This window comes from Pseudoalteromonas sp. T1lg76 (genome assembly GCF_002964725.1).
GTDB lineage: Bacteria > Pseudomonadota > Gammaproteobacteria > Enterobacterales > Alteromonadaceae > Pseudoalteromonas.
This window is the reverse complement of sequence record NZ_PQCE01000022.1, coordinates 1-57,671: the sequence shown is the minus strand read 5'-3', so window position 1 is coordinate 57,671 and position 57,671 is coordinate 1. Positions and strand designations below refer to the sequence as shown.

The following is a 57,671-nucleotide window of genomic DNA, read 5'->3' as shown; positions in this document are numbered from 1 at the left end:
GCAACCGGCATTAAAACCCCGGTGGGGATTAAGGTTGCGGGGCCGAGATTGGATGTCATTCAAGACATAGGTCAGCAAATTGAGCAGCTCTTGCCTCAGGTGCAAGGAACCGCCTCGGTTTACTCCGAGCGCGTCGCCGGCGGCCGTTATATCAAGGTGGATATCTCACGGGAAAAAGCGAGCCGCTTCGGGTTAAACATTGAAGATGTGCAGCAGGTGGTTTCGACCGCCATCGGCGGCATGAATGTGACGCAAACCATCGAAGGCCAGGAGCGCTATCCGGTCAACCTGCGTTATCCCCAGGATTACCGCGACTCGCCGGAGCAGCTTGCTCGCCTGCCCGTGGTGACACCAAATGGACAACGGATTGCCCTTGGCGATGTTGCCGATATTCGTATCGAGATTGGTCCGCCGGGTATCAAGAGTGAGAATGCCCGTATTAACGGCTGGACCTTTATCGATATCGCCGATGTGGATGTGGGCACCTATGTTGAAAATGCTAAGGCACATTTGGTTGCCAACCTGGATTTACCCGCGGGTTACTCGATCAACTGGGCCGGACAATATGAGTACATGGAGCGAGCGAAAGATAAGTTGACCTATGTCTTGCCACTCACCCTGGCCATTATTGTGGTGCTGCTTTACTTAAACTTCAGATCCCTTGTTGAGGTCGGCATCATTATCATCACCCTGCCCATGGCGATGATCGGCGGCCTATGGTTGATGTACCTTGAGGGCTTTAACTTCTCCGTGGCCGTGGGTGTTGGCTTTATTGCCTTGGCCGGGGTCGCGGTTGAAATTGGCGTGATTATGCTGGTGTATTTAAACCAGTCCTATAAGGAGGCGAGGGAACGCTGTAAAGAGCAGCGCATCGCCTTTGATAGAGCACAGCTGACAGCGGCCATTATGGAAGGGGCGGGCATGCGTATTCGCCCGGTAATGATGACGGTTGCCACCATTATCATCGGCCTAATGCCCATCTTATATGGTTCGGGAACCGGCTCCGAGGTGATGAGCCGTATTGCCGCGCCCATGGTGGGCGGCATGCTCAGTGCGGTGTTGCTGACCCTGCTGGTCTTACCGGCGGTCTACTTTATCTGGCGCGTTCGCGCCATTGAGGCAGACAAAACACCGCCCTTTAGCCTGCTAAAAAGCAGCCGAAAATACCACAAGTGGCTGATGCTGTTCTTGGGCTCTCAGTTTGTGATCTGGTCGGTTACCGGGGCCTATATGGTGTTTTTTGACATAGATTATGTGCACGGCGACACCCTGGTTCACAACCATCAGACCAAGGTGGCGGTGCAGCAGGTCAACTATCCCATGAGCTCGTTAAGGGCTCAGTACACGGGCTTGGAGAAGCTCTCGTTGGGGATGCACCTGGATAAACCCGTGTATCGCTTTGTGCAGGACGATGTTCACTATTTGGTTGATGCCAACACCGGCGTCTTGCTCTCGCCTCTGGGCAAAGACGAAGCCGTAAGGGTAGCCAAGTCCGAGTACACCGGCAGCGGTGACGTTGAAAGTGTTGAATACATAGACGACAACCCACCCTTTGAGTTGAGTCGACGGGTGCACAATGCACTGCCAGCATGGCGTGTGAATTTCGACAACCTGGGCAGCCCGGCGCTCTATATCTCTGCCCGCAGCGGTGAGGTGCTGGCCAAGCGACACCAATGGTGGCGCTTGTTCGACTGGATGTTTAGATTCCACGTAATGGACTACGAAGACAGTGAAATAGACAATCAATTGCTGTTTTGGGTGACCCTGTTTAGCATCTTGGCCGCCCTGGCCGGCATGGTGCTGGTGTACTTTAGGGTGTTCAAAAAGAACGAAGAAGAGCATGCCTTAACGCAAGACCTCCAACAAAAAAATCAACTACAACGAGGTGATGTCTAATGCAGTGGATACGATCAATACACAAATGGACCTCCCTGGTCGTGGGGGTTCAGTTTATGCTGTGGTTAGGCAGCGGCTTTTATTTTAACTTGATGGATCACCATAAGGTCGGCGGTCATACCTATCGCGCCCACGCGCATGACCAAGTGCAGATAGATTCCTCGGCCTTGGTCGAACCAAGAAGCGTGCTGGAAAAAGCCGAGCCCAGTGTGTCGCTCAAGCAGATTGCACTGCTCGGTCAGCCCTATTATTTGCTTACCCATAAGCGCGGCCTGTACCCGTACTTTGAAAACGAATACAGCCTGTTTGATGCCTATCGGGGTAATGAGGTGAGCATAGATGCAGCCTTTGCCACGCGCCTTGCCAAACAATCTTACAATGGCCCGGGCAGCGTCGGAGAGGTGACCCTGCTGCAGCCACCCCTTGAAGACTTTCCCAAGCAGAAAAATGCCGCGTGGCGGGTGAACTTTAACGATGATATTCAAACCAGTGTCTATATCGAGGCGGGGTCGGGCCGCGTGGTCGGGCATAGCGATGCTCATAAGCGCTTCGCTGATATCTTCTTTATGTTGCACTTTATGGATTACGGCAATGAGGGCAGCTTTAACAATATCCAGATTATTCTGTTCGCCTTTGTTACCTTGTGGTTGTCGCTGTCGGGGCTGATCTGGACCTTAGATCTTATTCGCCGTGGACAGTATAAGGTCGCCCTGCTGTCGAAGCGAACGTCGGTGAAAATATTCGATCACGAGCAGCAGTTGCTTGATCAGCTTGAGCTCTCTACGGCGACGAATCTGTTAGATGGGCTCGCGGGCCATGATATTTCCCTGCCGTCTACCTGCGGTGGCGGTGGCACCTGTGGGCGTTGTAAGGTGTTGATTAACCCCGCACCTAAGGCTACCTCCGCCGACCAGCAACACTTCTCGCAAGCTGAGCTGGCACAAGGCTTTAGGTTAGCCTGTCAACACTTTAGTGACGATGTTCAAGACATGACCTTGTTCGATGTCACCGATGCCAAAAAGGTTGAGCTGACCCTGGTGGGCAGTGAGTTTGTAACCCCGGATATCAAGGAGTTGCGATTTAAAGTTCAGGGGCCGCCATTGGCTTATAAAGCCGGTGCCTTTATGCGTTTCTTTATTCCCGAAGGGCAAGTACCCGCAAGGCCGCACTATATTCCAAGCGATTATAAAGCGTATTGGGACGAGGAAGATAATAGCGAGTACCCCAGAGCGGCTTGCTCACGTAACTACTCACTGACCTCGGTGAGCCAGTTAGACGAAGAGCTGGTATTTGCCATTAAATATCATCGCGCCCCGCAACAGGGCGTGCCGGCGGGCTCGGGTTCCAGTTATCTATGTAACATGGCGCCAGGTGACACGGTTGATGCTTTGGGTCCATTCGAAGAGTTCTATGTTGACCAAGACCCCAAGGCGCCCATTGTGGTGATCGGCTCGGGCTCTGGTATGGCGCCGCTGAGAGGAATCATCAAGGAGCTACTGTTGGCCAACAATAGCAAGCAGGAAATTCACTTCTACTTTGGTGCGCGCCATGAAGAAGACCTGCTCTATCAGGAAGAGTTTTTTGCCCTTAGCCAGCGCTTTGATAATTTCCGTTATACCCCTGTGCTATCGCAAGCAGGTCCGGATTGGTTAGGCGCCACCGGCTATGCCCAGCAGGTGTTGTTCAATAATATGAACAAAGAAGCCCTGTTAGCCGCGTACTATTATATGTGTGGGCCTAAAGCCATGATGGATGAAACCATAGCCACCCTGGTTAATATGGGCGTCGATAAAAACGTTATCCACTTCGATAGCTTTAGTTAGGGTTAAGTGAGTCAATCAGCGATAAAAATGAGCCGAGTAGGTAACTACTCGGCTTTTTTGTGGCTTTACTTTAGCGAGCATAGGTCGACACGGCGTTTGGCCTAGTGGCCGGAGGTAGAGGCGGATGTGTTCAGGGCTAAAAGGCGTTCCTGCAAACGCACAACATTGGCTGAGTTCAGACGATAAGGGTTACACGGAAACCAGTTTGCCGGTGAGTTTAAATGCATTACCCGAGTGGTAAAGATTAGCGAAACTGACGGTGTTACTGCCCGAGGTGGTTATCCGGGTGAGTTTTAGGCAGGGATCGCCATCGTTCATTCCTAATTGGTGTTTTAGGATTTTGGGTGGGGTAATGGCTTCAATTGAGATTTCGGCACTGGTCACAGGCAACTGGGTATTGAGGTATTCATTACAGGTGATACGGGTAAAGTCCTGGTTGAAAAAATCGGGCACTAGCTCGGCATTGACATAGCGCTCTTCGAGCTGAAAGGGCTTACCATCTTCTTGATGTAAAATCACCACTCTTACTACATCGACGTAAGTGTCCAGCTTTAACAGCTCTAATAACTTGTCCGTGGGCTTCATCAGCACCTTACTAAGGACAAGGCTTGAATGCTGATGGCCGCGCTCTTTAATTTCATCGGCAATGTTTCGAATTTCCAAAAAGGAACTCTGCACTTTCTTTGGCGCGACAAAGGTGCCAACACTGGGTCGGCGATAAAGCAGTCCGTCGGCGACCAGCTGTTCTAACGATTTTCTTACCGTCATACGACTGCTGTCGAGCAACTCGGCTAGGTCGTTTTCAGATGGCAGCTTTTCGTTCTCAGCCCAAGTTCCGCTATTTATCTTTGAGATTATAAAATTGCTGATTTCTTTGTATTTTGGAACTTGCATCGCTTACAACGTTATCCATGTGTATAAGGTGTATTTATTTAGTGAGATGTAGGCTTCACCATAGTTAAAGCCTACATCACTATTTGTTATAAGCTCTTAGAACTTATAATTTAAACGGACAAAGCCTCTGCGACCAATTAAATCGTAGGTCATAACGTCCGTATTGGCGTCATTCCAAGACGTTAAGTAGGGCGCCTTCTTGTCGAATATATTATCTATCCCCGCAGACAGCTGCAAATCGTCATTAATACGATACGAGCCTTGCACGTCTGTATAAGTGACCGAGCCAACGGATTTACCCAGTGGATCGAAATCACCGCCATTCACATCATCCGCAGAACCTATATATCGTACCGACAGCCCCGCTGACCATAAATCCGCCATGACCATAAAGTTAAAGTTACTGCGCCATTTGGTGTAGCTACCTTGATCTTCGGTGATGAAACCTACTTTATCGATTGTAGGTTGACCGGCGAAAGGCGTGCTTTCATGTTTTAGCAGGCGAGTGACATCTAAACTGGTTTTTGCATTTAACCCTGCAAGGTCAAATTTATAGTCCATGTTGAGGTCGACACCCGCGACATTTTCTGTCGCCGCATTCACCGGACGCTGGTTAATCTCAGTGACCTGTCGGGTCAGTGGATGACGGGTAAATGTACCACAAAACTCTGAATTACCTACAGGATCTTCATAACATAGCTTTAACATATCCGAGCCGTTGACCGAGGTAATGGCGCCGTCAACTTCAATATCGAAGTAGTCAACCGTCATCGAAAAGTTGTCTAGAAACTGAGGTTGCCAAACGATACCGGCGGTGAGTGTGTCTGCTTCCTCTGGACCAATGTCCGGGTTGCCACCTACATTGGTGAGTACCGTGGTGCCGTCCTGAACGAAGCCGGCAGGCACATTATCGGCCAAACAGTTTTGCGCTATGGCGCCGGTTGCATTCTCACACGGGTCTATGGTTCGCAGGTTCTCGCCGTTGGTGCCGCCGAACTGCTCGGTAATGGCCGGTGCGCGGAAGGCGGTAGACTTAACCGTGCGCAGCATCAGGCTGTCGTCGATTTTCCAGGTAATACCCAGTTTATAGGTGGTCTCCGGGTCAAGGGTGTCGTAATCCGAATAGCGCATGGCGAATTCGGCATCGACTTTTTGGGCAAAATCCAGATCCGCTAAGAGGGGGGCCGAAAGCTCGAAATAGGCTTCGGTAACGCTGAAGTGACCGGAGATTTCATCCTCCAGGCCATTGGCCAGTACCGTGGAATCCGGGTCACGCCAACCACTTTCCCAGCGTTTTTCGACACCTACGGCCACCGCAAGGGCGCCATAAGGAAGTGCAAATGCCTCACCGGAAACGTTGGCGGTCCAGGTGCGCATTTCGTTACCACCCGTGCCTTCGCGGCGGTATTTAACATAGTCGATGACTTCGGGTGTGAGCTCATTCACACCGAACCAATCTCCACAGGGGATACCATTGCTGTTGTCGTAGGTACAAATACTGTCATCCAGGGTTTGCTGTGCCTTAGCTGGGTCGATATCAAATGTCCAACCATCTTTACCCGTGTTGCGGCCATAGTTGTAGGCCACATCCCAATACCAGCCATTGTCCCATTCGCCTTCAAGGCCCAAGACGATTCGTACCGTGTCTGTTTCTTGGAAAAAGAAAGGGGCGCCTAGTTCGGTGTTGCGGCGGCGCTGGAATTCAACGTCTTGGCCGGTTGGGTTGTAGCGGAAATCGGCATCAACGCTGATGCCACCAAAGCCATTGCGCGGCGTTACTATTTGGCTTGCCTTGCGCTTGGTATACATGGCTTCATAGAATAAGCGGGTGTCATCATTAATACGGTAATTGGCAAAATTGGCGATGCTGATGCGTTCTAGCGGACTGACCGCGTTTAGGTAGGGAAGCCAGTCAAACCCATGCTCTGCACTGTTGTATGGACCAAAGTCGTCGCCATAGGTTGCCGTGTCAGGATTTTGGTTGAATTGTACCGCCGTACCATCGGGTAAAAGCGCTCGGCCGCCCTCTGTGGTGCCGCTGCCGAAGCACACCAGTTCACTGTCTTCGGTGCCAAACACAGGACAATCGATACGATCGGATTGGCGCACGGCTTCACTGTTGCTGTATGTTGCATTGACAAAGAAGTTGCCCTTATCGAAATCACCACCCAGGCTCAGGCTGACGTCTTGACTTTCACCGTCACCGTCATCGGCCATACCTGCTTTAACGTCTAACTCGGCACCATCAAAATCATTTTTAGTGATGATATTGACTACACCGGCCACTGCGTCTGCGCCATATACCGCAGAGGCACCGTCCTTAAGTACTTCAATGCGTTGAATGATTGAAGTCGGGATCATGTTTAAGTCAACCGAGCTGTTAGCACCCGTACCACCGGAGACAATGCGTCGTCCATTTAACAGCACAAGCGTTCTTTTGATCCCCATACCACGCAAGTTAACTTGAGCCGTGCCATAACCGCCGCTGGTCCAATAGGCATTTGTTTGGTTACCCGCAACACCGGCAGAAAAAGACATCTCTTGTAAGAGGTTTTCAACATTGGAAATGCCGGTGGCAAGAATTTGATCCGAGGTGATCACGCTAACCGGGCTGGCCGCTTCCATATCCGTTCGCTTGATTCGGCTACCGGTAATTTGGATCTTCTCAATATCCGCTTCGTTCTGTTGATCTACTTGCTCATCTTGTGCGTGCACCGTATGGGATGCAAGAAAAGCCAGGCACAACACTTTGGCAATAGGTGATAGTTTCATAGTAACTCCGATCTAGTTGATTCTATTAAATTTATTGTTCTCAGATCCTGTTTAATGGCAGTGTAGAGCAATACCAATTTAATCCCTGCTGTATATACCGCTCTTTTTTTATACATTAGGGTTGCGGTATATACAACAGTTCATTTACCGGTTTTTAACAATTGATCTCAAAAATTTTTCAAGATGGGCTGTTATCCTGCTATCAGGCTATTTTCAGGGGGGGAGTTGATGAAGCAATTACAAGCTGGCGCTTACTGAGGTCCTTGCCGTTTAAGCCAAGGGCGCGTGTTGATATAAAAAAGCCCGCAGCTGCGGGCTTTAATTTATGTTCTAACACTAATTGTTATTTTTGGGCGCATAGACTGTGGTTTGCGCCGTACTGGTGTTGCCACTGAGATCGCTGCAGGCCAGGTCGATGGTGTAGGTGCGACCGTCGCCTGAGCCTTCTCGCTCGGCGCGCAATTGCACGTTCAAAGTAGTGCCGGTTTGGTTGGCATTCCAGGACCAATCGGGCTCGGTACTGCCATCGCCCTTGCCATCGCTGCTCTCATTGCTGCTGATATCGGTGACGCGGCATACGGGGACGCTGTTGTCGCAGACATCGTTGACCGTAAGGGCGATCACCACGTCAATCATTTCATGGTTTGGCGGCCAGAGGATATGCGGTGAGGCCAGGATGTCGTTGAATTGTGGTGCCAGCGTATCCTCGACCTTAACCGTACTGGTGCAGCTCGAGGTCAGCGTCTGAGCATCGGTGGCGGTGTAGGTGAGCTCGGTGATCCCCAAGGGGAAAGACTGGGTTGATGGCTGACTTAGCGCCACCGTGGTTGAACAGAGATCTGACCCGGCTGCCGCGCCTGGGGTCACGGTTGCAGAGCGGTTGCCGCTGCACTCGGCCACTATGTTTTGCGGGCAGTTAATCTGTGGGGGCACGGTATCGACTATTTCCACCAGCTGCGGTGCCGTGGCTTTATTATCGCTGCCATCGGTGGCGGTCCAGGTGATGGTATTGGCGCCAATGGGGATAATATTGGGGGCATCGTTGCTAATAACTGGAGTTAGGTCGCAGATATCTGCGGCACTTGCCAGCCCGAGTTCTGGGGAAGCACCTTGGGGTGAGGTGCATTCAAACGCGAGCACATCGGCGGGGGCGGTAATTTCCGGTTCCTGAGTATCCTGTATGGTCACGTTAAAGAAACAGCTTTCGGAGTTTCTGCCACTGTCCATCACAGCGCAGGTTACCTGATTGTCTCCCACGCTAAAGAGCGAGCCTGAGCCTGGAATACAACCTTGGAAGGTGGCCACACCACAACTGCCATCGCTCACGCTGGGGTCGGCAAATTGTGCCTCGGTATCAGGCCCGGTGCACTCTTTAACCACCTGTGCCGGACAACTAATACCCGCTGGTACGCTGTTATCTCCCTGGCATAAATTGCTGCGAGGGCAGGTAAGCTCCGCCGCGGGACTTTCGGGTAAAGGGTTACCGTATTTCAACGCGGCGATGCGCAGGGCACGCTCCCACACGCGAATATACTGCTCCGCCGACTCAAACAAGGCATCGTTATAGGGTTTGGCAAGACCGATATTTTCCATGTCTTTCACCAGGTCGGGCAGCAGACCCACATGGGCCAGTCCATCGACATTGAAGTCAAAGGCTTTAAATCCGCTTAGTTGCTTATCAAATGCACCATAGCCGTCGAGGGTAAAGGGGTAGATAAGTTTATTGTTTTCGCGCAGTTGGGCGCTGCGTTCTACATCGGCGCTGGGTGCCAAAGTAGGAATATCACTGCCGCAGGCATTAGCGCCAAAGCGAGGGCCAACATGACCGGCGACGCCATTAAAATCACTGCCCAAAGCCACGGGGCCGCCCATCACATCCACCGCATACTGATAGGCTTGGGCAAAGGTTCTGGAAGAATGACGGCAGTTATCCTTGATGGCTACGCCAAAAAGCGGCTCTGAGTAGGGCAAGGTGACCTTATAGCCCTTGATTGCCGTATCTTGCACATCGTCCTTGGTCATGGCCGCTATCATACCGCCACCATCACGAATGGCTTCGAGTTGCTCTTTGGTGCGCATGCGCTCATGACGGCCCTGGTTGCCACCGAACGTACGCTGGTGCAAATCAAAAAACTGCACATGGCTGGCCACCAGGGGATAGTAGGCTAAGGGATTATTTTCATCGCCCGCATACAGGCGTGTCAGGGCCAGGGTGTTGTCCAGGGACTTACGGGACATATGGTCGATATCTATGATCATGCCCTTATCCATCAGCGCCGAAAATAACTCACTACCTAACCCGCGTTTATCCGGACCTGGGCCGGTGTCGTTGAGGTTCAGACCATAGCGGTTGCACGCGGGGTAAAGGGGATAGATGGGGCGCACGGGCAGCTCGGAGTCAAAGCCGATAGCGCCGATTAATCGTTTTAACAGGTCGTCGAAGGGCCCACCGGACAGCCGGCTGCCATACTCACCATATCCCACACCACAGTCTTCTATATGCCACCAGCGCTGCTCCGAATAGGCATTACCGACGGCGATAATGTCGTTCCAGGTGGCGGCGCCGCCAAAGGCATTATCGAAATTATGAATAGGGAAGAAGTGGCGTACGCCCTTGTCGAAGTAATGATTCACCGCTTTTGTCACCGTGTCTATGGGCTCACCAAGCTCGTTGCGCATCAGCTCGCCATTGCTGTCGCGCATATTGGGGCAGCTGGCTTCGGGACGATTGCTATTTTGTTCTTTACAGTTAAAGAGGTTATCCACCTCTATGCCCAGCACCACGGCGAGCTTGCCTTCACTTATAACCTGGCGTGCTTCTAAGGGGCTGGTGACGATACGGAACCAGCCTTCTTTGGCGCCCGCTTCGCCGGCACAAAAGCCGGAGGCCGGGTCGGCAGCACAGTTTTCATCGATAAAGCGTTGGAAATCATAGGCGGCCTCTATTTGTGCGTCTATGGGACCCATGGAGTTGGCGCAGTCGCTGCCTTCGGTGGACTTGCACAGCGCCTCATTGGTGACCGCCAACATGGTGGTCAAGCGCATACCGCCACGAAACGCACGTTCCACCCAGGGGTAGTACATTTGCTGGTGGGTGGTAGTGGTCCAGGTCGGCCAGTTATTGAAATACGGAGGCGCACCCGTACCGACCGAGCCGTCCTTGGTGCCGGCGCCGACGGTATCGCCGTTAATCAAGCCCTCGAGTATGGTGTGAGTGCCGTGGATGTCGAGATCTTCCTGTTGCGACATTGCTGAATTAATGCTGTTACTTGCATCTAGGGTAAATTGACCAAAGTCATCAACCGGGGCCGACTCACCGGCAAAGGTCCTGCCACCATGGGCTAAATGGGCAAACAGGTGGTTATGCAGGTCGGCGTAGCCGCGCAGGGCACAGGTTCGCGGCTCCTCGCTGGCGCTCCAGCCCGCTTGCGGTTCTTCGATGGCGACACTGCCGACACGTGCACAAGTACCACTGGATTGCGAGGGAATGCCGCCCAGCCAGTCGGCGGGATCAACCGTGCCGCAACTGCAATCCCCGGAGCATCCGGGTATTTCGGTTAAACCAGAATTACACGCGCCGTTGGTATTTGGTTCGCCAACACAGCAGGCTCTTTGTCCTTCACCGCCGCATTCGGTCACCGGCGCACAGGTGTGTTGAGCAACTTGCCCCGTGGCTATGCTGCCACCACAATAACAATTACCGGCGCAGCCAGCGACGGGAACTAACCCTGAGTTGCAGGCGCGTAGCTCACCCGAGGTGGTGGTTTCCGTCAGGCCATTGCAGCAGGCTCTTTGTCCTTCGCCGCCACAGGAAGTGGTGGCTTTACAGGTGCCCGATGCCTGAATGCCAAATGGATTTAGCCCGCCGCAGGTACAGTCTCCGGAGCAACCCGCGACTTCAACATTGCCGTAATCACAGGCCTGGCCAAGCCAGACCTCAAAGGTACCGGCACAGCAGGCGCGCTCGCCATCGCCGCCACAGCTGCTCGCGGCGTAGGAATTGGGAATATACAAACAGGCCAGTAATAAGGTAACACTCGCCATTATATTGAGTTTGCGTAAGTGGTTACGTGTCTTTCTAGTTGCGCCTTTTTCGGCACTGGTTAGTAAAAGGCGAGAGCAGGTGCAGGCACACCTGAGCAGCAGTGAAATCAACATAAAATCTCCTTGAGGATGATTCTTTTGTCGGCGGATTTCACTTCAGTTTGTCAGGCAGACTTGGTGTCAGTTTGTCGGGCAGACTTCATTCAGCCAGCAATGTTTCAACGTGGCTATAGCTATAGTTGTTTATTGCTGTTTAGTAAAGAAATGCAGCGAAAGACCAATATTCGGCTGGGTTAATGGCTTATTTAATTGATAAAACAGTATGTTACCGCCGTTGTTGATAAGGATGCGACTGGGTAACAAGGCTGCGAATAGGTCTTTCTAAAGCGCAATAAAGCCGCTTTTATAACCTTAAGACAAGGGCTTAGGGGTGGCAATCAGGCGCTTTAGTAATTTGCTTACAAGCTATAACAGCGGCCCTATTTTTCTACCTAACTGGCGAATCCCAGCCAATAAACGCACTCAAGCTTACCCTTTTATTTTAATTAATTGATTTAAGTTTGACCTTGGTCCTACTCACAGGTCTACACTTTCATCGACAATAGCGATAAAACGAGCGGAAGCAGCGGAACTTGCTAGTAACGTGAGTTTTGGGGTGCGAATAAGGAGAACTAAGTGAGTGAGTCGAACGTAAATCAACAGCTGCTTATCGAAGGAGCCGGCTGTGCCAGCTGCGTTGGTAAAATAGAGGCGGCGCTGAAAAAAACGCCGGGCGTGGTAAGTGCGCAGATGAACTTTGCCGACAGAAGCGTGTTGGTTACCGGCACGGCCTCAACCCAAGCCTTAATTGCCGCCGTAGAGTCGGCGGGCTATAACGCCAAGGCGGTGCAAGAGCAAAACGATGAAGACTTGCTAGGTGAAAAAGAACTTGCCGATAAAGCCTATTATAAAAAGCTGGTCAGGGATACGGTGATTGCCTTGTCGGTGGGTGTTCCATTAATGCTGTTTGGCCTGCTTGGCGGCGATATGTCGGTCACCACATCTATGCAACGCGCAGCCTGGTTAGGCGTTGGCCTGCTCACCCTGGCGGTAATGTATTTTTCCGGTAAGCATTTTTACACCGGTGCCTGGAAAAGTTTTAAAAACCATAATGCCAATATGGATACCCTGATTGCCCTGGGCACGGGCACCGCCTGGCTTTACTCCATGGTGGTAGTGGCCATCCCCGAGGCCATTCCCCCCATGGCGCGGCATGTGTATTTTGAAGCCACCGCCATGATCATTGGCCTGATTAACCTCGGTCTGGCACTGGAATTAAAAGCCAGAGGCAAAACATCCGAGGCCATTAAGCGCCTGATTGGCTTACAGGCCAAAACCGCGACCGTGATCCGCGATAATAAAGAAGTACAAATTAATATTGCCCAGGTCTTGCTGGACGATCTGGTCAAGGTCAAACCCGGCGAGAAAATTCCCGTTGATGGTGTGGTCAGTGAAGGCCATACCTTTATCGATGAGTCCATGCTGACCGGTGAGCCCATGCCCGTTGAAAAGTCTAAAGACGATGAAGTGGCGGCTGGCACCATCAATACCTCTGGCTCGATACAGTTTCGGGCCACCCGGGTGGGTAAAGACACGGCGCTGGCGCGCATTATCAATATGGTTAAACGGGCGCAAAACTCCAAGCCGCCCATCGGCCGTTTGGCCGACGTTATTGCCACCTATTTTGTGCCCGTGGTGATGATCATTGCCGTACTGACGGCTCTGGCCTGGTTGAACTTTGGCCCCGAGCCAGCACTGGCACTGGCCATGGTCTGCGCCACTACCGTGCTGATCATCGCCTGTCCTTGTGCCCTGGGCCTGGCAACGCCCATGTCGGTCATGGTGGGGGTGGGCAAGGCCGCCGAAGCGGGAGTGCTAATACGTAATGGTGAAGCCTTGCAAACCGCCTCAAAAATCACCGCCATGGTGCTGGATAAAACCGGCACCATCACCGAAGGAACCCCTCAGGTCACCGACCTGGTGATTGCCGACAACCATCAACAGCAGGAGGTACTGCAACTGGCGGCGAGTCTGGAGAGCGGCTCCGAGCACCCGCTCGCACAAGCCATAGTGAGCAAGGCACAAGAGCAGGACGTTGAATTGCTGCCCGTTGACTCTTTCAAGGCCCTGACCGGCTTAGGGGTGGAAGGGCGCTGCGATAATAAAGCCTTGCTCTTTGGCAATGCCAAGCTGATGCAGCAACAGGGAATTACGCTGGGGGATTTTAGCGAGCGCGCCCACGACTTGGCAAAACAGGCCAAAACCCCGATGTTTTTTGCTATCGATGGGGAGCTGGCCGCCATTATTGCCGTGGCCGATCCGATCAAAAAGGACTCCATTGCCGCCATTGAACGCCTCCAGGACAATGGCATTCGTGTCATTATGCTGACCGGTGATAATCAGGACACCGCCGCTGCGGTGGCACATAAAGCCGGCATTAAAGAGTTTTTTGCCGAGGTACTGCCCGAAGACAAGGCCAATAAGGTCAAAGAGCTGCAACAGAGCGGTGAGCTGGTGGGGATGACAGGCGATGGCATTAACGATGCGCCGGCACTGGCCTTGGCCGATGTCGGCTTTGCCATTGGCACGGGCACGGATGTGGCCATCGAAAGCGCCGATATCACGCTAATGCGCGGCTCCCTGCATGGCCTTGCCGATGCCATTGCCGTGAGCAAGGCGACGTTAAAAAACATTAAGCAAAACCTCTTTGGTGCCTTTATTTATAATGTTGCCGGCATTCCCATTGCCGCCGGTGTGCTCTATCCAGTTTTTGGCATGCTGTTGAGTCCGGTGATCGCCGGTGCGGCCATGGCCTTTTCCTCCCTCACTGTGGTTAGCAACGCCAACCGCCTGCGGTTATTTACTGCGCATAAGGCAAAGGAGAAACAAGCATGATCATCATCAACATTCTAGGACTGGCACTGATCGCCTTGATAGTATGGTGGTTTTGGCTCTACAAACCGACCCAAACCCGGGTGCAGGAGCAGTCGCTGACCATAGAGGTTAAAGACGGAGTCTATACTCCTTCGGCGATTCAGGTGACGGCACATCAGACTGTGACCCTTAATTTCTTGCGCAAGGACCACTCGCCCTGCTCGGAAATGTTACTGATCCCAAGCTTGGGAGTCAGCGAGCAACTGGAGTTGGACAAGTTAACAGCTGTTACGCTGTCCGACCTGGCTCCGGGAGAGTATCCATTTCACTGCCAGATGCAGATGTATCGTGGCACCTTAACCGTGGTGTGACGGCCTTGATTCAAGTTAGTCGGTGATGACTAACTTATATTCTTGCGCAGCCATGGCAGCGTCTCTGATACGCACGGCGATAAAATATTGCTCACCATCCAATAATTGCGGGCCAGTAAATACATGGCCCAGTTCATTGGGTGTTTCTGTGCTATCCAATAACACCTCATTGGCGTTATAGAGCTCGATGTAGAGGTCGGGGCCATTGTAAAACGGCTGGGTACAGGTGCTCGGCGTTGAACACAAATAGATACTGACGGTGATTTGACCATCCATAATAAAGGCGAATATATCGGCTTTATCGCTTGCGGCGTCAAGCTCTCCTGTGATCAACACGCCATTACTGGGACTGAGAATAAAGGGCGTGGCCTGCTCAAATTCATTATTGGGCTCTCTTTCTTGCAGTGACTGGGTCGTCCAGTTTTTACTGATAAAGTCATCGTCAATGATGCCGTTATCCGGGTCGACGTCGGGCACGTTACCGTCTTCCTCGCAAAACACTTCTCTCGTGCATTGGCCGGTATACCAGGCTATGGTCAGGGCGATACCAAAAGGGTCATTAAAGGCGGAGGCAGGGCAGTAATATAGGCTGGTCTGGGTGCATATTTTGACTGGAGGGGCGCTGTCGCCGTCACTGCCACCACAGGCAACGAATAAGCTGCAAACTCCAAGAACCATAAGGCGAATAACAAAGGCTGAGCGAGTCATAGGGCGCTGTTTCTTAGTTGTTCAATCATTAAAGTATAGTTGGCTTTAAGTTAATGCATCGGCGCTAAGCTGTTTGGCGGCGCGGTGCAATTAGAAATGAGGAACACAGGGCGATGTCGGAACTGGGTTATGGTGAGAATAGAATCTATCGCGCGCACCTTGTACCTTTGTAAAGTACATTGTATGTTGACTATGAGCATTAACTGATTTCATAGCGTGAAGATTTAGGTAAGGCTAGCCTAGGTAAAGGAAAGCTAGACCAAGGTCTTGTATCCGTATTGGGGTCGTTGTAATAAGTTGGCTAAAGCACACAAGAGGTGTGCTCACCAGCTAGGGTCAGTTAAGCCAAACAAGCAGGGAAGGCCGCTAAGGAGGGTTTTAAAATGAGTAACGCATGTATTGCGATAGCCGATGATCATCCTTTAATTGTGTTTGCCATTGAACATAAAATTAAAGACGTTTGGCCCGATATTCAGGTTGAAAGTGCCCATTGTTACCATCAACTGTTTCGCCTTTTTGAGCAAAAAGAACAACACCTAGATTTAGCCATTGTTGATCTCTCCATGCCCGGCAGTGAGGGTATTCAGGGAGTGGAATACATATGTAAGAACTACGCAAATGTCCCTGTGATAGTGATCAGCGGCTTTGATGACTTTAACAGCTGCACCGCCTGTTTAAACGCCGGCGCCGCCGGATTTGTCTCTAAAACCGAATTCGACTCGGTGATTATTGACTTGATTTCTAAGTACCTTGTTGTCGATTCAGTAGCCCCTCGCCAGGTCTTGCCCGAGGCTGATGAACTCCATGTATTACCCCTGTTGACCCCCAGTCAAGGCAAGGTGTTAAGGCAAATGGCCGATGGTTTAAGCAACAAGGCAATTGCCCGTGAGTTGAATATTTCCGAGAAAACCGTTCGTGTTCACGCCAGTGCCATATTTAAACAGCTGGATGTTGAAAACCGTACTCAGGCGGCGGTGAAATATAAGCGCCTGGCTCATGCCCTTGAGCTGTAGACCTGTAGCTCAGCACCTAAGCTAGCCCCTTTTTTATTGTGCCAATAATTGCAATAAAGTCTGGTTTTTACTCAAAAACCACGACTTTTTTCGCATTGAACGGCTATTTTAGGTCAAATGGCCTAGGTCAATTTAGCCGTTCAATTAGCGCATCTGCGTTATATGTTAATTGTTGGTAACTGCTTACACTGGAATTTCACAACAGGTGAGGAAGTGGTGCCATCTTGGTTGTTATATGGCTCTCATTACTGTTTGAACAAGTGCGCAATAAAAAACATGCAATGAAGTTAAAAATAATGACAAATGGAGGACGTTATGGTCCAAAACAAACTCAAATTGCTTAGCGTGGCGTTGTTGGCCGCAACCTTGTCGAGCGGCTGTACCTTTATCGGTGAGCATAAGTTTACTGGCGGCGGCACCATGGCTTCGGCCGGTGGTGATAAGAATGCCGTCTTTACTTTTAACGCCGAAAATTGCGGCGGGGATGAGGTTAAGGGTCGCGTTAACTATGTCGATCACAGCGCCATTGATTTCGAAGATGTTGGTGGTGTAAGCCTTAAGGCACAAGTAGATAATTTTGGTTATTGTGCGTTGACCGATGAAGGATTAGAAAACGGCGTGCAGGAATGTAACTGCATGGATCAGTTTGAAGCGCAATTTAGCTACTCATCGAAAAACCCTCAGGCGCCTGGAGAAGGCACAGGCTTTGTCTGTTTCTTTGATACCGGCGAAGGTAAAGGCAATTTCCATGGTGCCATTACCGCGTTTAACCTTATCGACGGACCCTATGAGGGTTACGGTAATGTTGGCACAGTGAACGGTAATATTCAGCAACACAGCTGCCCAGAAACTAACGAAGCAGAATAATAAGGAGAATACGGATGTTTAATAAAACTTTACTCACTGTATTAGTAGCCACTGCTTTTTCGGCGCAAGCCGAGCTGGTTGAGGGTACAGATATGCTGGCGGGCAAAACGGCTCGTGTCATATTCGAATATCATCAGGGCAATAAGGCCGAGCTGATCGCCGCCATTGAGGCTGCCGGTGGCGAAGTAAAACGCCAGTTGGATCATGATAACGCCGTGGCGGCTGTGGTTAATGCCGATACATTTAAACAATTACAGGCAAAGGGGGTGATGAAATCCGCCGAAATTGATGCCGTGCGCCAGGTTATCCCAAGCGCAGTTTCCGCCAATGAATTTCAAGATATTGCGCCATACGGCCTAGCCATGGTGCAAGCGGATCAGCTTAACTATGCCGGCGGTATCAAGGTCTGTGTTGTCGATACCGGTTATGATTTGGGACACCCGGATTTGCCAAGCACTACTGTGACTGGTGACGATGAAGGCGCTGGCCCCTGGTATCAGGATGGCCATGGTCATGGCACCCATGTCGCCGGCACCATAGCCGCAATCGATGGTAACGGCGGTGTGACCGGGGTGTTAGGCTCAGGTATGGCCGAATTACACATAGTACGAGTGTTTGATGACGAGGGCGGTTTTGTTTATGCCTCAGATCTTGCTGGCGCGGTGGCGGATTGCGCCAACGCCGGTGCTAAGGTAGTGAGCATGAGTTTGGGCGGCGCCTTTTCGAGCAAGGTTGAAGCACGTGCTTTTGCACGACTAGAGCGTGCCGGTGTCTTGGCCATTGCCGCTGCTGGTAATGATGGCAACGCCACCCATAGCTACCCCGCATCTTACGATTCCGTGGTGTCGGTCGCGGCAGTGGATAAGGATATGCAACATGCTGAATTTTCACAAAGAACTTCTCAGATTGAGCTTGCAGCTCCTGGTGTAGACACTTATTCCACGTTCCCCGGTGGTGGCAATGCCTGGATGTCGGGTACCTCAATGGCGACGCCTCATGTGTCCGGTGTCGCAGCCTTGGTATGGAGTCATTTCCCACACTGTAATAACTATGAGATCCGCAATGCCTTGAGCGCTTCGGCGAAGGATTTGGGCGATGCCGGCTATGACTACAAGTATGGTAATGGCTTGGTTCAGGCCAAAGCCGCATATGATCATTTAATGGTTAATAGCTGTAATGGCAAGGGCGTGAAGTAACAAGTAAGTTCCCCTCCTTAAAAGGTCGTCTCAATCGGGGCGACCTTTTTTTCTATCAAGCCGTATAACTCCTGTTACCGCAACAGGGTATTGACCTGGGTTATGTACTTATAGACTTGGCTTTCCTGATTAAGGCAGAGGGATAAATTCTTCCTCATCGCCGGGCACCTTTGGAAAGCGCCCCTGGCGCCATTTTTCTTTTGCCTGTTCGATACGGGTCTGGCTGCTTGATACAAAGTTCCAATCTATGATCCTGGGCCCGAGGTGAGCACCGCCGAGCAAGACGATGCGTGAATATTCATGAGCGCGGATGCTCAGCGTGGGTGCGCAATCGAACACCGCCATGCTTTGAGCTGGCACCGAGGTGCCGCCGCAGTGAATATGGCCACGCACTACATACAAGCCTAACTCCTCGCAATTGGGCAGGGGCAGTGTTTGTCCGGGTGCTAATTCGGCTTCAAGGTAAAGGGTATCGGAAAAGGTTTTTACCGGTGAACTTACCTCGTAGGCGCTGCCCATCATCACCCGCACCGGGACCCCAGCTACCGAGGTGATAGGCAAGGCTTCAGCGGGATAATGATAAAAGGCCGGGTCGCTTTGCTCTTGCTCTTCTGGCAATACCAGCCATAACTGTAAGCCCTCAAGACTGTGCGCTTTAGCGCACTCCTGCTCACTTTGGCGCTCTGAGTGTACTATGCCGGCACCGGCAATCATTAGGTTAACATCGCCGGGACGAATCGCTTGTACTCTGCCTAAGGAGTCTCTATGCAGCAGCTCGCCGTCGAACATATAGGTGACTGTGGCTATGCCAATATGAGGGTGAGGACGCACATTAACCCCTTGTCCGGGCGCAAAGGTGGCCGGTCCTAGGTGATCGAAGTAAATCCAGGGTCCTATGGTGGTGATCTGTGAGGTGGGCAGGGAGCGCAGCACCGAAAAACCACCCATATCTTTATAGCGTGGTGTTAACAGTGCTCGAATTGGCGAATGTGCGGCGATCGGTTTACTCTGCTGCGCCTCTACATTACTGACACGACTCATGCCTTGCTCCCTGAAATTGACCCCGATAAATCAACTAAATCGCTAAGCTGCTTTTCAAGTTTAGCCTCCCTTGGGCAAATAGATAAAAAAAGTCTAGATAAAGCGCGCTTGGCTTAGGGGGAGAGAAAGAAATATGGTTTGATTTATTTTATCCCTAATATGGGAATGGTTATTTTATAAATATAAAAATTAATGTCCCAATAATTTAAACCTTTACAAAAGTTTCATTTATTTTTAACAAAGCGCGTTCATTATCGCCGCCCTGTACCACTAACTAAAATAGTATTATCAGGGAAAAAAATGAAAATAAATAAAACCATGCTGGCGGCGGCCATTTCTTCGGCACTGCTAATGGGCTGTGATTCGGACACAAAAACAGTTGAAGTAGAGCGCATTGTTGAGGTCGAAAAAATCGTTGAAGTACCGGTTGAACAAGAAGAAGTTACCTCGGTTAAAAACGTCATTTTAATGATCGGCGACGGCATGGGCCCGCAACAAATCGGCCTGCTTGAAGAATATGCGCGTCGTGCGCCAAACAGCGTATTGGCAAGCACGACTACGGGCATGCAGAAGTTTGCCGACGGCGGCCACGTTGGTTTATCGCTTAATGCCCCGGGTGGCAAAAACGGTTCTTTGGTAACAGACTCGGCGTGCTCGGCGACTCAGCTGGCTACCGGCATAGCGGCGGCTTCCGAAGTGATTGGCCTGGACGACCAGGGTAATGTGGTCGAGACCATTTTGGAAAAAGCCAAGGCAGCGGGCAAGGCCACAGGCTTAGTGACAGATACCCGTATTACTCACGCGACGCCGGCGGCTTTTGCGGCGCACCAACCACATCGTTCATTTGAGAACGAAATTGCCGAAGACCTATTGATGAATCAGGTTGATGTATTGCTAGGTGGTGGTGCGCGTCACTGGTTGCCACAAGATACCGCCGATCGCAAAGATGCATTGGCTGCCGAGCTAGGCGGTAACACCAGCGTAATTAAAAAGTCTAAGCGTAGCGATGATCGTAACCTGATCGCAGAAGCACGCGACGCCGGCTATACCCTGGCCTTTGATAAGGAGCAGTTGAGCGCGGCAGAGGGTGCTAAGCTGCTGGGTCTATTTGACGACTCGGCGATGAACGATGGCATCGAATACACGGCCTGTAAAAACGATGAAAGCCAGTGTAACCACGAGCCTTCACTGCGTGAAATGACGCTAAAAGCCCTGGATGTTTTGTCTCAAGACGAAGATGGCTTCTTCTTGATGATCGAAGGTGGTCAAATCGACTGGGCGGCGCACGTAAATGACACCGGCTGGATGCTACACGAACTATTGAAGTTTGATGAAGCGGTTGATGCCGTGTACGAGTGGGTAAGCGAGCGCAATGACACCCTAGTGGTGATCACCGCCGACCACGAAACCGGTGGTTTTGGTTTTAGCTACTCGGCACATAATATTCCTGAAGCCACTACCTTGTCGGGTGATGGTATGAAGGGTGAAAACTACCATCCAAACTACAACTTTGGTTCGCTTTCTACTCTGGACAAGATTTACGATCAAAAAGCGTCTTTCTATGCGATTTACGACCAGGTGAATGCTGATTGGGATTTTGGCGCTTCAACGCCGGAGCAATGGCAAACTGCGGTAAACGCGACCCTGCACCCGGATTTCCATATCGATTATGCAGATGCCCAAGCCATTGCTGCGGTTAAGCCCAACGAAAACTATTATGCGGATCACAAGTACCTAAGTGCGACTCAGGTGCCGGCTATCAATGATTTCAGCGACTTCTATGTGTATGCCTATGAAGACCAAGGAGCCTTGATTGCCCGTGCGATTAGCTCGGAGCAAAGCGTGACTTGGGGTAACGGTACTCATACCGCAACGCCGGTTGCCGTGTATGCGTTTGGCCCAGATGGCGTGACCAAGCCGTTCTCAAGCATGTTGCACCACACCGAAATCGGTCAGTTAATGGCTAAGGCCTTACTGGGCGCCAACTAAGAGATTGGGTGCCGGGGCGTAAGGCCTTGGCACCTAAGTGATATATTTCCGTAAGGGCTTAGCGATTTAGCTTACGGGCGCGGAAATTGCGGCCCTTCATTTTCCCCTCACTGATGGTTTTCAGCGCCGCATTGGCAATTTTACGCTGCACGGCAACGTAGGAGCTGATAGCCGTGACCTTTATTTTCCCAATTTGATCCCCGGTAATGGCCTGATTAGAGGTCAGGGCGCCAAGAATATCTCCCGGACGCAGTTTGGACTTTTTGCCGCCGTCGATTTGTATGGTGACCATGGGCGCACGCTTAATCGCATTGCTAAAGACGTTGTCATTGGGCAGGTCGGTGGGCTCCAAGGTTTGCTCGAGATAATCTTCTAAGGCATTGACCTTGTGCGACTCTTTATAGCTCATTAAGGAGCAGGCGATGCCTTTTTTACCGGCGCGGCCGGTACGTCCGATGCGGTGTACATGGACCTCGGGGTCATGGGCAATATGGTAATTGATCACCATATCCACATGGTCCACATCTATACCTCGGGCGGCGACATCCGTGGCCACAAGGATACTCAGGCTGTGATTGGCAAAACGTACCAGGGTGCGGTCGCGGTCTTTTTGTTCTAGGTCGCCGTGTAAGGCGGCGGCATCAAAGCCCATATTCTGAAGCTCATCGCACACCTGCTGACACTCGGCCTTGGTATTGCAAAAAATTACCGCCGACTCGGGCTGGAAATGCAGCAGCAGTTTTTGCACTGCTTCCAAGCGCATGTCATTGTTGTCCACCTCATAGAAATACTGCTCTATGCTGCTGTCGTCATGGGTCGATTCGACCGTGATCTTTTGCGGGTTGTGCATCACATGCTGGGCCAGCTGTTCAATCTTAGGCGGATAGGTGGCGCTAAAGAGCAGGTTTTGTCGCTCTGCCGGGCAGTGATCGATAATGTATTGCAGTGGCTCTTCAAAGCCCATTTCCAACATGCGATCCGCTTCATCAAGTACGAAGGTGTTAACCTCATCTAGGGATAAGCGGCCCTTACGCAAGTGCTCTTCAATGCGTCCCGGGGTGCCGACAATAATATGGGCACCGTGCTCAAGCGAGCCGATTTGCGGCCCCATGGGCGCACCACCACACAGGGCGAGCACCTTGATATTGTGAATGGCACGAGCCAGTTTGCGAATTTCCACCGCCACCTGATCGGCCAGCTCTCGGGTCGGGCATACCACCAGGGCCTGGACACGAAAACGTTTTACATTGAGATTATGTAACAGCCCCAAAGAGAAGGCGGCCGTCTTGCCTGAGCCGGTTTTACCCTGACCAATCACATCCTTGCCCGCCAAAATGAGCGGCAAGGTTTGCGCTTGGATTTCTGTCATATGGTGATAACCCAAAGACTCTAGGTTATCGAGCAAAGAGCGAGAAAGCGGGGTGCTGGAAAAGGCAGGTAAGGTCACGGTGACAATCATCTTTTAAAAGTAAAAGGGGATTATAACATGCTCAACCTCGTGCCGGCAGAATAAAGACGCAGTTCACAACTTACCTAACCGTTTCATGCTGAGGGTTAAATTAAATCTTGACTTTAAAAAGTCTAATTACTACATTTGTGGTAGTTAATAACTACAAGTGTAGTAGTGAGGGTGAAATGAAACTCAGTGATTTTGAAATGGATGTGATGCAGCTTTTTTGGCAACACGAGCCATGTACAGCGAGCCAAATCCATCAGTTGCTTAGCGAAGCAAAAAAGAATAACAAGCAAGTGGCCTATAACACGGTGAAAACAATTGTCGATCGGCTTGAAAAGAAAGGCGCGGTGGAGCGTTGTGGTCAGCAAGGCAGGGCGATTGTTTATCAGTCTATTGTGACGCAAAGCGCTCTGTCAGAAGAAGCCGTCCCCACCTTTATGCAGCGCTTTTTTAAGGGAAGCTCCCGTAATCTCATTGCTCACTTTATTAAAGAAGAGCGTCTTAATGATGAGGATATTGCCTATTTACAAAACCTGTTAAATAGCAAAAAGAAAGACATGTAAAAAAGGAGGGCGATATGACGGACTATTTCCTAACCAGCTTATTTATTTCACTGTGCGCACTGGTCGCATTAAAGGGGCTACAAAGTGCTCCGGCACGACTGAGCTTCTATGTCTCGGTGTTGGCACTGTCCAGCTGGCTTGTGCCCTGGCAGCATATGCCCGAAGTTTCTAAATATCAGCAAGACCCGGAGCTGACTTTTAACGTTGCACATTTTTGGCAGACGGCTCCTTCGCAAGGCCAACAACAAGATGCTCTAGCTACTCAGGTTCAGGCACCAGTGTCGTTAGTTGATGGCTATGCATTTGATGTCTCTCATCTGGTATTTCTGGCGTTGCTAATTGGTGTCGCCTTGTTTATCTGGCGCATAGGGCAGTACTTCTCGTTTATCAAGCGACTTTATCGCCACTCCACACCCTGTAACCGCTATGAGCAAAGTAGTGGGGGTTACCCTGTTCGGGTTGCAAAGTTAGGGGCTCCGGCATTCGCCAGTGGGGTGACACGGCCCACTATCTGGCTGGATCGGGCGCTGCTTGATGCCAAAGAAGTTCATTCGATTATTCAACATGAGGCAACCCATTTACGCCAGGGGGATGTGTATTGGAGCTGGGCTATTTGCTTGTTGGAAAGCCTATTTTGGTGGAATCCCCTGTGCTTATTTTTAGCTAAAAAATCAAAGCAACAGCTGGAACTCAGCTGCGATGAAAAGTGCGCAGCGAGCTTTCGGGAACAATATCAACTGGATCTTGCCAGTGTCCTTTTATCGCAGCACCAAGCGAAAAATGGACATAGGCAATTTATGACCCCGTTGTTAAGTATCGCTCAACAACAGAGCTTTAACGTGCAACGGATTAAAATGTTAGACAAGGAAAAAACTATGAACAAAAAGCATGTCATTGCACTAGTTATGTCACTCGCCTTTAGTGCCGTTGCGGCGGCGCAAATTGTGGATAAAGATAAGCCGCAGCAGGTACAAGCACAGCAAACAGCCATTAGTTATGAAGAGCAAATGGCTGTGTTGCTCGATGGCGCAGCCGAGGCTAAAAGCAAAGATGTAGAAAAGCTCAATAAAGTGTTTGCTAACATCTTAAATTGGCACGCCAATAGAGCCGTACTCAACGAACAGGACGAAAGCAAAATTAAGCTACTGAGCTTTACCCTGCTAAGTCATGTTGGTCACAAGCTTGCTCGTTATGAAGATGTTATGCTTGCCTTTGCTGATTGGTATCCCGATGCGGACTCGGCGCCATATTTTTTGAAAAATGTAACGGCCTTAACGCACTTGCAGCTGCAGCAGCCAAATTTAGCAATTAATGAGTTAAACGAGCTAAAGGCGCAGCTAAAAGACCAGACTAAACCTGGAACCCTATGAATCTGGCCCGTGCGTACATAGAGGTGGAGGACTTTGACAATGCGCTAGCCATTCTTGAGCAGTTACCAGAAGATAACAAGTACACGGCCGTTTTGAAGTACTATGTTTACTTCCATCAAGGTGACAGTGAAAACATGGAGCGGATTAAAGCGCAGCTACCTACAGAAGTGGCCAGTTTACCGCCGAGCCTCCCCGATTTTGGTATCCCCATGTCGCCATTGTTAGCCAAGTTATAAAGTACTTAAAAAGCCCCAAAATTGGGGCTTTTTTTATCATTGCTTTGTTGGTTAACGAGATAAAACGTTGCGCTACTGTTTTGCTTATCAATCCGACTATAATGACTGGCAGTGTCGGTATTCGTACCAATGACGAAAATAAGTCCAGTAAGGCGGTTAGTTACATTGGAGGTAATAGTGAGTGAGCAGCAGGCTGCGTTCGACTCTTTGCGTGCGCAAATGACAGGGTATGCTCCCATCGGTGAGCAGACCTGGCAGCAATTTAAGCCCCTATGCACCTTGGTTCATGCGGATAAGCATCAGCTGATTTATCCATGTGGGGTCGTGCCACAGTCCTTCTCTTATCTCTACCAAGGCTTGGTACGTTGTTTTGTTACCGATGAAAAAGGTAATGAATACAATAAGATGTTTTTCGATGAGGGCAAGTTTCCCGGGTCTATGACGGCGCTGTTAACACAGCAAGCATCAAGTTTGGCCTTTGAGGCACTGGAGCAAAGTACGCTGATCGCCATCGATTTTAAGGGCTTTCGCCGGCTCATGCAAAGCAATCCAGAACTTATGCTCTATCAAATCCATTATCTTGAGAAGAATTGGTTGTTGGCAAAAGACCAGCGAGAAATCGAGATAGTGCAGGACGATGCCACCACTCGATATCTGCATTTTAGCAAGCAATTTCCTGCCTTAGCCGAGCGCTTACCGCAATACCATATCGCTTCGCATTTGGGGATCACGCCGACCCAGTTAAGCCGGGTAAGAAAAAACTTATCCCTTATCAACCTATGTAAATGAACCCCGCATAGCGCCTCGATACACTGTCTCTTATCCGCTGGAGCGAGCAGGTTCCAGCTATGGTTTGATTGACACAGAGGTAAGTATGGAATTTTTATCCGCACTAGAGTGGCGTTACGCCGTAAAACAATTTTCTCAGCAAATGGTGCCAGAAGCGCAATTGCAAACCCTGTTGCAGGCCGCCACCTTGAGCCCATCGGCGTATGGATTACAGCCTTACCGGTTAATTCTGGTACGGTCAAAATTGTTACGCGAGCAACTGGTGCCTCATTCCTACGGCCAGGATAAGGTGGCTAATAGTTCGCATTTGCTTGTTTTTGCGGCGCAGACAAACATTGGTGATGAGACGGTAGAGCGCTATATAGCTCGCCACAGCGAAGTTACGGGCACCCCCATTGCCGATTTACAGCGTTACGGTGATCATCTGAAGTCGGCGCTGGCCAGTAAAACACCGGCACAGCGGCAGGAATGGGCGCATCAGCAAGCTTATATTGCGCTTGGCAACTTACTTACCTGTGCGGCACAGATGCGTATAGATACCTGCCCGATGAGCGGGATTGACGCGCAGCAATATGACCGCATTCTTGGGTTAACAAAGCGCGGTTTAACCACGACCGTGATCTGCCCCATAGGCTATCGACATCAAGAAGACAGTCAATGTCAGGCTGCGAAGGTGCGCTTCGACTATGCCGAGATGGTAGACAGCGTATGATGGCCTTATTGTTGTGTATGCTGGCCATTGCTGCCGGCGCCGCCATTGCCATACAAGCGGCCATGAATGCGCAATTGGGGGTGTTGCTCAACAGCGCAATGCTCGCCACTGGGGTGGCGTTTTTAACCAGCTTTACACTTGTCACCGCGGTGCTGGTATTTACCAGTAAAAGCTACCCGAGTGTTGGTGTCATCACCAATGTGCCCTGGTATTTGTGGCTGGCCGGCGTGTTCAGTGCGTTTGGCGTCAGTTGCTTTTATTATCTGATCCCAAAAATGGGCCTAGGAAGCATGATGTCGTTTGCCTTGTCGGGGCAAATTGTGGTGGCCATGCTTGCCAGTCACCTGGGTTGGTTTAACTTGCCCGTTAAGGCTCTGGATGGCAGCAAGTTATTGGGAACGGTGTTATTGATTGGTGGTGTTATCTTAGTGAATTGGGAGTCGAGAAGTGGATATTAATCAAGCCAATATAGCGAACTTAACAAGCCTTTGGGAGCACTATGGTGCGGCGCCCTTGGCTGATGAGAGCACATGGCCATTTAAGGTCAATCATGTGTGGCCTCATCGCTGCTGGCACCCAGAGCCCGGTTCGCTGACCAGCATGGCGCCGCTAGCCGAGGCTCGAGCTGGGGTGATGTTTCCACTTTGGCCGGATTTGCACGGGGCGTCATTGCAGTTCCCCGAAGAGCGTGAGTTAGCGCTTAAACACGCCGGTTGGGATTGCGTCTTAGCACAAACGGCCATGTATTTGCCCTTGTCCGTAAGTGATTATCCACCCACCTCGGATAAGCCAATCACGAGCGCAGAGTTGGTGGTAAGAAACATTAATAGGGTCGAGGAGGTTTCTTCCTGGATAGAGGTGGTAAATGATGCTTTTGGTTATCGTGTGGATGCCCGGGCCATTGCGCCTTTGCTCGAATGTGAGCAAGCACAATTATATGTTGGGGTATGGGCGGGAAAGGTTGTTGCCAGCGCGCTTTTGTATTACACCGGGGAGGTAGTCGGCCTTCATCAGGTCGCGTTAAAACAAACGCATCAAGGACAAGGGCTTGCCAAAAGCATGATGCAGGATTTGCTCAGGCTTGCGGTGGCCTCGGGGGCGCAGTATATGGTCTTGCAGGCATCGGCGGCCGGTCGACCTCTGTATGAAAACCTTGGCTTTATAACCCAGTTTGAGATCCGCAGTTATAGCAACCGCGCTTAACAATTGAAATCTGTTACTGCTTGTCATTAAAGCCCCTACCGGTCAATAGTGCTATAACAAAAATGCCGGTCTATATAGACCGGCATGGGTGTTGCAATGTATCGGTAGTTTAACTAAGGCTTAGAAAACTACGGTTACAGTTGCAGAGCAGTTAGTCGTGCCTGCTTCACAGATTGAGTAGTTGTATACACCGCCGCCTTTTTGGTTGATAGCGTCAGTGTAGGCACCGTCATTGTTGGTTGTGGTGATAGCCGAGCCGTTGCGATAGATATCAACATTGCTGCTGTTTGCACCGCTCCAGCTTAGGTCTACGCGTTGACGACCTTTTACCTTGTAACCAAACGCATTTAGGTCGATAGAGCCGCCCGTAGCACCGCTGCTTACATTCACGGTTTGTGAGCTGGTGTCGGTTTGACCGGCGCTGTCGGTTACCGTTAGCGTCACAGTGTATGAACCGTCTGCCGCATAGCTGTGGCTAGGGTTTTGCGCCGAGCTGCTAGCGCCGTCGCCGAAGTTCCAGCTGTAACCGGTTACGCCGTTGTCATCCGAGCTGCCGTCGGTGAAGCTACAAGCCAGGGCATCACATGAGAAGCTGAAATCCGCTACCGGTGCATTGTCAGATGAACCGCCGCCACAGCTAGTACCCGCTAGGTAATCGATGGCCGCTTGTGCTTTAACCAGACCGTAACCGGTTTTCACGTCACGACCGGCAGCATCTAAATCTTCAGCAGTAACTGCCAGGGCGTTACGCACTTCCGCTGCCGAACAGGCGGTATGATATGACCACACCAGGGCTGCAACCGCACTCACGTGAGGGGTCGCCATTGATGTACCATTGTAGTAATCCCAGTCCTGGCCATCTACTTTAGATAGGCTCGCCGTTTGACCCGCTTTTGCAGCTAGCTCAAGGCCGGTTGCACGGTCAATTGAGGCCGTTGGAATGCCTTGAATTTTACCATTGAAGTCAACCATAAATGGCGCTTGTAGGCCCGGGCGTGCAGCATTACTGTAAACGATAATACCTTCGGCACCGGCGTCGGCACAGGCATTGGCGCCACGATATTCAGGGTATGAATTTTCCGTTGAGGTCGAGCTGTCACCTTGGTTTTCACCACGTTCAACAAGACAGATTTTGCCTGTCATGTCGCCACACGAGTATGAAGTACCCGTTGTAGTACACACGCCTAGCGCACCACTGGCTGAGCCATTGTTGCCCGCAGGGTCAAACGCCAGGCTGCTGTTGTAAAACAAGTGTGGTACCACGCCATTGGCGAAGTAGTCGGTACCGCCAACGCTTAGTTGCGCTAACTGGCCATCGCCTAGACCCACGCTTGACAGTACGGCTTCACCTGGACCGGCAAGTTCAACCTGGTTGGTGCGCTGTGAGAAGTTAGCGTGCATATTGCCAGAGTCAACGGCCGCTACCGATACCACATCATCATATGAAGCTGGGTAAGAGTGGGCGGTATTACCGTCGTTACCTGCCGCAGCGATGCTTAATACGCCTTGGCTGTAGTAGTTAGCAAAGGCATTGCCTTCGGTGCGGCTGCTACCGCCACCACCTAGACTCATGCTGACAACGTTGGCGCCCGCTGCCACACAATCATCAACCGCAGCGATTAGGCTTGAAGAGTAGCCCCAGCCAGATTCGTTAAATACTTTAATGATATGAAGGTTTACATTGCCGTTTGGCATAACCCCAACAACGCCCGAGCCGTTAGTGATACCGGCTACGGTACCGGCTACGTGGGTACCGTGTGAACCACCCGGTGTTGACCATTGGCCGGTGCCAGAGTCGTTGGTGCCTGATACCAGGTTGGCGTCTAGGTCCGAGTGACGGATGTCATAGCCCGAGTCGATAATACATACTGTACGGTTGCCGGCTAGCTCATCGGAAACGATATCCGCTTCAACGCGGCTGATACCCCATGGCTCAACCTCTGTGGTATTGAGGTTGGTGGCAAGTAGGTGACGTTTAACGTCGGCTTCTACAAATTCAACATTTGGGTTGTTACGCAGGCCCTTAAGAGCCGCCGCTGGTACTTCCATGGCGAAGGCATCGTGCTTGGCCAGGTCAACTTTAATCTCACCGCCTAGCTTTTTCGCCAGCGATTTTACTTCGGCAGACTTACCGCGAGTGAATTTTACGATTACGCGCTCTTTGCTCGCTCCGTTCGTTTTTACTTGTTCAGCTTTATCCTTGCTGCCTAAATTCGGTTGTAAAGAGTTTGCTAGTGCTGCTTCTGAGCCAAGGCCTAGAGCCAATAGGGTGGCCGTAGCAACGAGAGAGAATTTAGACTTCATAGTGAATACCTTTATTTAATTATTGTGTTGTCATTGTGCCTTGGTGACACAAGGGTATTTGACGTTGACGCGGTTGCCGCCTGTTGTAATTCGGTTACCGCGTTAGGCCCGATTATGAAAACACAGTTGTTAAAAAAATGGTATAGTTTTTTGTAATTGTTTTGGGTAATTTGGGGGTGGTTGGTAAAAAGGTATTTAAATTCAATTTGTTGAAGGTTTTGTTTTTGTGGCTAAGGCTTTGGTTTATTTTAACAAATGTGCATTATTTTTGCGTTTTCAGGTTATTTTTGCATTTTACGGGATGGTACTTGAGAGTGGAGTGGGTTGAGATCCGGCATTGAAATTGGTCTTAGAATGGCTCGTTTTGGCTACCGGGTTCCGTCTTCGATAGGTTGTGGCGGTGGCAGGGTATCGCCCGGTAAAGAATCTAGGTGGCGCTCGAAAAAGGCCCGGATCTGCTCGGGAGTGTCCAGCTCCCCGGCACGGTAGCGCTGGGGAAGCTCATCAAGTAACGGAATATGAAGGTTTTCATCGAATTCGTACAGGGCATGCAAGCGACTCACAACCAAAGCCAGGGCACCGCTACAATCATCACAGAGCAAGGCGACGTCCGCTTCGTTGATTACGCTACGCAGATAATGCTGTAATTCCTGTTCATCCATAATTGAGCCTTTAAGTCGTTACCTTAATGCCTTAACGATTTCCGCTTGATATTGCGCTTTGTCGAAGGTGAAGACATCAAATTCACGGTAATCCCAATGCTGTGTGCTTTGGGCGTCGCGATAGGGGTTATGCCAATGCTGCCAGCACACATAGTCGTCGGTGCAATACACCTGGGTAAGTAAGTACCAACATTCCCACTGTCCGCAATCACAGGCCAGTGGCATCAGGGTTGCCTTGTTTTCCAACATGCGCTTGCTGATATCGTCAAGGCCCAGCGCCGCTCTATAGGCGCCACCTATGTGGGGATCAAAGCGCTGTTCGAATTGCTTTACCAGCTCTAGCAAGGGTGTGCCGTCTATCAGCACTTCAAATACCTCCCCCAGGCTTGAGTAGTTGCCACAAGCGCGTAGTCTCAGGGTATTGATCATTTTCTGGCGTCCATCACCTTATCAATATTATCCGATACTAGCTTGAAAACGCCGCGAAATATACCTGGTTGCCGGGTACTGTGCTGTCTGTCGACTAAGCTTAAACTGAGTGAAATTACCACAGCGAGTCAAATTTATGAGTGTTCCTGCTATTCCACCAGGCTTTCATGCCGTTACCCCCTATTTGATTATTGATGGTGCCGTGCGTGCCATTAGCTATTATCAAGAGGTCTTTGGGGCCGAGTTAGTGATGCAGATGCCCATGCCCGATGGTGGCCTTGCTCATGCCGAGCTGATAATCGGCGACTCCCATATTATGCTGGCGGATATGTGCCCACAGCCGCATTTTCAAAGCCCACATGCCCTAGGCGGCACGCCGGTGAGTTTAATGCTGTATGTAGAAGATGTGGATGCTGTGTTTGCCCGGGCCATTGCCGCCGGAGCCAAGGAGCTGCGTCCGGTGCACGACCAATTTTATGGCGATCGTGCCGGTACCTTGGAAGATCCCTTTGGTCATGTCTGGACCATAGGCACTCATAAGGAAGATCTCAGCGAAGAAGAGTTACTGCAGAGAATGGCGGACTTTATGAGCCAGCAAGAAGATGCCTAATTTTTTAGACCTTTTCGGGTTGCGATTGTAGAGGCGGGGGTCCACCAACGACCTTTGAATCTTAGCAAAAGATAACCCAGATCAAATGCAGGGTGAAATTCTGCGCTCGGGTGCGGCCTGTGAGTTACAGTCCTCACCCGTTATGGTATATTGCCGAACATGCTGATTTTTCAGCATATTAGACTGTATTTCGACTTCTGCTCGACAATATATCCAAGCATAATTCTCTCTATTTCGGTCAAGTTTTCTGGTGCGCAACCTTATTCACCCCAGTCATGCAAAAGAGTGGTCGCAAAGCTCTAGGTTTTTAGTAATAGCTCTTGTGGTGCTGGGGCTGTCGCTGCTTATTGAGCGGCTCGGGCTGGTCAGCATTATAGAGCACTATATACTGCTGCATTCTTTTTTGGAGCTTGTCTCCATCATAGTCTCTGTGCTTATCTTTGCGGTGGGCTGGAGCGCACGCAGCTATATTAAAAGCCCGACCTTTATATTTGTCTCCGGGGTGATGCTTTGGGTTGGCGTACTCGACTTTCAGCATGTGTTTTCGTTCCAGGGGATGCCGGAGTTTATTACCCCAGCAAGCGCCGACAAGGCAATTAACTTTTGGTTTGCCGGGCGCATATTTACCGCCGTTGCCATTATTGCTCTGGCAGCCCAGCCCTGGCTGGCCTTAGGATCTCGCAGCATTTATCCATCCTTGATTGTCGCCGGCCTGAGCACCACGCTGGTGAGCTATGTGTTTTTATTTCATCCTGACTGGCTGCCACCTAGCTATATTCCCGGGCGGGGGCTGACCGACTTTAAACGCAATTTTGAGTATTTCTTGATGGCCCTGTATGCCTTTGCGGCATTACTCTTTTTATTGCGTTTGGCGCAGGTACGACAGAGCAGAAATTTAAGCCATTTGTTCGTGGTCGCCGTGCTTATGGTGCTCAGCGAATATTATTTTACCCTTTACACTCATATCAGCGACACCCTAAACCTCTGTGGCCACCTCTATAAAATTGTTGCCTATATTTTGCTTTATCAGGTGCTGTTTGTGGAAACCATTACCCGGCCATTTCTTGATCTTGAACGTTCGCGCCATCGCCTGAGTGCCACCTTAAGCGCCTTGCCTGAACTGGTGTTTGAAATTGACGAACACGGCAAAATACTGCGCAGCCATGCCAAAGAAAACGAACCGTTTTTACTGCAGGGGGAGAGTATAGGGCGCAGCATTTACACCTTGTTTGCAGGCAAAGATCAAACCCGCCTATATAACACAGTGGCCGCGGCCAAGCGTCAGGGTATGGCCGAGGTGGAGGATATAGTGGTCGCCCGGCAACAACAGCAACGCCATTACCAATGCGTGGTGGTGAAACTGGCCGAGCAAGGCAGTGCGAATTATTTGGTGGTGGTGCGCGATGTCAGCGAACGTGCGGCGCAAGTCGATGCTCTGGCCCATGAAGCCAGACTTAAAGAAGGCTTGCTGGGCTTATCCGATGTTGCTTATAAGGGCTGTGAGTCGGCATTACTGAGTCATGGGGTGAGCTATGCCCGCTATCTGGTTCCTTGCCAAAGTATTGGCCTGTATGCGGTTAATGACGACGGGACTTACCAGTTGCTAGCTGGTGAAGGGCAGTTCAAGGTGACACAGGCCCTGGATTTATTGTCACAACTGTCGCCGCAGCTAGGTACGCAAGAGCATGTTTTACATCCTCATTGGCAGGGGCAGTCAAGCCAAGAGAGTGAGTTATCGGCGCTAGGGGTCGTAATGGCGGTGCCGGTGCGCGATCAGGAGGTACTGCGCATGGTGATCTTGCTTAGCAATGACCTGCGCAGTTTTAGCGACCGTGAGGTAGAGGCTATTACCATTTGGTCCCAGGCCATTTGGCATTGGTTAAACCGCCTTCGTCAGGAAGAGCGTATGCACACCTTGTCATTGGCGGTTGAGCAAAATCCGCACCCGATTTTAATCACGGATACAGAGGTTAAAATCGAGTATGTGAACCGCGCTTATGTGGAACTTTGTGGCTTTTCGCGCGAGCAGTTGCTGGGCAATGATCCGGCTATTCTCAGCTCGGGTAAAACCGCGCCTCAGGTCTATCAGTCCATGTGGCAAAACCTGACTGCCCAGCAACCTTGGGTGGGGGAGCTGATCAACCGTAACAAGCAAGGGCAGGAGCTGATCGAGCGTACCACCATCTACCCGATCAAGGATAAAGACGGCAAGGTCAGCAAGTACATCTCTTTTCAGCATGACATTACCGCTCAGATAGAAAACGAAACCAAGATACATCACCTGTCTTACTATGATCAGCTCACCGGGCTGGCCAATGGCAAGATGCTGCTGCATGTGTTTGCATCTTTGCGCTCGAAGAACAGGCTGACCGAGGGCGCGCTGCTGTTTATTGGTCTGGATAACTTTAAGGTGCTCAACGAAGCTCTGGGTTATGAAAAGGGCAATTTGATCCTCAAAACCCTGGCTCAGCGGCTGCTCAATTTAGGTGATGAAGACGAATTGATCTGTCGCTTACCCGGTGACCGTTTTGCCTTTTTAATGCCTTATGCCAAGGCCAACAGTGCCTCATGCAAGGCTCAACGCGTCCTCGAATCCCTGCGCACGCCGATTAATATCGACGGTAAAAACATGGTGCTCACCGCCTCCATTGGTGTGGCGCTTTATCCTCATGATGGCGATAACAGCCAACGCTTGCTGCAACTGGCCGAGGCGGCGCTGTTTGAAGTGAAAAAACGTGGGCGCAACAACTTCCTGTTTTATGCGCGGGAGATGAATCAGCATGCGTCGCGACAACTGCAGGTGATCAATGCCCTCAACATGGCGCTGTTGGAAGATGAACTTTCCCTGGTCTTTCAGCCTCAGGTGCGTATAGATTCCCGTCAGGTGGTCGGCGCCGAGGTGCTGCTGCGCTGGCACTCATCTGAGTTAGGTCAGGTTTCCCCTGGCGAGTTTATTCCTGTGGCAGAAAGCGCAGGTTTGATCAAAGCCCTGGATGCCTGGGTGTTTAGGCATGCGCTGGCGCAAATAAAACAATGGCTGGCAATGGGAGTCGAAGACCTGGTGTTTGCCGTTAATCTATCGGCAGCAAGTTTTGAAGACCAAGGATTGCTGGGCGCGCTGATGCGCGAGCTTGAGTTTTATGAGGTGCCCGTCAGCTGTATTGAGCTGGAGCTCACCGAAGCCATCGCCCTGATGGATCCGGACTCGGTACTTAAGCGCATTAATTCGCTGCGCGCCGCGGGCTTTAGGGTGTCCATCGACGATTTTGGTACCGGCTATTCATCAATGAGCTACTTAAAGCGCTTCGCTGTCGATAAGCTGAAAATAGATAAATCCTTTATTGATGATTTGGCCAGTGGCGAGCCAGCGGATGTGGCGATAGTCAAGGCCATGGTACAACTGGCCAAGGCGCTCAATATTGGCAGCATAGCCGAGGGCGTCGAAACCGAGCAGCAGTGGCAATGTCTGGCTGAGCTGGGTTGTGATCAGGTACAGGGATACTGGTGTGCCAAGCCGTTGGCGGCTGAGGACTTTGTTGCCTTTATCGCACGTTGGGAATAAACCGCGGGGCGAATGAACGCCCCCGCAGGTTGCCTTGACCGCCGAGTTAACGCCCTTGCAGCTGCTCGCTTATCTCGGTAAAGATGCTGGCATCATCTATGGTGGAGGGGATCTGCAGCTCTTCACCATCAATCAACTGGCGCAGGTTCTTGCGCAATATTTTACCCGAGCGGGTTTTTGGTAAGCGCGGCACGCAGATAATATCCCGCAGGCAGGCAATGGCGCCTATGGTGGAGCGTACCGAGGCTCTAAGTTGCTGCTCGACCTCTTCATGACTGCCGGTGAAGTCGTCTTTAAGCACCACCATGGCCATGGGGATTTGCCCCTTAAGGCTGTCATGTATGGCAAACACCGCGCACTCGGCCACCGCCGGGTGAGCCGCAACTATCTCTTCCATTTCACCGGTAGACAGGCGGTGACCGGCCACGTTTATCACATCATCGGTGCGCCCCATAATAAACAGGTAGCCTTCCTCATCGAAGTAACCACCATCGCCGGACAGGTAATAGCCCGGATACTGGCTTAAATAGCCGCTTTTAAAGCGCTCGTTATTTTGCCAGATAGTCGGCAAGCATCCGGGTGGCAGCGGCAGCTTAATGGCCACGGCGCCATGCTCATTGGCTTCGCATTGCTCACCATGGACATCGAGTATCTGTACATCAAAACCCGGGGTGGGCACTGTGGCGCTGCCTGCCTTGGTGGGGAGGGCCTCAATGCCGATGGGGTTGCAGGCGATGGCCCAGCCGGTTTCGGTTTGCCACCAGTGATCCAGCACCGGCAATTGGGTGTGCTCTTTTAACCACTCATAGGTGGGCGGATCCAGACGCTCGCCAGCGAGGAACAAGCGTTTTAGACTTGAGGTGTCGTATTGCTTAAAACCTTGAGCGCTGGGGTCTTCTTTTTTGATGGCACGAAATGCGGTTGGGGCGCTAAATAAAGCTGTAACCTTGTAGTCTTCAACCACGCGCCAAAAGGCGCTGGCATCTGGGGTACGCACAGGTTTTCCCTCGTATAGCACGGTGGCGCAGCGATAAATCAGCGGCGCATAAACTATGTAGGAGTGGCCTACCACCCAGCCTATATCCGAGGCCGCCCAAAATACCTCCCCTGGGCGCATACCGTATACGGTTTCCATACTGTAATGCATGGCCACCGCATGGCCGCCGTTCTCACGCACTACGCCCTTGGGTGTGCCCGTGGTGCCTGAGGTTGTAAGAATATAGAGGGGATCGGCGCCGGCGACTGGCACAGCGTCCACGCTTTGAGCGTGACTCATGGCAGTAGCCCAGTCAATATCGCGGCATTCGCTAAGCGGCGCATAGCATTGCGGGCGCTGGTAAATAACACAATGCTCGACCTTATGTTGAGCCTGACTAACGGCCTCATCGAGCAGCGGCTTGTATTCGATCACCTTATCGACCTCAACCCCGCAAGAGGCGCTGAGGATCAGTTTTGGTGTGGCATCATCAATACGCACCGCTAGCTCATGGGCGGCAAAACCACCGAAGACCACGGAGTGAATGGCACCGAGGCGGGCACAGGCCAACATGCCGATCACAGCTTCGGGGATCATAGGCATATAGATCACCACGCGATCGCCTTTACCAACTCCCAGCCCTTGCATGACCCCGGCAAACTTACTCACTTCTTCGAGCAATTCGCTGTAACTGTACTGACGCTTGCTGTCTGTGACCGGCGAGTCGTAAATCAGCGCCGTTTCATTGCCATGGCCGTTTAACACATGCTGATCCAGTGCCAGGTAGCTGGTATTAAGTTCGGCATCGGCAAACCAGTGATAAAAGCCATGCTCATCCTGATGATAGGCTTGCTGCGGTTTCTTTAACCAGGCAATGCGCTCGCTTTGTTGCAGCCAAAATTGCTCTGGATTATCACTAAAGGCGCGATAGGTGCGTTGATATTCGCCTGACATACAAGGCTCCAAAATAAAATTGTGAGAGTGTTAATAAAAATAGGAGCTTTTCGCGCTGAGCAAAATGCGACCATAGTCGGCAGTGGCGAGGGGATATTTAGACTAATAAATCTTGTGGCGACTGCGTGTACCACCGCCAAAAAAAGTTATGTCATTAAAATTTAAAGGATAACAAGCGTATCCCTATTATCGGTATTGTTAATTTACTGTTATGCTAGAGACGTTTGCTTAGGGAGTATTATGCTTCCCTAGTCGTCAATTTTAGACAAGGATTTTTGGGGGGACCCATAAGTGCTAGAACAACAGGAAAAAATAATGAAAACAATTATCTCGACATTGGCGTTGTTAACAGTTGCGGCTCCGGCAATGAGCAACCAAGTATTTCAGGATAACAGCTTGGTCGTTGCCAGCGACAATATCTTGTACGAATACAATAACGGCGCCTTGATATCACAGCGAAACATTCCGACCAACAGTGCCAATGAAATGGCACGTGATATCACCATACTGGATGATGGTCGAGTTGCTGTATTTAACGGCACCTTTACCCCTGAGTTGTCGGTCTATAACGGTGAAAACTGGCAGAGCTTCACCATGTCTGGATGGAGCACAGCGAATAACCTGTCTTATGGTGGCATAACTGCCATTGGCGATGCAGTATATGTGACCGATACTTACACTGCCTACGACGGAGCAGCCAAGGGTGTAGTTAAGTTTGATTTAGCTAGCGGCAATGCGCAGCGCATTATCGATGACAGCGACTATATCGATATCAATGTGGGGCTAGATGGAAAGTTGTATGCTTTGCAAAACACCTATGGTGCTCTTGATGTGATAGACCCAGCCAGTGGCACAGTGCTGCGCAGCCTGGCCTTGGGTCATACTTCTTCGTCGCGTGGTGTAGCCGCCGATGCCGAGGGCAATATATATATGGTGAGCTGGAGTGGCTATGTTGCCCGTTATAGTGCCGATGGCACCCTGGTTAACACCTTGGAAATTGGTGGCAATCTACACGATATTGATATCGACCACTCGGGTCGTGTAGTAACGGGCAGTCGCTTTGGTCAGGTGTATGTCACCGATACCAACTTAAGTGACTTTACCGAGCTGTTTGTCAGCACCAGCAATGCCTTCGTGGCCACTGTGCCATCGGTATTGCCACCAGCAGCACCCGTGTTGCAAGGTACTGTGCAAAATGCCGGGCGCGATATTCAAACGACCCTGACCTGGAGCACAGAGGCCGAAGGCGTCGATGTTTATTTTAATGGCCAATGGCTGGAGTCGGTGACCGATAGCAACAGCGCTACCTATTGGTACTTTAAGAAGCAGTCTCAGGAATTTATGGTATGTAATATTGGCACCGAGGATTGTTCGGCGCCCTTTATTGCAAACTAATTAGACATTCATAAAAAGGCCACCTTGCGGTGGCCTGCTTATTTACTTGGGCATATTCATCACTATGCGCCCGGTGATCTCGCCTTTTTCCATATCCGCGAAGATATCGTTAATATCATCAAGGTCCTTCTCGGTAATAATGGCTTTGACCTTGCCGCGGGCGGCAAACTCTAAGCATTCCTCCAGGTCCTTGCGGGTGCCGACGATAGAGCCGACCACGCTGACGCCATTGAGTACGGTATCAAAAATAGGCAAGGGCATGTCCTCCGGCGGCAGGCCGACCAGCACGCATTTACCACCGCGGCGCACCACATCATAGCTTTGCCTAAAGCCGGCTTTGCTTACCGCGGTACAGACGCTGCCATGCACGCCACCGCTGACTTCTTTAATGGCATTGACCACATCGTCGGTTTTAAAGTCGAAGAAATGTTCGGCACCCAACTGCTGCGCCAGTTCACGTTTGGCTTCACCCGTGTCCACGGCCACAACCCGCATGCCCATGGCCACGGCATATTGCACTGCCAGGTGTCCAAGGCCACCGACGCCGAAAACGGCCATCCATTGTCCGGGCTTGGTCTCGGATACCTTTAAGGCTTTATAAGTAGTGACCCCGGCACAAAACAGCGGTGCGGCATCCGGGTAGCTTAGTCCTTCGGGGATTTTCACCACATAATCACCATGGGCGGCGCAGTATTCGGCGAAACCGCCATCGACGGAATAACCTGAGTTTTGTTGCTCCAGGCACAAGGTCTCCTTGCCATCGAGGCAATATTCACAATGTCCACAGGCGCTGTAAAGCCAAGGGATCCCAACTCGGTCGCCGAGCTTTAAGTGGCTGACGGCACCGCCGAGCTCAACAATTTCACCTACACCTTCATGGCCTGGAGTAAGAGGGAGTTTGGGTTTGACCGGCCAATCGCCGTGGCAGGCGTGTAAATCCGTATGACACACCCCGCAGGCATGAATCTTCACCAGCACCTGATGGGCGTCGATAGTAGGCTTGGCTATTTCTTCAATGCTTAAAGGGGCGCCAAAACTATGGGCAACTGCTGCTTTCATAATGAATCTCCTTGTTTTTGTCATCATGAGGACATCTCTAGCTTAGCGCTAAAGTCACGGCATAATTTGCTTGGCCGTCCATGCTAGTTGTACCCCAGTCCAGTAATCGCTGTTATGATCTGGGGCAAAGGGATTAGATAAATAAACGCGTTATGGAAAGAAGAATCATCAAGATATTTATATGCTTAGCTATTTTCTTAGCGCTGGCGCACGGGGCCAATCAGTTGCAGGGAAAGCAGCTGGAGTTACCCGAGCCAGTAGCCGCCTGTATAACCTGGCTGCAGCAATTATTTGGCTCAAAACAAGCCTCGCTTTCAGCTCCAGCGCCGCTGCAGAATAAATCGCCTTTAAACACACCGACTAAACCCACACAAGCTCAGCCCGGTATCGGAGCTGCTACCGGAAAGAGTGGCGAAAACAGCGTCGTGGCGACAAAGGGCAATAAGCATAACCTTGGGCAGCGTTTTACCTGTACCGACACTTCCTTAGGAGAGCTCAAGGTGCAGCAATTTCAGGGTATTTACACCTGGACTGATAGTCAGGGCGTGCGTCATGTCAGTGACCAAAAGCCCGACTTTGAGGTGCAGCAATATCGGTACGAGGGTGCTGATGTGATGGATTACTTTGCCCTTGAGCTGATTGCGCCGAGTATGAATAGTGAATTTAGAGCCCGGCTCGAGTCGACCTTAAATGGTGTCTTTAAAGCCTATAGTCAGGTGGTAGGCAGGGAGGCGATGCGTAAGGTTGATCTGCGCCTGCATGTATTGCCGACGCGCAGCAGTTACCTGGCAGCCATACGCCGCGCCGGCAGTACTTCCTCAAACAGCGTCGGCAGTTATTTCGGCCGTTCCAATGAAGCCTATATAGAATACCGGGGTGATGTTCAAACCATGCGCACGGCCATACATGAAGCTGTGCATGCCATAAATCACGCCGTATTGGGGAATACGCCTTCTTGGCTCAATGAAGGGTTGGCGGAGTATTTTGAACACACCGAGATCGAGCTGCAATTGGTGATGGTACATCCTAACCCAAGTTGGGTTCGTGATGGCTGGCTACAACAGAGCGTTTATAGCCCGGGTCATTTATGGCAAGCGGAAGCCTTGTGGCAAAACGATGGTGATAGTAGCAAGTTATATCGCTCCAGTTGGGCGTTTATCAGCTATTTACTGCATAATCCTGAGGGCAGAAAGGCGTTCAAGCGAGTAGTCAGAGCGCAAGTGGCGCAGCGCTGTCAGAAGCTCAGTGCTCAGCAGGTACAGGGATTAGTTCCCGTTAATATCAGGCAAGGCTTTAGCCGCTGGCAGCAAGGTGAACTCAGCGGCCATAGATACTAACCTTTGAAGACTGAGTACAAGTAACCAAATAACCTAAATAACCTAAATAACCATGAATAATAAGGTGCCGGTATGGATCAGACTCAAGCCCATAATTATTTGCTCAATAAGCCACAAACCAAGGTCGAGCAACCCTTTGGCGAAGGGGTTGATGTATATAAGGTAGCAGGTAAGATGTTTGCCACTTTAACGCTGCGTGCAATCGACGATGGCGAACCCATGTGGCAAATGAACCTCAAGTGCGACCCGGATGAGGCGCAGGCGCTGCGCGATATTTTTAGCGCCGTGTTGCCCGGATACCATATGGATAAACGACTTTGGAACACGATTATGTTAGACGGCAGCATTCCTAAAGGGGAAGTCGAGCGCATGATGGATAACTCTTACCTCTTGGTGGTGGCGAAACTAACGAAAGCCAAGCAGCAAGAGCTTTTGACGCAGTTGGAGCAGCGCTAGGCTGTTAACACGAATCACTTTGGTAAAGCGCCGACTAAATGGCGCATAATGATGTAGGGAGACAAGATGGGAATTTGTGGGCGACTGATACATAAAACACGGCGCTGGATCCACTCTCGGCATATGCTCTCAAGCGTGACCCTGGCTTCGTTTTTAGAATCGACCATAGTGCCCATTCCCTTGGAAGCGCTCCTGGTGCCGCTGATGCAGGCGCGGCGCGATAAAATCTGGGCCATCGCTTTGGTGGCAACTCTGGGTTGTATGCTCGGCGCCTTGTTTGGTTATGCCCTGGGCTATTATCTTTTCGATATGCTGGGTGATTGGCTAATCGAACTTATCTCAACCCCGGAGCAGTTTGCCGAAGTCAAAGCGCAAATGCACAGCCAGGGCTTTTGGTTTGTGCTGACCCTGGGGATAGTGCCTATTCCCTTTCAAATTGCCATGTTGGCGGCGGGGGCGACTCATTATCCCCTGTGGTTATTTTTCCTTGCCACCGCTATAGCCCGCTCGTTGCGATATTTTGGTCTGGCTTTGGTAGTGTATTACGCCGGTAATAAAGCGGAAAAGGTGATCCGCAAACATAAGCTCAAAGGCATTGCTGCCCTGAGTGTTTTGGTGCTGGGCACCTGGTGGTTGGCGAGCAGCTGGTCGACTTCCGGCGTTAGTTAAAACGCATGTGCAAAATTTGCTAAAAAGTGGTGATAAATACGTAAACGTGGTCATTGCTACCGGCACTTGTTATCAGGTTTTATTTATCTATATGATTTATATATATTTTTAATCTTGGTCTAAAGTTTGCTGTAAAAGTACTAGCCTATATAGGATTACTCTTTAAGGAATTGAATTATGTCGGTACCCGTTGCGGATAGACCCCTAGAGCAGGTTAAAGAAGAAGTCATAGACCAGCTTATACTTAATTACAGCCATGGCGAGCTCTCTGCCGAGGCATTCGAGCGCCGTTTGGATGCAGCCTATGACAGCACGGATCAAGAATATCTAGTGACCCTGGTTGCCGATTTACCATTGCAAGCAGACCCGCGCTATCAAAGTGAAAAGGCGGCCCGTTTGCGCCCACAATATGGTCGTGGCGATGAGCAACCGATAGGTGAGTCCATCACCACCATTTTAAGTTCGGATCACCGTGGCGGTGATTGGGTGGTTCCTAAAGAAATACAGATAAAAAACGTGCTTGGGACCTTGGAGCTGGACTTCAGTAATGCCATCTTCAGCCACCCGGACGTACATATTTACCTTAACTGCTATTTGGGCTCCTGCGAGATTTATGTGCCAGAGGGCGTTGATGTGGTGACGCAAACCACCAATATTATTGCCTCCACTAGCAATCAGCGGGTGGCCTTAGGTCCGCGGGATCAAGACCGCCAACGTCCGCGTATTTTACTCACCGGCCGTAATGTTTTAGGCAGCGTCGAAGTCAGCGTAAAAAGAACCATGAAAGAAAAATTAAAATCCTTTGCCGACAACTTGCGCTCCCTGTTTGATGACGGTTATGGCAACGGCAATGATAAAAGCGATAAATATTACTAACTTATGTTTTAGTGACTATACTTAGCAATGCTGTAATTAGCAGCTCCCAGGTTGCGGCGGTGTATTTAACCGCCGCTTTTTTTTGTCTGCATAAAAGCACAAGCCCAGGGTCGCATAGATGAAGGGGCATGAGTATAATGGCGCCCTTATTTTTTGGGCGCGGATCAAGGCCACCCCTAATGAATGCAGTAGAGAAAATATTTGTGCTGGGCTTGCCCCGTACCGGCACCACCAGCGTGTGTGTGGCGGCCTTGCAGTTGGGCTTGCCTACGGCGCACACCGCCTATACTCAGGCCTGCTTTGAACAGGCTCAGGTGCTGGCCGACACTCCTTGTTTTAGTCATTATCCCGAGCTTGCCAGGCGCTATCCGCGCAGTCGCTTTATTCTCCTTTGCCGTGATGAACAGGCCTGGCTGGCATCCATTAAGCAATTACTGGCGCGCATGAGCGATAACCTGTTATGCACCCATGGCGGCTTTAGCCCTTTATTAAAACAAAGTTATGGGCGGGTATTTGCCCCTCTGAACCCACACACACTGGCGGATGATGCTCACCTTTTACACTGTTATCGCCGCCACCAACAGCAGGTGCGCGACTATTTTGCCACTCAGAGCGAGCGTTTGTTGTGCCTGAATTTAGGCGAACCCCATGCCTACCACACATTCTGCCGCTTTTTGGGTGTTGAGCCCCAAGGCAGCGAGTTTGCCCACCTTAATAAGGGTAATAAGGTAATGGCCTGGCGCGACATTAAAAGCCCGCTGAAAATTGCCTCGACCCGCAATGGCAAGGTGGATAACCTCGATAGCTGGTGGTTAGGCTAAGGGTCTTGGCTTGGGACTGGCGTGAATGGCCTTGGCTGCGTACAATAGCGCCAATTTTAGTTGTCAGTAATGCTTATGTTTGAACTCGAATTTAATACGCCACAGCAGTGGACCGATGCGGTGCTTGCCGACTTCGACGCCTTTTTACAAGATCATGCCGCCGCTGAGAAAAAAGCCTCGGGCATGGCGCTTTCTATGCTGTCTCACTACCCGGATAAGCGTAAATTGGTCAAGGCCATGACGGACTTGGCACTTGAAGAAATGATCCACTTTAAGCAGGTGGTGAAGTTGCTTACCGAGCGTGATGTTAATCTCGGCGACGATAAAAAAGACCCCTATGTAAATCAGCTGCGCGGCATGTTCCGCCATGGTAAAGAAGTCTTTATGCTCGACCGTCTGCTGGTGGCTGCGGTGATTGAGGCGCGCGGTCATGAGCGTTTTGCTTTAATCGCCGAGGCGTTGCCGCCGGGTAAGGACAAGGAATTTTATACCGCCATCGCCAAGTCTGAAGAAAAACACAAGAATCTGTTTGTGGAATTGGCCTACGAATATTTCGATAAAGAAGAAGTGGATGCTCGTCTGGCCGAGGTGATCACCCGCGAAGCACAAATCTGTGCCTCTTTGCCATATCGCGCCGCCTTACATTAAGGTTTGTAGGTCGATGCTCTGCGTCGACAAAAGGGCCTTGTCGGCAAGCCATTGTCGGGCTGAAAGCCCGACCTGCAGGCGACCTACAACGAGATGCTGTAGGTGGCAAAGGCACAGTTAGCCGTGCGCCTTATCCAAGGCGCGTAGCTTAAAGCCCAGCCAACATAAGATGATGCCGAAGGCAAAGGCATAAATGGCGACCAGCCAAAGCATGGCAATGATCCCCTGGCCCGGGTTAATGATCAGATAGATACCAAAGATGATCGATACCACCCCGCTTAACAGCAACAAGGTCACGCCCTGCAGGTGCTTAAAGAGCTTGATCGCTGCCGCCATTTCCATCATGCCAATAATGATGGCCCAAAAGGCGATCAAATAGAGCATGATCAAGGCGGTCAGCTGAGGCATGCTGACCGTAACTATGGCCGCGACAATACCTAAAATGCCGGCTATCAGCGTTAAATACCAGTAAGACGAATACTGCTTTTGTTTAAATGCCAGCCAAATCCGCGAGCACCCGTCGAACATAAAGAAGGCGGCAAAGACAAAGATCAAGGCGCCTATGGTGGCTTGTGGTGAAAACCAGGCCACGGCGGCAAAGATAATGGCGATGATCCCCTGAATAACAAAGATTGGCCACTGACCCGGTAGTGAAGTATTAATAGTCATTATGCTCTCCTATTGCGGCTGCTTATAAACTTGGCCCGCTTTCATCACAAAATCAACCCGCTCCAAGACACTGATATCTTCCAACGGGTTACCGTCAACGGCAATCATGTCGGCGGCAAAGTCAGTGTTTAACTGGCCTAATTGCTTTTCGGCGCGCAATAGCTTGGCGGCATTGATGGTGGCACTTTGAATGGCCTCTAAGGGCGTCATGCCATATTCCACCATGCGAGAAAACTGCTTGGCATTGTCACCGTGCGGATAAATAGCAGCGTCGGTGCCAAACACCATATTCAACCCCGCATCCACGGCACGACTAAAGCTTTCACGCTGACGCTTGGATACCTGGCGCTCTTTATTTAGGTTTTCCTCGGCAACGCCATTTTGCTCACCATAGGTGAGGGTGTATTCGGTGTTGTAGATATCCATGGACAACCAGGTGCCGTGCTTTTTCGCCAGCTTAATGCCTTCGTCGTCGATATAGCTGACATGTTCAACGCTGTCGGCTCCGGCGATAATGGCCGCCTTGATACCGCTGGTGCCATGGGCATGAGCGGCCACGGTTAAGCCACGCAGATGTGCTTCTTCCACCAGGGCATTCATTTCTTCCTGGCTGTATTGCTGTACACCCACCTTGGTGCCTTTGGAGAAAACGCCGCCGGTGGCACAAAACTTAATGACGTTGGCGCCATATTTAATATTTTCACGTACCTTGGCGCGCACCGCCCAGGGGCCATCGGCCACGCCTTCGGCGCGGTAATTTAATTCCGGCGGTACCCGGTTGTTGTCGCAGTGGCCTCCAGTGACTCCCAAGGAAGGGCCGGCCGCCCAGATCCGCGGTCCGGGTACATCACCTGCTTCTATACCATCGCGCAGGGCAATCACGCTGTAGCCGGTGGCGCCAATATTACGCAAGGTGGTAAAGCCTGCGAGCAGGGTTTTATGAGCAAAGTAGGCCGCTTTGATGGCTTTACGCGGCGCCGAATCGCTAAAGCGTTGCACTCGGGGAACGGTGGGATCCGAAGTCAGATGCACATGCATGTCCATTAAACCGGGCAGCAGCATCTTGTTGCCCAGGTCGATTAATTGGTCCTCGGCGCCCAAGGGGGTCGGCAGGGTATGGCCAATGTCTGTGATAACGCCCTCATCTATGCTGATAACGACATTCTCAAGTACCTTGCCATTGGTGACATCCAACATTTTGTCGGCTTTAACATAGGTGGCGCTGTAGGCTGGGTTAGCCAAAGCCATAAGGGCGCTGCCTATCGCGGCGCCGACTAAGGAATAAAAAGGCTTAAACATAATGATCCCAAAAATAAAAATAGCTTTTTGAATCTATCAAGTGTCTGCTTTTAAGGCAATTTTTAACGATAAAGTGTGAGCTTTTTAATTTTGCTGTCTATGCTAATTGAAGATGGAATTAAGGATATTAGACGATGTTGATAAGGGCGTGCTTACTGGTTTTGTTATTGGCCAGTAGCCTGTGCGGTGCCACACAAGGCAAGGTAACGGTAAAAGAGATAATGCAAAATCAGCAGCCTGAGCAGACGGAGCAAGAGGCAAGCGAGCAAGACCAAGGTATTGAAGAGGTGGCGCTGGATAAGCTGCACAGGGAAACGCCTCGTGGGACCATGCAGGGTTATCTTAATGCCGCTAGGTCTCGCGATTTTACCTTGGCCAGTGACTATTTAGATTTTCGTAACTTGAGCCCCGAGGTGTTGGCGCTGGGCAAACCGCAATTGGCGGAAATCCTTTATTTGGTGCTTGAGCGCACTCTTTGGGTCGACTTGCCAAGCCTCAGCAGTCAGCCACAAGGCAAGGAGCAGGATTTACTGCCTAGCTATCGCGACTTGGTGGGCGAACTCACAACCGCTCAGGGGCCGGTGCAGATTTTGTTACAAAGGGTGCCAGCAGAGAGTGGCGGTAATTATATCTGGAAGATATCTAATGCCACGGTGGCACAAATCCCCTTATTAAAGACGCATTACAGTTATTCCCCAAGCGGCGAGTGGCTCTACAAGCATCTCCCGGATCAGAGTTTTCTCGGGGTCAAACTCTGGCAATGGGTCTATTACAGTGCCAATTTACTGGTGTATTTATTACTGGCGTTTGCTATTACCCGGGTGCTTGCCTTTATTGCCAAGCGTATTAAGCCGGATTTAAGTGCCGAGGCCAGTGGTTTGATCAATGGCCCCTTGTGTTTGTTGCTCGGGGTGATATTGGCCCGCAACCTGGCCTCAGAGGCCAATTCGACGCTGGCCAGCAAAGCCGTCTTTGAAGGGGCGACCTTATTGATCCTAGCCTGGACCTGGTTTGCCCTGCGCGCCATTGACGTAGTCCGTTATCGTTTTAGCCAGCGCTTGATCCTACGAGGCAATGAGCAAGCCGTGTATCTGCTGCGACCGCTTGGCAACGTAGTGCAAATCGCCGTGGTCATCATGGCGTTATTTTTATGGTTGGAAAACCTTGGCTTTAGCGCCACCACCTTAGTGGCCGGGTTGGGTATTGGTGGCTTGGCGGTGGCTTTGGCGGCGCAAAAATCGGTGGAGAACATTATCGGTGCTATCACCTTGTATTCATCGGCGCCGGTACGGGTGGGGCAGGTATGCCGCTTTGGCGAGCAGGTTGGTACGGTGGAAGAAATAGGTTTGCGGGCCACCCGGGTGCGCACCTTAAACCGCACAGTGATCCATGTGCCCAATGCTCGTTTTGTTGACATGGAGTTGGAAAACATTTCCGAGCGTGAGCGTATTGGCTATCGTCCCGAGCTGATCCTTGATAGAAGTACCAGTAGCGCGCAGATCGCGGACCTACAAGCCGAGTTGATGCAACTTTTGGGGCAGCAGCCAGATGTTGCAGATAGCCCCTGTCGCGCGCGCTTTACCGGATTTGTGCCGCGGGGGCTGTGTATCGAGGTGCTTTGTTATATTGAAACCACCGACTTTAATCTGTACCTGGCCCGCAGCGAAGAACTTAATCTCGCTATCTTGTCTTTGTTGCACAAGTTGAAGATTGATTTGGCGCCACCTGATTATTTTTGAATGGTATATTTATTAACCAGTTAGGTTCGGTGTTGGGCTTTTTATGTTTATAAGTTTGGTGGGTATCGCGAAATATTATAATTAGACTATGCTTATTTTTTATGCATAAAGGACAATTGTCCTTAAATGCGCATAAAATCTTTTAAAATTCTCGATTGTGTTGGTAAAAGGTGGGAAATGTTGCAAAAAAATGAAATAAAGCTGATTTGAAGCTTCATTTCGGTGCTATACTTCGCCACCGTAATGTTCAGCCTTTTATTGGTGCCTGTACTCTCAAATTTAAGGTCCGCGTGGAGCACGCGAAAAATTGAACATTGTGCCGGGTGATAGGGCGCTACATATCTACCAATGAACAAAAGAGTACAAATAAGGGTTAAATCCGACATGAAAGCGATGAAACGTACTGCGCTTGCCAATCTAATTAAAGCAACGCTGTTATCTGCTGCTGCAGGTTCTGCATTCTCTTCCACAGCTGCCGAGCAACAAGGCCCAGCGGCGAAAGACAAATCACTTGAAGTTATTCAAATCACAGCCCGTAAACGTGTTGAAAATGCACAGGAAGTTCCTGTAGCCGTTTCTGCACTTCAGGGCGACAGCCTGGATGCGTACAGCTCCGCGGGTATGGATATTCGTTTTATGAATGCCAAGATCCCAAGCTTGTCGATTGAATCTTCATTCGGTCGCTCATTCCCACGTTTTTACGTGCGTGGTCTAGGTAACACAGACTTCGATTTGAACGCCTCACAACCAGTTTCTTTAGTTGTTGACGAAGTGGTGCAAGAAAACGCCATTCTTAAAGGTTTCCCAGTATTTGACGTGGCTCGCGTTGAAGTATTGCGTGGTCCTCAGGGTACCCTGTTCGGCCGTAATACCCCGGCGGGTCTGGTAAAGTTCGATACCGTTAAACCAAGCCAGGACTTTGAAGGTTATGGCTCAGTATCATACGGCAGCCGTGGTGCTATCGATTTTGAAGGTGCCGTAGGTGGCGCTTTAACAGATCGCCTGTCAACGCGCGTTTCTGTACTGTGGCAAGATAAAGACGATTACATCGATAATGTCGCTCCGGGTTTTGAACAAAAAGACGTGCTAGGCGGTTACACTGACCAAGCCGCGCGTATTCAATTCCTTTACGAAGGTGACGATTTCACCGGCCTGTTTAACTACCATGTTCGCGATATGGACGGCACACCTATTGCGTTTCGTGCCAATGCTATCAAAGCGGGCAGCAATGATTTGGTATCCGGTTTTGAGCACGACGAGATACAACACGACGCCGCTTCACGTGCAACTCAGCAAGTAGAATCTCAAGGTGCCAGCCTGCGCCTGGAATGGGATCTGGATGAGCACACTGTGACCTCAATCACGGCGTGGGAAAGTGCTGAGATCTATTCACGCGCCGATATCGATGGTGGTTACGGCGGTTATGAAATCGACGGCCAAGCAGTGCCAAGTGGCCCAGGCTTTATTCCGTTCACTTCAGAAAGTGCCGACGGTATTCCGGATCACGACCAATATACTCAAGAGCTGCGCCTGACCAGTAACTTCTCTGGCGACTTTAACTATCAGGTAGGTTTGTTCTACTTTGATGAAGCTTTGACCATTGAAAACTTTAGCTATGACACGGCCGCCAATGGTGCCCTGAACGGTTATGTGCTCCAGCAGCAAGACACCGAAGCCTGGGCGGTATTCGGCTCGGTTGATTACACAGTAACCGACGACTTTAAAGTGACCGTGGGTCTGCGTTACTCCGACGACGATAAAGAATTTAGCGCGAACCGTACCTTGAGCCCAGTTGGCGGCGGCACCTTGTTCCTAACGGAAAACCCAAGTGACGACCATGTGAGCTGGGATATCTCAACCAACTATAAAGTGAATGATGATATCAACTGGTACGCCCGAGTTGCCAACAGCTTCCGTGCACCAAGTATTCAGGGTCGTATCCTGTTTGGCGACGAAGTAACCGTAGCCAAGTCTGAAACTCTGACCTCGTACGAAACGGGTATCAAGTCAGATGTATGGGATGGTCGTGGTCGCGTTAACCTGGCTGTATTCTATTACGATATGGACGATCAGCAACTGACCGCAGTAGGTGGTGGTGCCAACTTTAACCGTCTTGTTAACGCTGACAAAACAACTGGTTATGGTTTTGAGCTAGATACCCAATGGGTACTAACAGACAACCTAAATGCTACTTTCAACCTGAGCTACAATAACACCGAGCTGAAAGACGATGACCTAGCGGTTGCCGTTTGTGCTCAGTGTACGGTAACGGATCCTACCTATCAGGTGCCGGGTGCATTTGGTCCTGAAGACCGTGCTATTTTGGACGGCAACAGTTTGCCGCACGCTCCTGAGTGGATCTCAAACCTAACGCTTCGTTACAGCCGTGAAATGGCCGATGGTGAGTTCTTCACTTATGCGGACGTTTCATACCGCAGCGAAATCGACTTCTTCTTATATGAGTCGGTGGAATTTGAAGGCAAGGCCTTGACCGAAGTTGGCTTACGTTCTGGTTATAGCTGGGCAGAAGGAGACAACGAATATGAAGTGTCGGCTTTCGTTCGTAACCTGTTTGATGAGCAGCAAGCTATTGGCGCCGTTGATTTCAACAACAACACCGCCATGGTGAACGAAGAGCGTTATATTGGCGCCGAGTTCAAGATCAGCTTCTTCTAAGCTAACGAATAAGCAAGTTATGCAAAACCCGCCTTGATGGCGGGTTTTTTCGTTTATATCGCATCACCTTACTGGTACAGTACAGTTTTTATAGATACATGAGAGTATTAGCATGTCTGGATTTTGGAACTATCGCGTTATCTTGGCGGAAGAGCAGGGCAAAGAGCCGCTTTATCAAATCCACGAAGTGGAATACACAGCCAATGGCAAGGTAAGTAACTGGTCAGAAACCGGTGCCGCACCCTTTGGCCATGACCTTGACGAGCTTAAAGCCGATGCCGAGCGACTAAAAAGCGCTTTTGAAAAGCCGGTGCTCAAGGTAGTACGCCAGGCTCGCGGCTATGAGCTGGTTGAGCTGGAAAGCGGCGAACCAGCTAGCGCCGAGCCACCCACAGCAAGTTAGACCAATTCACTTAAATAGCCAATCATTCTAGCGGGCTAAATATCATGCTCACTGTGTTGGAATTTTTCTATGTAGAATAACTACATAAGAAAAACTCCGCCTTGTGATCATATCATTTATCCAGCGCTATATCTGATCACATATTTAACAGAATTGGTATTAAAAGCGCCTCAGGGCGCTTTTGTGTTATTAGGGTCTGTTGAACTTTGGAGGGAGCATGATCACCACCTTGTTATTTGATTTCGATGGCACCTTGGTGGACTCGGAGGCGGTGCACTTTCACTGCTGGGATCTGGTACTGGCGGAGTATGGCGTTCGCTATGATGAACTGACCTTTTGTCAGCGTTATGCTGGGCGACCAACACTGGCCTCGGCCGAGGACATGGTGCTCGAACATGGTTTGCAGGTAAATCCTTTGGCCTTGGCCGCCAAAAAGAACAAGCTCTTTGCCGAGCGGGCACATAATACCTTGCCGCCGCTGATGGCTTATGCCGAGACTATTTTGCGTCAGGCTCATCAAGCGGGCTTTACTCTAGCCCTAGTGACCGGCAGCACCCGTGACGAGGTTGACCCTATTTTACATGGCTATCAACTAAGCTCCCTGTTTAGCTGTATCGTCTGCAAGGACGATGTGCACCACCCTAAGCCTCACCCCGAGCCTTATCTTATGGCCCTTGAGAAGCTGTCGGTGCCCGCCGCGCAGGGCATAGCCATTGAAGATACCCATACCGGCTCGTGCTCGGCCAAAGATGCCGGGCTAACGGTGGCCGCCGTCCCTAATTGCCATTCCCAGGTTCAGGATTTTAGCCATGTGGACAGGCGCTTTGATGATTTGCAGCAGTTCTATCTTTGGTTGTTGCAGCAAAAATAAAGACAGGTCAGCTCGTGTTGCGCTAGAGCAGCAGGTTGATGGCCAGCGCTATAAAGATCAAGCCGGTCAGCCTGTCTATCCAGAGTTGGGCACTGGGGTTACGTTTAAAGTAACGGGCAATCTTGTCACCGAAATAGATATAGGTGCAATCCACCGGAAACGCCAGAATAGGGTAGAGCAGGCCAAAAATAGCCAGTTGCACCGTGGTGGAGGTGTTGAGTGTCGGGTCAACAAACTGGGGAATAAAGGCGATAAAAAAGAGCGCCACCTTGGGGTTTAGTACCTCGGTCATCATGGCCTGTAACAGCGGGCTTTGTTTTTTAATTTGCACATGGGGTTTGTCTTCACACGCCTCACTCGCCGCATTTTGCTGCCAGCTTTGCCACAAGGTCATAATGCCGAGATAAGCCAAATAGCAGGCCCCTAAATATTGCACCGTGGTATAGGCGGTAGTGGAGGCCTTGAGCAAGGCCGATAAGCCGACCACGGCAAACAGGGTATGGGCCACGCCGCCTAAAGCAAAACCGAGGGCACAATGCAGCCCGGCGCGGCGACCATTGGCAAAGGTTTGCGCCATTAAAAAGGCATTGGAAGGGCCTGGACCCACGGCGATTAGAAAACTGGCGCCGAGAAAGGACAAGAGTAGTTCGGGGTTAAGCATGATAACGAAAGGTGGCCTGTAAAGCGCACAGGGTAGCAGCTCGACAAAAAACAATAAAGCGGGCATAAAGCCCGCTTTATTTACTTACATCTAATTTGGCTTAGAAGTTAACAGTTACAGTTGTTGAACATACTGAACTGCCTTGCTCGCACACCTGGTAACCGAAGCTACCCGCAACCTTACCTAGGCTGTCAGTGTGAGCGTTATCGTTAGCCGTAGTTGTGATTAGCTGACCGTTACGGTAGATATCTACCATAGAGGTTGCTGCACCGGCCCACGATAGGTCAACGTATGCGTCGCCACGAGTTTTGTAGCCGCTAGCGTCAAGTGTAACGTCAGCACCTGGGTTGCCACCGTTGCCGCCGTCACCGCCACAGCCGTTAGCCGTTAGGTATGCATCAGCGTCGGCCGCTTTTACGATACCGTAACCGAAGTATACGTCTTTACCCGCTGCACCCTGGTCATCTGCAGTCGCTTTAAGCGCGTTACGGATGTCTGTACCAGTACACTCTGGGTGGTTAGACCAAACTAGTGCTGCAATACCAGAAACAGCAGGTGTTGCCATTGAAGTACCGCTCATGTAGCCATAGTCGCTCGCAGAGATAGTAACAGTCGCTGAAGTTGCTGCCATAAGTGCTGCACGGTCTTCAAGGGCTGTACCTACTGCTGGGATAGAAGTGCTGTTGGTGTCGCCCAGTGTGCCGTAAAGCATGCCAGGTTCGTTGTTAACGATAATCGCGCCCAGACCACCAGAAGCTTCACAGTTAGCAACCTTGTCGTGGAAAGAGATTACACCACGGTCGATTAGACATACTTTGCCAGCTGCGCCGCCGTCGGTCGCTTCTGCCGTGCCCATGAAGTAAAGATCACCGGCTGCTGAACCTGTATTTTCCATTGCCGATACTTCTACACCTGCACCGTCAGCTGAAGCTGAAGCGAATGCCGCCATACCCGCAGGGTAAGTAGAAAGCGTATCAACACCGCCTGCAGTTACTTCTACACAGATGGTTTCATCTTCGGTCACGTTTTTACCGCGGCCAGAAGTACAGCTTGGGAATTGTGAGAAGGTAGCAATGTTATTATCGGCATCGTTAGCACCGATCATCATTACCGATGGGTAACCCGCAGGGTATGAACGTACGCTGTTGCCATCGTTACCTGCTGCAGCAACAACAAGACCGCCTGCCGCAGTAAAGTTTGCAAATGCATTCGATTCAATGCTGTTTGAACCGCCGCCACCTAGGCTCATGCTGATGATGTTAGCGCCAGCTTGTGAACACAGGTTTGTAGCGTGAGCCAGGTCAGATGAATAACCCCAACCTGAAGCGTTGAATACCTTGATGATGTGCATATCAACACCAGGAGCCATACCGACTACACCAATGTTGTTGTCTGCTGCACCGATAGTACCGGCTACGTGTGTACCGTGTGGACCACCGTTGTCGAACCAGTTACCAGTACCTGAATCATTGTCACCGGTAATTGCACCCCAGTTGAAGTCAGGGTTAGATGCGTCAAGACCTGAGTCGATAACACATACTTTCATGCCAGCGTTGGCGTTGAAAGTCACCTGGTTAGCTTGTGATTGGTAAACAGCATAAGGAGTCAGCTGTTGTGACATTGGATCGCCAAGGTCGTCGTTATATAGACCCATTGGGTAACGACGTTGGTCTGCTTCTACCAATTTAACGTGTGGGTTGTTTAGTAATCCTTTAACCGTGGCCAAGTCTTTACCAGCGAAAGTCGCTGCGAAGAAGCCATCACTATCCATGTTAACTTCACCACCCAGTTTTTTAGCGAGCGCTTTCACGACGCCTTTCTTATCGTTGTCAACTTGGATGATGTAACGGTCATCAGCAGCCATAGACTGTGTTGCGCCACTTAGAAGTGCTAACGCAACCGCGCTGCGAATCATTGTTTTTTTCATAGTAACCTCAAAAGCATTGAAGGGTGTTAACCGTTGTTTAACATTCGTTAACAATGTTACGTATGTTGGCACAAAGTGCAATAGTATTTTGTTCCTTTTTTTCTACTTTTTTAGAATATTCTGTAGATGATATGGGCAGGAAAGTTATAAAGGGGCTTCTATCTAGCTAAATTCAAAGAGGATTTTAAGGCTGGATTACTATGGGGACAGGAGCCAGCAATTTGAGAACCCTTCAAAAATTGCTGGCTAAAAATGCAACAGTTTGTCTTATTTATGTAACATTTTTCCTTTGTTGCCGAGTAGAACTAGCCAAAATGGCAGTAGCATACCTATATGCAAAGCGATTAACGCTGGCGCTGACAGGGGGAGAGACTGGGTTATTAGCACCAGCACTCCTGCGCCGCTCATCTGCATAACGCCAACCAAAGCAGAGGCGGTGCCAGCCTGCTTAGCAAAAGGGGCTAGGGCGGCGCCGGCGGCACTGCCAAGAATAAGCGCATAACCCAGGGCGCCTACAAACATGGGTATCATCAGCGCTGCGGCGTGTGCGCTGTGTTGACCGGCCACCAAGGCAATGGCGCACACCAACATCAGGGTTAGACCTAAGCGCAGGGCGCGGCGGGAGCTGCGTTTAATAAGCTGTGGGGCGATAAAGCAGGCCACCACGCTGATAGTGCCATTAAGAGAAAACCACAGCGTGAAGGTTGGAATATCTTCACCCAGGTGCTCGATGATCCACCCCGGTGCACTGGTTACAAACATTAGAATTGAGCCCATGGTTAGCATGGTGATGCAGCCGTTAAACAAGAAAATTGGGTTACGTAAAATGGGCATAAAGCGCCGAAAATCGAAAATATGGCCCTGATAGTGGCTGTCATGCGGGCGGGTTTCGCGGTAGATAAACCAAGTGGCGAGGGCACCGAGCACGGCCCATATCAGCATAAAGATAAAGTTACTTTGCCAGTTAAAACGCAGCGTCAGCCAGGCACCTAAAATGGGTGCCAGGGCGGGAATAAAACACACCACGCCATTTAAATAGGTCAGCATCTGGCCACTGCGCGCCGGACCAAACACGTCGCGCACTATGGCGAAGGCGGCAACAAAGGTGGCACAGGCGCCGATTCCTTGCACGGCACGGGCCACCAACAGCCAATTTAAATCACGGGCCATGGCACCGGCCGTGGCGGCCAGGGCATAAATCACAATACCCGCAAGGGCAACGGGACGGCGACCTATTTTATCGGCCAGGGGGCCGGCAACAAGCTGACCTAAGCCCACGGTGAGCATAAAAATGGCAACCGTCTGTTGCAGTTGCTGTTGTGATACCTGGAAATCTTTGGCCATCACCACAAAGGCGGGCAGGTAAATATCGATGGCCAGCGGGCAAAACACCACTAGCATCATTAATACGGCGATCAGAGATTTGCTTGGTTGAGAACTGGATGAAACTGAAGAAGAACTCACGATAATAATACGGCCTAGCTTACAAAGACGTATTGTAAAAATGTCTCCAAATAGATGCCAGCATTAATGTGGAAATGTTTTGTGTGTCTGTCGCGTTTATTTTGTCGCGTTGGCGACGACAACCAAAGAGGGAGTGATTCGACTCCCTCTTTGGAAACTCCGCGAACCCGTGATTCGCCTAGGCTTCCGAACTCAGCGTTTTGTTCAACGTTCCGCTTAGGTGTTGATGCGATTTAACAGCACCTCCATGTCCTGATAAATCTAGCTCGACATCGTGTCTCGCTATCAACAACACGCTTCACAACAAAAGCCGATTTCTCCAGCGCGAATCCAAACGGGAGAGGCGATACCTTATACTTCAGAGTTTGCTGATGGGCTGATAAGTGACGGGAGCCGAAGGCGACAACACCGCCTTGTTAGCAGGCAATTTCCTTCTCCAGTGCCTTAATGAAGGACTCTTCGAGATCGGCGCAATCCTTTGGGTCGGCACCTTTACGAAAGAACTTACCATTAGGGAGTTTGGGGAGCAGCGTGTTGACGGACTTCATTGGCCCATACCCCTCTGACAGCGAGCGCGGGACCCAGCCGCTATTTTTTTCTGCCACAGCGGCAATATATGCGGAGCGGAACTCCGCCCACGAACAGAGCCCGATGCCAGATGTGCCAATGCCGATGAATGTGTGTGGCCAGCGGGAAGTGTCTGTATTAACAATCCACTCATTGAACTCACCTTTCGTTAAGCGAATAGTGCCCAGCTTGGCCTCAATACCGAATTGGTGTTCGTGGTCTTTGTAATATACGACATCCCCGATGATTCCTTTTGTTCCATCAGGATTGATGTAATCCGGCACGCGCTGGTTTAGTTTGAAAAGCCTCGGAACTAGATAAGCGCTCACAAAGTGGTGTTCTCCAGGGCAAGGCCGCTTACTCAGTCCTGACTTACTGAGATAGCGATCAATGTACTCACTGTAAGTATTTAGCACCTGTGCCCCCTTGACTGCTAACAATTTAATATCGAGCGACTGGGTCGTTTTTCTGCCGCAATCTGTCTCGTTTTTGTCCTATGACCATTGATAGCAAATTTAGGAAGTACTTACCAGCGTTGAAGTTTCGCTACATTGCTCTAAACGTGGACACGACAAAAACGACCCACTGGGTCGTTTTTCTGACTATGGGAGAAACTCAAGGATTATGGATGTATACACTGTGATTTCGGTGGAAGGATGAACGTCCGATCCTCGCTCTAATCAGACTTACTGTTTGCGTTAACCTAAATTGAAACGCAGATGTATCAGCCTAATCCCGTTAAAATTCGCGCTGAAGAAATCGGCTTTTGCTGCGAAGCGTG

At 50.6% G+C, this 57,671-nt stretch carries 45 protein-coding genes and 1 pseudogene (1 of these 46 running past the window's edge); 29 read left to right on the top strand and 17 right to left on the bottom strand.

Annotated features, from left to right (window positions below; genetic code table 11):
* The 3 genes and pseudogenes from C2M35_RS08840 to C2M35_RS08835 all read left to right on the top strand — a co-directional run.
* Positions 1–1,110: pseudogene (locus C2M35_RS08840) on the top strand (efflux RND transporter permease subunit) (its annotated part extends 1,998 nt beyond the left edge of the window); the annotation flags it as partial.
* A gap of 69 nt (positions 1,111–1,179) precedes the next feature.
* On the top strand, positions 1,180–1,896 hold the full coding sequence (locus C2M35_RS15780; RefSeq protein ID WP_325034838.1) for a PepSY domain-containing protein: 717 nt from the start codon (positions 1,180–1,182) through the stop codon (positions 1,894–1,896).
* Complete coding sequence (locus C2M35_RS08835; protein WP_105265127.1) at positions 1,896–3,719, top strand: 2Fe-2S iron-sulfur cluster-binding protein; 1,824 nt, start codon at positions 1,896–1,898, stop codon at positions 3,717–3,719. The genes C2M35_RS15780 and C2M35_RS08835 overlap by 1 nt, the downstream gene beginning before the upstream one ends.
* A gap of 189 nt (positions 3,720–3,908) precedes the next feature.
* Here the strand turns inward: C2M35_RS08835 and C2M35_RS08830 are convergent, their stop codons facing one another.
* The 3 genes from C2M35_RS08830 to C2M35_RS08820 form a co-directional block, all read right to left on the bottom strand.
* Positions 3,909–4,613: a UTRA domain-containing protein gene (locus C2M35_RS08830; RefSeq protein WP_105258904.1), complete on the bottom strand. Its 705-nt coding sequence runs from the start codon at positions 4,611–4,613 to the stop codon at positions 3,909–3,911.
* A gap of 96 nt (positions 4,614–4,709) precedes the next feature.
* Positions 4,710–7,385, bottom strand: a complete 2,676-nt coding sequence (locus C2M35_RS08825) for a TonB-dependent receptor (RefSeq protein ID WP_105265126.1) — start codon at positions 7,383–7,385, stop codon at positions 4,710–4,712.
* A gap of 336 nt (positions 7,386–7,721) precedes the next feature.
* Positions 7,722–11,543 carry an HYR domain-containing protein gene (locus tag C2M35_RS08820; RefSeq protein ID WP_105265125.1) on the bottom strand — a complete coding sequence of 1,274 codons (3,822 nt, stop codon included), beginning with the start codon at positions 11,541–11,543 and terminating at the stop codon, positions 7,722–7,724.
* Between the two features lie 561 nt (positions 11,544–12,104).
* Here C2M35_RS08820 and C2M35_RS08815 point away from each other — a divergent pair.
* Complete coding sequence (locus tag C2M35_RS08815) at positions 12,105–14,363, top strand: heavy metal translocating P-type ATPase (RefSeq protein WP_105265124.1); 2,259 nt, start codon at positions 12,105–12,107, stop codon at positions 14,361–14,363.
* On the top strand, positions 14,360–14,713 hold the full coding sequence (locus tag C2M35_RS08810) for a cupredoxin domain-containing protein (protein WP_105265123.1): 354 nt from the start codon (positions 14,360–14,362) through the stop codon (positions 14,711–14,713). The genes C2M35_RS08815 and C2M35_RS08810 overlap by 4 nt, the downstream gene beginning before the upstream one ends.
* A 15-nt stretch (positions 14,714–14,728) precedes the next feature.
* Here C2M35_RS08810 and C2M35_RS08805 read toward each other — a convergent pair whose 3' ends face one another.
* A complete protein-coding gene (locus C2M35_RS08805; protein ID WP_105265122.1) occupies positions 14,729–15,421 on the bottom strand; it encodes a hypothetical protein in 693 nt (230 codons plus the stop codon).
* Between the two features lie 383 nt (positions 15,422–15,804).
* Here C2M35_RS08805 and C2M35_RS08800 point away from each other — a divergent pair, with 383 nt between their 5' ends.
* From C2M35_RS08800 to C2M35_RS08790, 3 genes are all read left to right on the top strand, one after another.
* A complete protein-coding gene (locus C2M35_RS08800; RefSeq protein WP_105265121.1) occupies positions 15,805–16,434 on the top strand; it encodes a response regulator transcription factor in 630 nt (209 codons plus the stop codon).
* Between the two features lie 315 nt (positions 16,435–16,749).
* Entirely contained in the window at positions 16,750–17,301 is a 552-nt protein-coding gene (locus tag C2M35_RS08795) for a hypothetical protein (RefSeq protein ID WP_105200926.1), read from the top strand.
* Positions 17,302–17,315: 14 nt separating this feature from the next.
* A complete protein-coding gene (locus C2M35_RS08790; RefSeq protein ID WP_105258911.1) occupies positions 17,316–18,497 on the top strand; it encodes a S8 family peptidase in 1,182 nt (393 codons plus the stop codon).
* A gap of 129 nt (positions 18,498–18,626) precedes the next feature.
* On the opposite strand, the gene C2M35_RS08785 is transcribed toward C2M35_RS08790, so the two are convergent.
* A complete protein-coding gene (locus tag C2M35_RS08785; protein WP_105265120.1) occupies positions 18,627–19,538 on the bottom strand; it encodes a pirin family protein in 912 nt (303 codons plus the stop codon).
* Between the two features lie 300 nt (positions 19,539–19,838).
* Between C2M35_RS08785 and C2M35_RS08780 the strand changes: the two genes are divergently transcribed.
* Positions 19,839–21,527 (top strand): alkaline phosphatase, encoded by a 1,689-nt coding sequence (locus C2M35_RS08780; RefSeq protein WP_234000044.1) that lies wholly within the window; start codon positions 19,839–19,841, stop codon positions 21,525–21,527.
* A 58-nt stretch (positions 21,528–21,585) separates the two neighbouring features.
* Here the strand turns inward: C2M35_RS08780 and dbpA are convergent, their stop codons facing one another.
* Positions 21,586–22,986 carry an ATP-dependent RNA helicase DbpA gene (gene dbpA, locus C2M35_RS08775; protein WP_199774406.1) on the bottom strand — a complete coding sequence of 467 codons (1,401 nt, stop codon included), beginning with the start codon at positions 22,984–22,986 and terminating at the stop codon, positions 21,586–21,588.
* Between the two features lie 176 nt (positions 22,987–23,162).
* Between dbpA and C2M35_RS08770 the strand changes: the two genes are divergently transcribed.
* The 7 genes from C2M35_RS08770 (at position 23,163) to C2M35_RS08740 (ending at position 27,856) form a co-directional block, all read left to right on the top strand.
* On the top strand, positions 23,163–23,546 hold the full coding sequence (locus C2M35_RS08770) for a BlaI/MecI/CopY family transcriptional regulator (RefSeq protein ID WP_105190189.1): 384 nt from the start codon (positions 23,163–23,165) through the stop codon (positions 23,544–23,546).
* Between the two features lie 14 nt (positions 23,547–23,560).
* Positions 23,561–24,916: a M56 family metallopeptidase gene (locus C2M35_RS08765; protein ID WP_105265119.1), complete on the top strand. Its 1,356-nt coding sequence runs from the start codon at positions 23,561–23,563 to the stop codon at positions 24,914–24,916.
* Positions 24,913–25,152, top strand: a complete 240-nt coding sequence (locus C2M35_RS08760) for a hypothetical protein (protein ID WP_105265118.1) — start codon at positions 24,913–24,915, stop codon at positions 25,150–25,152. Before C2M35_RS08765 ends, C2M35_RS08760 begins: the two co-directional genes overlap by 4 nt.
* 177 nt (positions 25,153–25,329) lie before the next feature.
* Positions 25,330–25,941, top strand: a complete 612-nt coding sequence (locus tag C2M35_RS08755) for a Crp/Fnr family transcriptional regulator (protein ID WP_234000043.1) — start codon at positions 25,330–25,332, stop codon at positions 25,939–25,941.
* A gap of 85 nt (positions 25,942–26,026) precedes the next feature.
* Complete coding sequence (locus C2M35_RS08750) at positions 26,027–26,653, top strand: NAD(P)H-dependent oxidoreductase (RefSeq protein WP_105265117.1); 627 nt, start codon at positions 26,027–26,029, stop codon at positions 26,651–26,653.
* On the top strand, positions 26,650–27,111 hold the full coding sequence (locus tag C2M35_RS08745; RefSeq protein ID WP_105265116.1) for a DMT family transporter: 462 nt from the start codon (positions 26,650–26,652) through the stop codon (positions 27,109–27,111). Before C2M35_RS08750 ends, C2M35_RS08745 begins: the two co-directional genes overlap by 4 nt.
* Positions 27,101–27,856, top strand: a complete 756-nt coding sequence (locus tag C2M35_RS08740; RefSeq protein ID WP_105265115.1) for a GNAT family N-acetyltransferase — start codon at positions 27,101–27,103, stop codon at positions 27,854–27,856. Before C2M35_RS08745 ends, C2M35_RS08740 begins: the two co-directional genes overlap by 11 nt.
* 120 nt (positions 27,857–27,976) lie before the next feature.
* Here C2M35_RS08740 and C2M35_RS08735 read toward each other — a convergent pair whose 3' ends face one another.
* The 3 genes from C2M35_RS08735 to C2M35_RS08725 form a co-directional block, all read right to left on the bottom strand.
* Positions 27,977–30,160: a S8 family serine peptidase gene (locus C2M35_RS08735; protein ID WP_158677949.1), complete on the bottom strand. Its 2,184-nt coding sequence runs from the start codon at positions 30,158–30,160 to the stop codon at positions 27,977–27,979.
* 368 nt (positions 30,161–30,528) lie between these two features.
* Positions 30,529–30,822, bottom strand: a complete 294-nt coding sequence (locus C2M35_RS08730) for a hypothetical protein (protein WP_105265114.1) — start codon at positions 30,820–30,822, stop codon at positions 30,529–30,531.
* A gap of 18 nt (positions 30,823–30,840) precedes the next feature.
* Positions 30,841–31,251: a hypothetical protein gene (locus tag C2M35_RS08725; RefSeq protein ID WP_105265113.1), complete on the bottom strand. Its 411-nt coding sequence runs from the start codon at positions 31,249–31,251 to the stop codon at positions 30,841–30,843.
* A 136-nt stretch (positions 31,252–31,387) separates the two neighbouring features.
* Here C2M35_RS08725 and C2M35_RS08720 point away from each other — a divergent pair, with 136 nt between their 5' ends.
* Complete coding sequence (locus C2M35_RS08720) at positions 31,388–31,861, top strand: VOC family protein (protein ID WP_105200936.1); 474 nt, start codon at positions 31,388–31,390, stop codon at positions 31,859–31,861.
* A 250-nt stretch (positions 31,862–32,111) separates the two neighbouring features.
* Positions 32,112–35,423 carry a bifunctional diguanylate cyclase/phosphodiesterase gene (locus C2M35_RS08715; RefSeq protein WP_105265112.1) on the top strand — a complete coding sequence of 1,104 codons (3,312 nt, stop codon included), beginning with the start codon at positions 32,112–32,114 and terminating at the stop codon, positions 35,421–35,423.
* A 46-nt stretch (positions 35,424–35,469) separates the two neighbouring features.
* Here C2M35_RS08715 and C2M35_RS08710 read toward each other — a convergent pair whose 3' ends face one another.
* Positions 35,470–37,353: a propionyl-CoA synthetase gene (locus C2M35_RS08710; RefSeq protein WP_105265111.1), complete on the bottom strand. Its 1,884-nt coding sequence runs from the start codon at positions 37,351–37,353 to the stop codon at positions 35,470–35,472.
* A gap of 315 nt (positions 37,354–37,668) precedes the next feature.
* Here C2M35_RS08710 and C2M35_RS08705 point away from each other — a divergent pair, with 315 nt between their 5' ends.
* Positions 37,669–38,748 (top strand): hypothetical protein, encoded by a 1,080-nt coding sequence (locus tag C2M35_RS08705; RefSeq protein ID WP_105265110.1) that lies wholly within the window; start codon positions 37,669–37,671, stop codon positions 38,746–38,748.
* Positions 38,749–38,790: 42 nt separating this feature from the next.
* Here the strand turns inward: C2M35_RS08705 and adhP are convergent, their stop codons facing one another.
* Positions 38,791–39,807, bottom strand: a complete 1,017-nt coding sequence (gene adhP / locus C2M35_RS08700) for an alcohol dehydrogenase AdhP (RefSeq protein WP_105265109.1) — start codon at positions 39,805–39,807, stop codon at positions 38,791–38,793.
* Between the two features lie 152 nt (positions 39,808–39,959).
* Here adhP and C2M35_RS08695 point away from each other — a divergent pair, with 152 nt between their 5' ends.
* From C2M35_RS08695 to C2M35_RS08670, 6 genes are all read left to right on the top strand, one after another.
* Positions 39,960–41,144 carry a DUF1570 domain-containing protein gene (locus tag C2M35_RS08695; RefSeq protein ID WP_105265108.1) on the top strand — a complete coding sequence of 395 codons (1,185 nt, stop codon included), beginning with the start codon at positions 39,960–39,962 and terminating at the stop codon, positions 41,142–41,144.
* A 72-nt stretch (positions 41,145–41,216) separates the two neighbouring features.
* Entirely contained in the window at positions 41,217–41,600 is a 384-nt protein-coding gene (locus C2M35_RS08690; RefSeq protein ID WP_105265107.1) for an MmcQ/YjbR family DNA-binding protein, read from the top strand.
* A 66-nt stretch (positions 41,601–41,666) separates the two neighbouring features.
* Entirely contained in the window at positions 41,667–42,269 is a 603-nt protein-coding gene (locus C2M35_RS08685; RefSeq protein WP_105265106.1) for a YqaA family protein, read from the top strand.
* A gap of 177 nt (positions 42,270–42,446) precedes the next feature.
* Positions 42,447–43,145, top strand: coding sequence for a LiaF domain-containing protein (locus tag C2M35_RS08680; protein WP_105265105.1), 699 nt, complete (start codon positions 42,447–42,449; stop codon positions 43,143–43,145).
* Positions 43,146–43,324: 179 nt separating this feature from the next.
* Positions 43,325–43,966 (top strand): sulfotransferase family protein, encoded by a 642-nt coding sequence (locus C2M35_RS08675; RefSeq protein WP_234000042.1) that lies wholly within the window; start codon positions 43,325–43,327, stop codon positions 43,964–43,966.
* 75 nt (positions 43,967–44,041) lie between these two features.
* Positions 44,042–44,614, top strand: a complete 573-nt coding sequence (locus C2M35_RS08670; protein WP_105201093.1) for a tRNA-(ms[2]io[6]A)-hydroxylase — start codon at positions 44,042–44,044, stop codon at positions 44,612–44,614.
* 117 nt (positions 44,615–44,731) lie between these two features.
* Here C2M35_RS08670 and C2M35_RS08665 read toward each other — a convergent pair whose 3' ends face one another.
* Entirely contained in the window at positions 44,732–45,283 is a 552-nt protein-coding gene (locus C2M35_RS08665) for an HdeD family acid-resistance protein (protein WP_105200950.1), read from the bottom strand.
* 9 nt (positions 45,284–45,292) lie between these two features.
* Complete coding sequence (locus C2M35_RS08660; protein WP_325034837.1) at positions 45,293–46,531, bottom strand: Xaa-Pro dipeptidase; 1,239 nt, start codon at positions 46,529–46,531, stop codon at positions 45,293–45,295.
* 185 nt (positions 46,532–46,716) lie between these two features.
* On the opposite strand from C2M35_RS08660, the gene C2M35_RS08655 reads away from it, so the two are divergent.
* From C2M35_RS08655 to C2M35_RS08640, 4 genes are all read left to right on the top strand, one after another.
* A complete protein-coding gene (locus C2M35_RS08655) occupies positions 46,717–48,321 on the top strand; it encodes a mechanosensitive ion channel family protein (protein WP_105265103.1) in 1,605 nt (534 codons plus the stop codon).
* Between the two features lie 384 nt (positions 48,322–48,705).
* On the top strand, positions 48,706–50,997 hold the full coding sequence (locus C2M35_RS08650; RefSeq protein ID WP_105265102.1) for a TonB-dependent receptor: 2,292 nt from the start codon (positions 48,706–48,708) through the stop codon (positions 50,995–50,997).
* Between the two features lie 112 nt (positions 50,998–51,109).
* A complete protein-coding gene (locus tag C2M35_RS08645) occupies positions 51,110–51,400 on the top strand; it encodes a hypothetical protein (protein WP_105190169.1) in 291 nt (96 codons plus the stop codon).
* Positions 51,401–51,617: 217 nt separating this feature from the next.
* Positions 51,618–52,271 (top strand): HAD family hydrolase, encoded by a 654-nt coding sequence (locus C2M35_RS08640; RefSeq protein WP_105213079.1) that lies wholly within the window; start codon positions 51,618–51,620, stop codon positions 52,269–52,271.
* Between the two features lie 22 nt (positions 52,272–52,293).
* On the opposite strand, the gene C2M35_RS08635 is transcribed toward C2M35_RS08640, so the two are convergent.
* The 4 genes from C2M35_RS08635 to C2M35_RS08620 form a co-directional block, all read right to left on the bottom strand.
* On the bottom strand, positions 52,294–52,932 hold the full coding sequence (locus tag C2M35_RS08635; protein ID WP_105200954.1) for a LysE family translocator: 639 nt from the start codon (positions 52,930–52,932) through the stop codon (positions 52,294–52,296).
* 100 nt (positions 52,933–53,032) lie between these two features.
* Positions 53,033–54,847, bottom strand: coding sequence for a S8 family serine peptidase (locus C2M35_RS08630; RefSeq protein WP_442792754.1), 1,815 nt, complete (start codon positions 54,845–54,847; stop codon positions 53,033–53,035).
* Between the two features lie 279 nt (positions 54,848–55,126).
* Entirely contained in the window at positions 55,127–56,323 is a 1,197-nt protein-coding gene (locus tag C2M35_RS08625; RefSeq protein WP_267894736.1) for a multidrug effflux MFS transporter, read from the bottom strand.
* A 416-nt stretch (positions 56,324–56,739) separates the two neighbouring features.
* Positions 56,740–57,219: a hypothetical protein gene (locus C2M35_RS08620; protein WP_158677948.1), complete on the bottom strand. Its 480-nt coding sequence runs from the start codon at positions 57,217–57,219 to the stop codon at positions 56,740–56,742.
* Positions 57,220–57,671: the final 452 nt, after the last annotated feature.

Excerpts from the sequence above, each read along its gene's own strand:
- C2M35_RS08765 (WP_105265119.1), top strand. The coding sequence starts at position 23,561 with ATGACGGACTATTTCCTAACCAGCTTATTTATTTCACTGTGCGCACTG.
- C2M35_RS08750 (WP_105265117.1), top strand. The coding sequence starts at position 26,027 with ATGGAATTTTTATCCGCACTAGAGTGGCGTTACGCCGTAAAACAATTT.
- C2M35_RS08630 (WP_442792754.1), bottom strand. The coding sequence starts at position 54,847 with ATGATTCGCAGCGCGGTTGCGTTAGCACTTCTAAGTGGCGCAACACAG.
- C2M35_RS08785 (WP_105265120.1), bottom strand. The coding sequence starts at position 19,538 with ATGAGTCGTGTCAGTAATGTAGAGGCGCAGCAGAGTAAACCGATCGCC.
- C2M35_RS08670 (WP_105201093.1), top strand. The coding sequence starts at position 44,042 with ATGTTTGAACTCGAATTTAATACGCCACAGCAGTGGACCGATGCGGTG.
- C2M35_RS08705 (WP_105265110.1), top strand. The coding sequence starts at position 37,669 with ATGAAAACAATTATCTCGACATTGGCGTTGTTAACAGTTGCGGCTCCG.
- C2M35_RS08645 (WP_105190169.1), top strand. The coding sequence starts at position 51,110 with ATGTCTGGATTTTGGAACTATCGCGTTATCTTGGCGGAAGAGCAGGGC.
- C2M35_RS08640 (WP_105213079.1), top strand. The coding sequence starts at position 51,618 with ATGATCACCACCTTGTTATTTGATTTCGATGGCACCTTGGTGGACTCG.
- C2M35_RS08725 (WP_105265113.1), bottom strand. The coding sequence starts at position 31,251 with ATGATCAATACCCTGAGACTACGCGCTTGTGGCAACTACTCAAGCCTG.
- C2M35_RS08760 (WP_105265118.1), top strand. The coding sequence starts at position 24,913 with ATGAATCTGGCCCGTGCGTACATAGAGGTGGAGGACTTTGACAATGCG.
- C2M35_RS08770 (WP_105190189.1), top strand. The coding sequence starts at position 23,163 with ATGAAACTCAGTGATTTTGAAATGGATGTGATGCAGCTTTTTTGGCAA.
- C2M35_RS08780 (WP_234000044.1), top strand. The coding sequence starts at position 19,839 with ATGAAAATAAATAAAACCATGCTGGCGGCGGCCATTTCTTCGGCACTG.
- C2M35_RS08800 (WP_105265121.1), top strand. The coding sequence starts at position 15,805 with ATGAGTAACGCATGTATTGCGATAGCCGATGATCATCCTTTAATTGTG.
- C2M35_RS08790 (WP_105258911.1), top strand. The coding sequence starts at position 17,316 with ATGTTTAATAAAACTTTACTCACTGTATTAGTAGCCACTGCTTTTTCG.
- C2M35_RS08650 (WP_105265102.1), top strand. The coding sequence starts at position 48,706 with ATGAAAGCGATGAAACGTACTGCGCTTGCCAATCTAATTAAAGCAACG.
- C2M35_RS08695 (WP_105265108.1), top strand. The coding sequence starts at position 39,960 with ATGGAAAGAAGAATCATCAAGATATTTATATGCTTAGCTATTTTCTTA.
- C2M35_RS08690 (WP_105265107.1), top strand. The coding sequence starts at position 41,217 with ATGGATCAGACTCAAGCCCATAATTATTTGCTCAATAAGCCACAAACC.
- C2M35_RS08735 (WP_158677949.1), bottom strand. The coding sequence starts at position 30,160 with ATGAAGTCTAAATTCTCTCTCGTTGCTACGGCCACCCTATTGGCTCTA.
- C2M35_RS08675 (WP_234000042.1), top strand. The coding sequence starts at position 43,325 with ATGAATGCAGTAGAGAAAATATTTGTGCTGGGCTTGCCCCGTACCGGC.
- C2M35_RS08810 (WP_105265123.1), top strand. The coding sequence starts at position 14,360 with ATGATCATCATCAACATTCTAGGACTGGCACTGATCGCCTTGATAGTA.
- C2M35_RS08825 (WP_105265126.1), bottom strand. The coding sequence starts at position 7,385 with ATGAAACTATCACCTATTGCCAAAGTGTTGTGCCTGGCTTTTCTTGCA.
- C2M35_RS08730 (WP_105265114.1), bottom strand. The coding sequence starts at position 30,822 with ATGGATGAACAGGAATTACAGCATTATCTGCGTAGCGTAATCAACGAA.
- C2M35_RS08805 (WP_105265122.1), bottom strand. The coding sequence starts at position 15,421 with ATGACTCGCTCAGCCTTTGTTATTCGCCTTATGGTTCTTGGAGTTTGC.
- C2M35_RS08655 (WP_105265103.1), top strand. The coding sequence starts at position 46,717 with ATGTTGATAAGGGCGTGCTTACTGGTTTTGTTATTGGCCAGTAGCCTG.
- C2M35_RS08710 (WP_105265111.1), bottom strand. The coding sequence starts at position 37,353 with ATGTCAGGCGAATATCAACGCACCTATCGCGCCTTTAGTGATAATCCA.
- C2M35_RS15780 (WP_325034838.1), top strand. The coding sequence starts at position 1,180 with ATGCTGTTCTTGGGCTCTCAGTTTGTGATCTGGTCGGTTACCGGGGCC.
- C2M35_RS08680 (WP_105265105.1), top strand. The coding sequence starts at position 42,447 with ATGTCGGTACCCGTTGCGGATAGACCCCTAGAGCAGGTTAAAGAAGAA.
- C2M35_RS08685 (WP_105265106.1), top strand. The coding sequence starts at position 41,667 with ATGGGAATTTGTGGGCGACTGATACATAAAACACGGCGCTGGATCCAC.
- C2M35_RS08835 (WP_105265127.1), top strand. The coding sequence starts at position 1,896 with ATGCAGTGGATACGATCAATACACAAATGGACCTCCCTGGTCGTGGGG.
- C2M35_RS08820 (WP_105265125.1), bottom strand. The coding sequence starts at position 11,543 with ATGTTGATTTCACTGCTGCTCAGGTGTGCCTGCACCTGCTCTCGCCTT.
- C2M35_RS08665 (WP_105200950.1), bottom strand. The coding sequence starts at position 45,283 with ATGACTATTAATACTTCACTACCGGGTCAGTGGCCAATCTTTGTTATT.
- C2M35_RS08720 (WP_105200936.1), top strand. The coding sequence starts at position 31,388 with ATGAGTGTTCCTGCTATTCCACCAGGCTTTCATGCCGTTACCCCCTAT.
- dbpA (WP_199774406.1), bottom strand. The coding sequence starts at position 22,986 with ATGATTGTCACCGTGACCTTACCTGCCTTTTCCAGCACCCCGCTTTCT.
- C2M35_RS08830 (WP_105258904.1), bottom strand. The coding sequence starts at position 4,613 with ATGCAAGTTCCAAAATACAAAGAAATCAGCAATTTTATAATCTCAAAG.
- C2M35_RS08635 (WP_105200954.1), bottom strand. The coding sequence starts at position 52,932 with ATGCTTAACCCCGAACTACTCTTGTCCTTTCTCGGCGCCAGTTTTCTA.
- C2M35_RS08745 (WP_105265116.1), top strand. The coding sequence starts at position 26,650 with ATGATGGCCTTATTGTTGTGTATGCTGGCCATTGCTGCCGGCGCCGCC.
- C2M35_RS08660 (WP_325034837.1), bottom strand. The coding sequence starts at position 46,531 with ATGGCTTTGGCTAACCCAGCCTACAGCGCCACCTATGTTAAAGCCGAC.
- adhP (WP_105265109.1), bottom strand. The coding sequence starts at position 39,807 with ATGAAAGCAGCAGTTGCCCATAGTTTTGGCGCCCCTTTAAGCATTGAA.
- C2M35_RS08795 (WP_105200926.1), top strand. The coding sequence starts at position 16,750 with ATGGTCCAAAACAAACTCAAATTGCTTAGCGTGGCGTTGTTGGCCGCA.